The 55,015-nt window shown below is 65.5% G+C and carries 59 protein-coding genes and 2 pseudogenes (2 of these 61 running past the window's edge); 40 read left to right on the plus strand and 21 right to left on the minus strand.

The window, feature by feature from the left end:
- The 9 genes in view from FCN77_RS11730 to FCN77_RS11770 are tightly spaced (at most 17 nt apart) and all read left to right on the plus strand, a layout consistent with a single transcriptional unit that may run on beyond the window.
- Positions 1-632: the 3' portion of a hypothetical protein gene (locus tag FCN77_RS11730; RefSeq protein WP_137322401.1), read on the plus strand. It extends 295 nt beyond the left edge of the window; the window shows 632 of its 927 coding nt (coding positions 296-927); its start codon lies off the left edge, out of view; it ends in the stop codon at positions 630-632.
- Positions 619-1,947: a V-type ATPase 116kDa subunit family protein gene (locus FCN77_RS11735; RefSeq protein ID WP_217496286.1), complete on the plus strand. Its 1,329-nt coding sequence runs from the start codon at positions 619-621 to the stop codon at positions 1,945-1,947. The genes FCN77_RS11730 and FCN77_RS11735 overlap by 14 nt, the downstream gene beginning before the upstream one ends.
- The gene (locus FCN77_RS11740; protein WP_137322402.1) at positions 1,944-2,387 is read left to right on the plus strand and encodes an ATP synthase subunit C; all 444 of its coding nucleotides are present in this window, start codon (positions 1,944-1,946) and stop codon (positions 2,385-2,387) included. Before FCN77_RS11735 ends, FCN77_RS11740 begins: the two co-directional genes overlap by 4 nt.
- A gap of 17 nt (positions 2,388-2,404) precedes the next feature.
- The gene (locus FCN77_RS11745; RefSeq protein WP_137322403.1) at positions 2,405-2,626 is read left to right on the plus strand and encodes a V-type ATP synthase subunit F; all 222 of its coding nucleotides are present in this window, start codon (positions 2,405-2,407) and stop codon (positions 2,624-2,626) included.
- Positions 2,623-3,144, plus strand: a complete 522-nt coding sequence (locus FCN77_RS11750) for a hypothetical protein (RefSeq protein WP_137322404.1) — start codon at positions 2,623-2,625, stop codon at positions 3,142-3,144. Before FCN77_RS11745 ends, FCN77_RS11750 begins: the two co-directional genes overlap by 4 nt.
- Positions 3,144-4,880, plus strand: coding sequence for a V-type ATP synthase subunit A (locus tag FCN77_RS11755; RefSeq protein WP_137322405.1), 1,737 nt, complete (start codon positions 3,144-3,146; stop codon positions 4,878-4,880). The genes FCN77_RS11750 and FCN77_RS11755 overlap by 1 nt, the downstream gene beginning before the upstream one ends.
- A complete protein-coding gene (locus FCN77_RS11760; RefSeq protein WP_137322406.1) occupies positions 4,877-6,322 on the plus strand; it encodes a V-type ATP synthase subunit B in 1,446 nt (481 codons plus the stop codon). The genes FCN77_RS11755 and FCN77_RS11760 overlap by 4 nt, the downstream gene beginning before the upstream one ends.
- Entirely contained in the window at positions 6,319-6,957 is a 639-nt protein-coding gene (locus tag FCN77_RS11765; protein ID WP_137322407.1) for a V-type ATP synthase subunit D, read from the plus strand. The genes FCN77_RS11760 and FCN77_RS11765 overlap by 4 nt, the downstream gene beginning before the upstream one ends.
- On the plus strand, positions 6,954-7,391 hold the full coding sequence (locus FCN77_RS11770; RefSeq protein ID WP_137322408.1) for a universal stress protein: 438 nt from the start codon (positions 6,954-6,956) through the stop codon (positions 7,389-7,391). The genes FCN77_RS11765 and FCN77_RS11770 overlap by 4 nt, the downstream gene beginning before the upstream one ends.
- Positions 7,392-7,453: 62 nt before the next feature.
- Here the strand turns inward: FCN77_RS11770 and FCN77_RS11775 are convergent, their stop codons facing one another.
- Positions 7,454-8,794, minus strand: coding sequence for an APC family permease (locus FCN77_RS11775; RefSeq protein ID WP_175417239.1), 1,341 nt, complete (start codon positions 8,792-8,794; stop codon positions 7,454-7,456).
- A 128-nt stretch (positions 8,795-8,922) separates the two neighbouring features.
- Between FCN77_RS11775 and FCN77_RS11780 the strand changes: the two genes are divergently transcribed.
- Complete coding sequence (locus tag FCN77_RS11780; protein ID WP_137322410.1) at positions 8,923-9,381, plus strand: universal stress protein; 459 nt, start codon at positions 8,923-8,925, stop codon at positions 9,379-9,381.
- A gap of 4 nt (positions 9,382-9,385) precedes the next feature.
- Here FCN77_RS11780 and FCN77_RS11785 read toward each other — a convergent pair whose 3' ends face one another.
- From FCN77_RS11785 to FCN77_RS27380, 3 genes are all read right to left on the minus strand, one after another.
- Positions 9,386-10,573, minus strand: a complete 1,188-nt coding sequence (locus FCN77_RS11785; protein WP_254678963.1) for a sodium:proton antiporter — start codon at positions 10,571-10,573, stop codon at positions 9,386-9,388.
- Between the two features lie 73 nt (positions 10,574-10,646).
- The gene (locus FCN77_RS11790) at positions 10,647-11,156 is read right to left on the minus strand and encodes a universal stress protein (protein WP_368074330.1); all 510 of its coding nucleotides are present in this window, start codon (positions 11,154-11,156) and stop codon (positions 10,647-10,649) included.
- Positions 11,157-11,387: 231 nt separating this feature from the next.
- Positions 11,388-11,513 (minus strand): hypothetical protein, encoded by a 126-nt coding sequence (locus FCN77_RS27380; protein ID WP_302647429.1) that lies wholly within the window; start codon positions 11,511-11,513, stop codon positions 11,388-11,390.
- Between the two features lie 477 nt (positions 11,514-11,990).
- Here FCN77_RS27380 and FCN77_RS11800 point away from each other — a divergent pair, with 477 nt between their 5' ends.
- Together FCN77_RS11800 and FCN77_RS11805 are read left to right on the plus strand one after the other, a co-directional pair.
- On the plus strand, positions 11,991-13,247 hold the full coding sequence (locus tag FCN77_RS11800) for a glycosyltransferase (protein WP_217496287.1): 1,257 nt from the start codon (positions 11,991-11,993) through the stop codon (positions 13,245-13,247).
- Between the two features lie 103 nt (positions 13,248-13,350).
- Positions 13,351-14,019, plus strand: coding sequence for a DUF998 domain-containing protein (locus FCN77_RS11805; protein WP_137322412.1), 669 nt, complete (start codon positions 13,351-13,353; stop codon positions 14,017-14,019).
- Positions 14,020-14,165: 146 nt separating this feature from the next.
- Here FCN77_RS11805 and FCN77_RS11810 read toward each other — a convergent pair whose 3' ends face one another.
- The 4 genes from FCN77_RS11810 to FCN77_RS11825 all read right to left on the minus strand — a co-directional run bounded on the left by FCN77_RS11810 (position 14,166) and on the right by FCN77_RS11825 (position 18,952).
- Positions 14,166-15,452, minus strand: coding sequence for an ArsB/NhaD family transporter (locus FCN77_RS11810; RefSeq protein WP_137322413.1), 1,287 nt, complete (start codon positions 15,450-15,452; stop codon positions 14,166-14,168).
- Positions 15,449-15,937: a CBS domain-containing protein gene (locus FCN77_RS11815; RefSeq protein ID WP_137322414.1), complete on the minus strand. Its 489-nt coding sequence runs from the start codon at positions 15,935-15,937 to the stop codon at positions 15,449-15,451. The genes FCN77_RS11810 and FCN77_RS11815 overlap by 4 nt, the downstream gene beginning before the upstream one ends.
- 187 nt (positions 15,938-16,124) lie before the next feature.
- The gene (locus FCN77_RS11820; protein ID WP_137322415.1) at positions 16,125-17,489 is read right to left on the minus strand and encodes a TrkH family potassium uptake protein; all 1,365 of its coding nucleotides are present in this window, start codon (positions 17,487-17,489) and stop codon (positions 16,125-16,127) included.
- Positions 17,490-17,554: 65 nt separating this feature from the next.
- Positions 17,555-18,952: an amino acid permease gene (locus FCN77_RS11825; RefSeq protein ID WP_137322416.1), complete on the minus strand. Its 1,398-nt coding sequence runs from the start codon at positions 18,950-18,952 to the stop codon at positions 17,555-17,557.
- A 360-nt stretch (positions 18,953-19,312) separates the two neighbouring features.
- Between FCN77_RS11825 and FCN77_RS11830 the strand changes: the two genes are divergently transcribed.
- The 4 genes from FCN77_RS11830 to FCN77_RS26875 all read left to right on the plus strand — a co-directional run bounded on the left by FCN77_RS11830 (position 19,313) and on the right by FCN77_RS26875 (position 21,543).
- Positions 19,313-20,032: an ABC transporter ATP-binding protein gene (locus tag FCN77_RS11830; protein WP_137322417.1), complete on the plus strand. Its 720-nt coding sequence runs from the start codon at positions 19,313-19,315 to the stop codon at positions 20,030-20,032.
- Positions 20,032-20,301, plus strand: coding sequence for a hypothetical protein (locus FCN77_RS26865; protein WP_254678964.1), 270 nt, complete (start codon positions 20,032-20,034; stop codon positions 20,299-20,301). The genes FCN77_RS11830 and FCN77_RS26865 overlap by 1 nt, the downstream gene beginning before the upstream one ends.
- The gene (locus FCN77_RS26870; RefSeq protein WP_254678965.1) at positions 20,301-20,681 is read left to right on the plus strand and encodes a hypothetical protein; all 381 of its coding nucleotides are present in this window, start codon (positions 20,301-20,303) and stop codon (positions 20,679-20,681) included. The genes FCN77_RS26865 and FCN77_RS26870 overlap by 1 nt, the downstream gene beginning before the upstream one ends.
- 217 nt (positions 20,682-20,898) lie before the next feature.
- Positions 20,899-21,543 (plus strand): hypothetical protein, encoded by a 645-nt coding sequence (locus FCN77_RS26875; protein ID WP_254678966.1) that lies wholly within the window; start codon positions 20,899-20,901, stop codon positions 21,541-21,543.
- 27 nt (positions 21,544-21,570) lie between these two features.
- On the opposite strand, the gene FCN77_RS11840 is transcribed toward FCN77_RS26875, so the two are convergent.
- Positions 21,571-22,440 (minus strand): alpha/beta fold hydrolase, encoded by an 870-nt coding sequence (locus FCN77_RS11840; protein WP_137322418.1) that lies wholly within the window; start codon positions 22,438-22,440, stop codon positions 21,571-21,573.
- A 150-nt stretch (positions 22,441-22,590) separates the two neighbouring features.
- Positions 22,591-22,866, minus strand: a complete 276-nt coding sequence (locus FCN77_RS11845; protein WP_175417240.1) for a CocE/NonD family hydrolase C-terminal non-catalytic domain-containing protein — start codon at positions 22,864-22,866, stop codon at positions 22,591-22,593.
- A gap of 77 nt (positions 22,867-22,943) precedes the next feature.
- On the opposite strand from FCN77_RS11845, the gene FCN77_RS11850 reads away from it, so the two are divergent.
- Together FCN77_RS11850 and FCN77_RS11855 are read left to right on the plus strand one after the other, a co-directional pair.
- Positions 22,944-23,234: a transposase gene (locus FCN77_RS11850; protein ID WP_137322234.1), complete on the plus strand. Its 291-nt coding sequence runs from the start codon at positions 22,944-22,946 to the stop codon at positions 23,232-23,234.
- 38 nt (positions 23,235-23,272) lie between these two features.
- Positions 23,273-24,124, plus strand: a pseudogene (locus FCN77_RS11855) (IS3 family transposase); the annotation flags it as partial.
- A 12-nt stretch (positions 24,125-24,136) separates the two neighbouring features.
- On the opposite strand, the gene FCN77_RS11860 reads toward FCN77_RS11855, so the two are convergent.
- The gene (locus FCN77_RS11860) at positions 24,137-25,234 is read right to left on the minus strand and encodes a CocE/NonD family hydrolase (protein ID WP_137322421.1); all 1,098 of its coding nucleotides are present in this window, start codon (positions 25,232-25,234) and stop codon (positions 24,137-24,139) included.
- Between the two features lie 108 nt (positions 25,235-25,342).
- On the opposite strand from FCN77_RS11860, the gene FCN77_RS11865 reads away from it, so the two are divergent.
- A protein-coding gene (locus FCN77_RS11865) for an IS3 family transposase (RefSeq protein ID WP_137322422.1) occupies positions 25,343-26,526 on the plus strand; the annotation gives its coding sequence in 2 pieces (ribosomal slippage) (positions 25,343-25,604 and positions 25,604-26,526; 1,185 coding nt in all).
- Between the two features lie 41 nt (positions 26,527-26,567).
- Here FCN77_RS11865 and FCN77_RS26325 read toward each other — a convergent pair.
- Complete coding sequence (locus tag FCN77_RS26325; RefSeq protein ID WP_217496288.1) at positions 26,568-26,726, minus strand: CocE/NonD family hydrolase; 159 nt, start codon at positions 26,724-26,726, stop codon at positions 26,568-26,570.
- Between the two features lie 463 nt (positions 26,727-27,189).
- Between FCN77_RS26325 and FCN77_RS11875 the strand changes: the two genes are divergently transcribed.
- The 8 genes and pseudogenes from FCN77_RS11875 to FCN77_RS11910 all read left to right on the plus strand — a co-directional run bounded on the left by FCN77_RS11875 (position 27,190) and on the right by FCN77_RS11910 (position 36,359).
- Positions 27,190-27,801: a hypothetical protein gene (locus FCN77_RS11875; protein WP_137322423.1), complete on the plus strand. Its 612-nt coding sequence runs from the start codon at positions 27,190-27,192 to the stop codon at positions 27,799-27,801.
- 274 nt (positions 27,802-28,075) lie between these two features.
- A complete protein-coding gene (locus FCN77_RS11880) occupies positions 28,076-28,174 on the plus strand; it encodes a potassium-transporting ATPase subunit F (RefSeq protein ID WP_137322424.1) in 99 nt (32 codons plus the stop codon).
- Between the two features lie 7 nt (positions 28,175-28,181).
- Positions 28,182-29,849 (plus strand): potassium-transporting ATPase subunit KdpA, encoded by a 1,668-nt coding sequence (gene kdpA / locus FCN77_RS11885; RefSeq protein WP_137322425.1) that lies wholly within the window; start codon positions 28,182-28,184, stop codon positions 29,847-29,849.
- A pseudogene (gene kdpB / locus FCN77_RS11890) lies at positions 29,846-31,974 on the plus strand (potassium-transporting ATPase subunit KdpB). Before kdpA ends, kdpB begins: the two are co-directional and overlap by 4 nt.
- 10 nt (positions 31,975-31,984) lie before the next feature.
- Positions 31,985-32,605, plus strand: a complete 621-nt coding sequence (gene kdpC / locus FCN77_RS11895) for a K(+)-transporting ATPase subunit C (RefSeq protein ID WP_137322426.1) — start codon at positions 31,985-31,987, stop codon at positions 32,603-32,605.
- Between the two features lie 33 nt (positions 32,606-32,638).
- Positions 32,639-35,311 carry an ATP-binding protein gene (locus FCN77_RS11900; RefSeq protein WP_137322427.1) on the plus strand — a complete coding sequence of 891 codons (2,673 nt, stop codon included), beginning with the start codon at positions 32,639-32,641 and terminating at the stop codon, positions 35,309-35,311.
- Complete coding sequence (locus FCN77_RS11905; RefSeq protein WP_137322428.1) at positions 35,308-35,982, plus strand: response regulator; 675 nt, start codon at positions 35,308-35,310, stop codon at positions 35,980-35,982. The genes FCN77_RS11900 and FCN77_RS11905 overlap by 4 nt, the downstream gene beginning before the upstream one ends.
- Before the next feature lie 83 nt (positions 35,983-36,065).
- Positions 36,066-36,359, plus strand: a complete 294-nt coding sequence (locus FCN77_RS11910) for a hypothetical protein (protein WP_254678967.1) — start codon at positions 36,066-36,068, stop codon at positions 36,357-36,359.
- Between the two features lie 407 nt (positions 36,360-36,766).
- Here the strand turns inward: FCN77_RS11910 and FCN77_RS11915 are convergent, their stop codons facing one another.
- Positions 36,767-37,294, minus strand: coding sequence for a MarR family winged helix-turn-helix transcriptional regulator (locus FCN77_RS11915; RefSeq protein ID WP_137322429.1), 528 nt, complete (start codon positions 37,292-37,294; stop codon positions 36,767-36,769).
- A gap of 197 nt (positions 37,295-37,491) precedes the next feature.
- Here FCN77_RS11915 and FCN77_RS11920 point away from each other — a divergent pair, with 197 nt between their 5' ends.
- From FCN77_RS11920 to FCN77_RS25950, 4 genes are all read left to right on the plus strand, one after another.
- The gene (locus tag FCN77_RS11920; RefSeq protein ID WP_137322430.1) at positions 37,492-38,928 is read left to right on the plus strand and encodes a DHA2 family efflux MFS transporter permease subunit; all 1,437 of its coding nucleotides are present in this window, start codon (positions 37,492-37,494) and stop codon (positions 38,926-38,928) included.
- Positions 38,925-39,851 carry a prolipoprotein diacylglyceryl transferase gene (gene lgt, locus FCN77_RS11925; RefSeq protein ID WP_137322431.1) on the plus strand — a complete coding sequence of 309 codons (927 nt, stop codon included), beginning with the start codon at positions 38,925-38,927 and terminating at the stop codon, positions 39,849-39,851. The genes FCN77_RS11920 and lgt overlap by 4 nt, the downstream gene beginning before the upstream one ends.
- Before the next feature lie 397 nt (positions 39,852-40,248).
- Entirely contained in the window at positions 40,249-40,446 is a 198-nt protein-coding gene (locus FCN77_RS27695; RefSeq protein WP_368074331.1) for a transglycosylase domain-containing protein, read from the plus strand.
- A 79-nt stretch (positions 40,447-40,525) separates the two neighbouring features.
- Positions 40,526-40,690, plus strand: coding sequence for a hypothetical protein (locus tag FCN77_RS25950; protein WP_175417241.1), 165 nt, complete (start codon positions 40,526-40,528; stop codon positions 40,688-40,690).
- Positions 40,691-41,284: 594 nt separating this feature from the next.
- Here the strand turns inward: FCN77_RS25950 and FCN77_RS11940 are convergent.
- The 4 genes from FCN77_RS11940 to trxA all read right to left on the minus strand — a co-directional run bounded on the left by FCN77_RS11940 (position 41,285) and on the right by trxA (position 44,680).
- Complete coding sequence (locus FCN77_RS11940) at positions 41,285-41,887, minus strand: hypothetical protein (protein ID WP_137322432.1); 603 nt, start codon at positions 41,885-41,887, stop codon at positions 41,285-41,287.
- Between the two features lie 8 nt (positions 41,888-41,895).
- Positions 41,896-42,846 (minus strand): MFS transporter, encoded by a 951-nt coding sequence (locus tag FCN77_RS11945; protein WP_368074332.1) that lies wholly within the window; start codon positions 42,844-42,846, stop codon positions 41,896-41,898.
- Positions 42,847-43,748: 902 nt separating this feature from the next.
- Positions 43,749-44,240, minus strand: a complete 492-nt coding sequence (locus tag FCN77_RS11950; RefSeq protein ID WP_137322433.1) for an OsmC family protein — start codon at positions 44,238-44,240, stop codon at positions 43,749-43,751.
- Positions 44,241-44,314: 74 nt separating this feature from the next.
- On the minus strand, positions 44,315-44,680 hold the full coding sequence (gene trxA / locus FCN77_RS11955; RefSeq protein ID WP_137322434.1) for a thioredoxin: 366 nt from the start codon (positions 44,678-44,680) through the stop codon (positions 44,315-44,317).
- Positions 44,681-44,821: 141 nt separating this feature from the next.
- Between trxA and FCN77_RS11960 the strand changes: the two genes are divergently transcribed.
- The 5 genes from FCN77_RS11960 (at position 44,822) to FCN77_RS11980 (ending at position 47,390) form a co-directional block, all read left to right on the plus strand.
- Positions 44,822-45,136: a rhodanese-like domain-containing protein gene (locus tag FCN77_RS11960; RefSeq protein ID WP_137322435.1), complete on the plus strand. Its 315-nt coding sequence runs from the start codon at positions 44,822-44,824 to the stop codon at positions 45,134-45,136.
- Positions 45,137-45,138: 2 nt separating this feature from the next.
- Positions 45,139-45,468, plus strand: coding sequence for a metal-sensitive transcriptional regulator (locus FCN77_RS11965; RefSeq protein WP_137322436.1), 330 nt, complete (start codon positions 45,139-45,141; stop codon positions 45,466-45,468).
- Between the two features lie 84 nt (positions 45,469-45,552).
- Positions 45,553-45,855, plus strand: coding sequence for a rhodanese-like domain-containing protein (locus tag FCN77_RS11970; protein ID WP_137322437.1), 303 nt, complete (start codon positions 45,553-45,555; stop codon positions 45,853-45,855).
- Between the two features lie 156 nt (positions 45,856-46,011).
- Entirely contained in the window at positions 46,012-46,629 is a 618-nt protein-coding gene (locus FCN77_RS11975; RefSeq protein ID WP_137322438.1) for a rhodanese-like domain-containing protein, read from the plus strand.
- Entirely contained in the window at positions 46,626-47,390 is a 765-nt protein-coding gene (locus tag FCN77_RS11980) for a sulfite exporter TauE/SafE family protein (protein ID WP_137322439.1), read from the plus strand. The genes FCN77_RS11975 and FCN77_RS11980 overlap by 4 nt, the downstream gene beginning before the upstream one ends.
- 249 nt (positions 47,391-47,639) lie before the next feature.
- On the opposite strand, the gene FCN77_RS11990 is transcribed toward FCN77_RS11980, so the two are convergent.
- The 3 genes from FCN77_RS11990 to FCN77_RS12000 form a co-directional block, all read right to left on the minus strand.
- Positions 47,640-48,200 carry a multicopper oxidase domain-containing protein gene (locus FCN77_RS11990; protein WP_137322440.1) on the minus strand — a complete coding sequence of 187 codons (561 nt, stop codon included), beginning with the start codon at positions 48,198-48,200 and terminating at the stop codon, positions 47,640-47,642.
- Between the two features lie 92 nt (positions 48,201-48,292).
- The gene (locus tag FCN77_RS11995) at positions 48,293-49,492 is read right to left on the minus strand and encodes an MFS transporter (RefSeq protein WP_137324752.1); all 1,200 of its coding nucleotides are present in this window, start codon (positions 49,490-49,492) and stop codon (positions 48,293-48,295) included.
- Positions 49,493-49,676: 184 nt separating this feature from the next.
- Positions 49,677-51,086 carry a rhodanese-like domain-containing protein gene (locus tag FCN77_RS12000; protein WP_137322441.1) on the minus strand — a complete coding sequence of 470 codons (1,410 nt, stop codon included), beginning with the start codon at positions 51,084-51,086 and terminating at the stop codon, positions 49,677-49,679.
- 191 nt (positions 51,087-51,277) lie between these two features.
- On the opposite strand from FCN77_RS12000, the gene FCN77_RS12005 reads away from it, so the two are divergent.
- Both FCN77_RS12005 and FCN77_RS12010 read left to right on the plus strand, forming a co-directional pair.
- Complete coding sequence (locus FCN77_RS12005) at positions 51,278-51,535, plus strand: metal-sensitive transcriptional regulator (RefSeq protein WP_137322442.1); 258 nt, start codon at positions 51,278-51,280, stop codon at positions 51,533-51,535.
- 29 nt (positions 51,536-51,564) lie between these two features.
- The gene (locus FCN77_RS12010; RefSeq protein WP_137322443.1) at positions 51,565-51,990 is read left to right on the plus strand and encodes a DUF302 domain-containing protein; all 426 of its coding nucleotides are present in this window, start codon (positions 51,565-51,567) and stop codon (positions 51,988-51,990) included.
- Between the two features lie 299 nt (positions 51,991-52,289).
- Here the strand turns inward: FCN77_RS12010 and FCN77_RS12015 are convergent, their stop codons facing one another.
- Positions 52,290-52,682 (minus strand): GyrI-like domain-containing protein, encoded by a 393-nt coding sequence (locus FCN77_RS12015; RefSeq protein ID WP_254678968.1) that lies wholly within the window; start codon positions 52,680-52,682, stop codon positions 52,290-52,292.
- A 539-nt stretch (positions 52,683-53,221) separates the two neighbouring features.
- On the opposite strand from FCN77_RS12015, the gene FCN77_RS12020 reads away from it, so the two are divergent.
- The gene (locus FCN77_RS12020) at positions 53,222-53,971 is read left to right on the plus strand and encodes an SDR family oxidoreductase (RefSeq protein WP_137322445.1); all 750 of its coding nucleotides are present in this window, start codon (positions 53,222-53,224) and stop codon (positions 53,969-53,971) included.
- A 208-nt stretch (positions 53,972-54,179) separates the two neighbouring features.
- On the plus strand, positions 54,180-55,015 hold the 5' portion of the coding sequence (locus FCN77_RS12025; protein WP_137322446.1) for a 1-phosphofructokinase family hexose kinase. It continues 130 nt past the right edge of the window; the window shows 836 of its 966 coding nt (coding positions 1-836); its start codon is at positions 54,180-54,182; its stop codon lies off the right edge, out of view.

Here is a 55,015-nt window from a genome sequence, read left to right on the forward strand (position 1 = left end):
TGGCTCTGGCCCACCAACTCGCCGGCGGAGCAAAGACCCCCGAGCCCTATCACCTGGGTGCCCTTGCCACCGCATGGCCACGCGTGCGGACGGCCGGATCGAGCGAAGAACTGGCCACCATCCTGCGCGCTACAGCCTGGGGCGACGTCGGCGCTGCCGGCCCGGGCGTGCTGAGGGACGCGCTGACCGTGGCCTGGGTGCGGCGGCTGGCCGCCGTGGCACCCCCGGCGCGGCCGTGGTGCTCTGCGGTGTGCGTCCTCACCGCGGCCCGGATCCTGACTGTCGACGGCGTGACGCCCGCGGCGCCGGTGCTTCGCCTGTTGCGGCCTGTCATCGGCCGCTCGTGGGAAGCCGCCACGAGCATCGCCGAGTTCTCTTCCGCACTTCCGCCATCCCTGCGCACGGTGGTTCGGGGTATTTCGTCTCCGAAGGAGCTGTGGCGTGCGGAGGCCCGGGTCTGCGGCGCCGTAGAGAAAGATGGCTTCCATTTGCTTCGTGGTTCGAAGCCCGGACCGGACGTTGTGCTAGGCGCTATCGCAGTCCTGTCCACTGATGCGTGGCGTGTCCGGGCGGCACTGACTGCCGCTGGTGCGGCCGCCGGCTCAAGCGAGGTGCTCGATGAGGCGGCGTGAATCGGCGGCCCCAGTCCGGATGGAGCGGGTAGCCCTCGTGGTGCCCGAGCGGGACCGGCGACGCATGCTCTTCGAAGTGGCACGCAGCGCCCTTGTCGAGCTGGACCTCCCGTACGCACCCGGCGGCCGCGTCGAGGAACTCGACAAGGCGGCGGCCGCTGCTGTCATATCCGGGCCGTCAGCGGCCTTGGTGGGGTGGATGCCCCGACACGAGATTCCGGTGCTCACGGCAACGCTCGCCCCGCTCGGGGCATCGATCGTCCCCCTGCCCCGGCCGAGGTGGATTCAACCACCCACCATGCTCGGCGGCGGGAGCGGCACCACTCGCGTCTCACGGACCCTTGTGGATACTTATGGAACCGTCCCGTATGAGGATCTGGATCCCTCGCGGCTCGCCGGGATTGCCTACGTTCTGATGTTCGGGATGATGTTCGGCGACATGGGACACGGCGCGATCCTGCTGGTCGCCGGTCTCCTGTTGCGCGGCGGCCGCATCAAGAAGCTGGCCAAGCTGCAAAGGACCTGGCTTTTCGTGAGTGGGGCCGGGCTGGCCGCCATGGTCTTCGGGGCGCTGTACGGGGAGGCTTTCGGTCCTACCGGCCTGGTGCCCGTGCTGTGGCTGGAGCCCTTGGCCAATCCGGTGCCGCTCCTGGTGGCAGGCCTGGGGGTCGGAGCGTTCCTGCTTGCCGGCGCCTATGCCGTGGGCACCATCAACCGTGTCAGAGAGGGCGGTTGGGGATATGCCCTGTATGCCCGCTCCGGCGTCGCCGGCTCCCTGTTGTTCCTCGCCGTGGGGCTTCTCGTCTGGGGACTCGGCACCGGCATCGGGCTTCTGACCGCCGTGGCAGCCGTTATAGCGCTCGGCGCGCTGGTCTTCATCTTCATCGGTCTCTTCGTTGAAGCCGGAGGAGGCGTCACGGCCGCCTTCCAGGCCGGCGTCGAACTGGTTGACACTGTGATCCGTCTGGGCTCCAACCTTGTCTCCTTTGCGCGCCTCGCTGCCTTCGGGTTGACCCACGCCGCGCTGCTGATGGTGGTCTGGAACGGGACGACGGCGTTGTGGGCGCCGGATTGGCGCGCCGCCGCGGCGGTCCTGCTGTTTGTTGTGGGCAATGTGGTGACCTTCGCGCTTGAAGCGCTGGTGGCAGGGATCCAGGCCCTGCGCCTTGAATACTACGAACTGTTTTCACGAATTTTCCAGTCCGAGGGCCGCCCGTTCAAGCCGTGGTCACCGGAGCTCACCACCGCCGGAGCCCCCGGCACCGATACTCCGGTTGTCCCCTCCGGCGCACCGGCTGAAAGGCAACTCCTGTGAACCTCTGGTTCGGCACCGTTCCTGTCTTCCTCATTGCTGCAACAGGGGCTATCCTCCTGGTCAGACGCTGGCGAAAGTCTGCGTTCAAGATACTGGCAGCCCTCAATGTCGCCGTGATGGGCGGATCCCTGGCGCTACTGGCCGGGGCGCTGAATGCAGCGCCGGCAGCCGCCTCCGGCGGAGTGGGCCCGGCCCTCGCAGCAGCAGCCACCGACACACCGGCAGGCGCCGGCGGCTCAGCACTGATCGCGGCCGCCATCGCAGTGGCCGGATCCTCGATCGGCGCGGCGTTTGCCGTTGCCTACACCGGTTCGGCTGCCCTCGCCGCGATGAGTGAGCGCCCGGAAATCTTCGGCCGTGCGATGGTTGTGGTCGGGCTGGCGGAGGGGATCGCCATCTACGGACTCATTATCGCCATCATCCTCATAGGCAAGGCCTGAGCGGGGGAGTTGGAACGATGTCCCAAACCATTGCCGCGATCGGTGAACAGGCCCTGCTGGACGGCTTCCGGCTCGCCGGCGTGAGCGTCTTCGCAAGTTCCACCGATGAGGAAATCCGCCGCGCGTGGACGGCACTGCCCGCTCACACGGCAGTCGTCATCCTCACGCCCCGATCTGCACACGCGCTGGCGCCGGTTATGGCCGATCCACGCTCGCCCATGACGGTGGTGCTTCCATGACCGGGCTGGCACCGGAAGCCAACGCCGCCTTGGAACCGGTGCGCAAGGCACTCCACTCCGCGGCCGAAAAGCAAGCCGCTGAGCTCCGGGACGACGCCCGCAGTCAAGCTAGTGCCCTGTTGGATGCCGCAAGGGCCGAAGCCGCAGCGGTCCTCTCCGCCGCAGCGAACGAGGGCGGGGCCGCAGCCCGTTCCGAGGCGGCACTGCTCTCGGCGCGAGCGCGCCGCGAGGCCCACGAACTGGTACTGGCGCAGCGCAGTTCCATCCGTTTGGAACTCCACCGCCGGGTGCGGGAGGCGGCGGCTGGACTCACATCAGATCCCCGCTACGCCGAGGTGATGGAGCGGCTGACCCAACAGTGCCGGGAATTGCTCGGTCCGGATGCCGGCGTGTCCGAAAGCCCCGGCGGCGGCGTCGTCGCCGAAGCCGGCTCACGCCGTCTTGATCTTTCCCTTCCGGTGCTTGCCGGGATGACCCTGGATTCGATGCCCGGGGCGAGTGAGCTGTGGAGCCGGTAGTGGGCCGGCGGGATGGCACTGTGGTGCACGTTAACGGGCCTCTGGTGGAAATCGAGGGGGTTGACGCGCTGTCCATGCTTGAGCTGATCGCCGTCGGACCCCGGCGCATCAGCGCCGAAACGGTGGCCATTGCCGGGACCCGGGCAACGCTGCAGGCTTATGAATACACGGGCGGGCTGAAAGCCGGCGATGCTGCAGCCCCGACCGGCGGGGAGCTGTCCGGGCTCATGGGCCCGGGCCTGCTCGGCCAGGTCTTCGACGGGCTGATGCGGCCGCTGTCGTCGGCCCCGATGTGGCTGACACCCGAGCGGTCCGGATCCGCGGAAAACCCCACGGTACTGGCCCGCGAATGGACCTTTAAGCCGGAGGCGGTGGCCGGTGCCTGTGTTTCTCCGGGCGATGTCCTCGGCACGGTGCCGGATTCGGGGTCGGTGGTGCACCGGGTTCTGGTGCCGCCGGGCGTGTCCGGGGAGCTCGGCTGGCTGGCGGCCGAGAGCCGTGTCCACGCGCTCGACACGGTAGCCGTGATTGCCGGCCACGAGGTGGCGCTCTCCGAACGCTGTCCGGTCCGCCGGCCGCGTCCTTTCCGGTCCAGGCACAGCGGCACCGTGCCGCTGCACACCGGCCAGCGGGTACTGGACCTGATGTTTCCGGTGGCGCGCGGGGCTGCCGCGGCTGTTCCGGGCGGATTTGGAACGGGCAAGACGATGATGCTGCAGCAGATCGCGAAGTGGAGCGATGCCGACGTCATTGTCTATGTGGGCTGCGGAGAACGGGGCAATGAAATGGCCGACGTCCTCGACGGGCTCTCGCAGCTTGAGGACGGACGCACCGGGGGAAAGCTGATCGACCGCACCGTCATCATCGCCAATACCTCAAACATGCCCATGATGGCGCGGGAGGCGAGCATCTTCACCGGGATCACAGTGGCGGAATACTACCGCGACATGGGTTACGACGTCGTCGTGATCGCGGACTCGACCTCCCGCTGGGCAGAAGCGCTGCGTGAATTCGCCAACCGCAACGGTGACCTTCCCGCAGAAGAGGGCTACCCGGCCAATCTCGCCTCCGAACTGGCCTCTTTCTACGAGCGGGCCGGCCGTGTGACCACCCTCGGCGGGAAGACTGCTTCCGTGACGGTGATCGGGGCTGTGTCCCCGCCCGGCGGTGATATGACGGAACCGGTGACCACGGACACCCAGCGGTTTGTCCGGTCCCTGTGGATGCTGGACCGGGATCTTGCCTATTCCCGGCATTATCCCGCCGTGAGCTGGACCGGCTCCTTCGCCCGAGATGCGGAAGCCGTCGGCAGCTGGCATCGGGACCACGGAGATCCGGGCTGGGCCGCCCGCCGGGCCCGCGCCGCCGCCCTGCTCGCCGAGGCGGACCGCCTGGCCGAACTGGCGGAAATCATCGGAACCTCGTCGTTGCCGGGCCACGAACGGATGGTGCTGCTGGGCGGTCGCCTGCTGCGGGACGGCGTGCTCATGCAGAACGCGCTGAGCGCCAACGATGCGTTCTGTTCCGCGGAAAAAGGTGCCGCTCTGCTGGACCTCGTGCTCGACGTCGTCGCCGCGTGCCAGAGACTCGTGGAACGGGGCGTGGCCGCCACCACCATCGAGCAAACCGATCTCGGTCCGGTCCTTCGGGCCCGCGAAGAAACGGGGCCCTCGGACGCCGCAGCTGTGAAGGCCCGGAGCGGCGAAGTACTCAGGGCGTTGGAGGCCCTGCAATGAACCATACAAACGTCACGGAGACCGACGGTGCCGGACCGGTTCCGTTTTCCCGGGGCTTCGCCGCGCAGATCTCCCACGGAGATGTCCGGGAGCTCCGTGGGCCACTGCTCATTGCGGGCGGGATAGAAGGCGTGGGTTGGGATGAATTCGCCACCATAGATATGGACGGCGGCGAGCGGCGCCATGGCCTGGTCCTCGAAGTGGACCAGGACCTCGCCACCTTGCAGGTGCTTGAAAGCACCGACGGGATGTCGCTGGGAGGGATCCGGATCCGTTTTGAGGGCCGCCCCCTTCACATCGAGGTGGGAACGGGATGGCTGGGGCGGGTATGCAACGGACGCGGTGAACCGCTCGACGGCGGACCGCCGGTGACGGGCACGGCCACCCTTCCTGTCAGTGGTTGGCCGCTGAACCCGGTTTACCGGGAACCGCCGCAGGAACCTGTCCTGACCGGCATTTCGGTCATCGATGGATTGACCACTCTGGTCAGGGGACAAAAACTCCCCATCTTCTCCGTACCAGGACTCCCGCACCTGACGCTCGCCACCCAGATCGCGGCACAGGCAACCTCCGGCGGCCACTCATTCCGGGTGGTGTTCGCCGCCATGGGGCTGACCCATGCGGACATCGCATATGTCCGGGACCGTCTTGAAGAACGCTCCGCCGGGGGAGAGCTGGTTCTCCTCCTCAATGCTGCCGACGACCCGGTCATTGAACGGATCCTCACACCGCGCATCGCGCTGACCATCGCAGAACACCTCGCATACACCGAGGGCCATGACGTGCTCGTGATCATGTCAGACATGACGAGCTATGCCGAAGCGGTCCGTGAGGTGTCCGCGGCGCGGCGGGAAATCCCGGCACGCCGCGGCTACCCGGGTTATCTGTACAGCGATCTTGCCACCCTTTACGAGCGTTGCGGGCGTGTCAAGGGCCACGAGGGCTCGGTAACGATCGTTCCGGTGCTGACCATGCCGGCGGGCGATATAACCCACCCGGTGCCTGACCTGACGGGTTACATCACGGAGGGGCAGATTGTCCTTGCGCCTGAGATAGCCGCCCGTGGGATATATCCGCCGGTGGACGTCCTCTCCTCCCTGTCGCGCCTGATGCGCAGCGGCGCCGGCAAGGAGCGGACCCGGGAGGACCACCTCGACGTGGCGGCCCAGGTTCTTGCCGCCATGGCGCGTGCGCGGCAGGCCACCGAACTGGCGGAGCTGGTGGGGGCGGCCGCATTGAGCGAAACCGACCGCAGCTACATCCAGTACCGGACGCTGGTGGAAAACGGTCTCTTCAACCAGGGGCGCGACGAAATCCGGTCCTTGGACGATACTCTGGGCCGGGCCTGGGCGGCGCTGGCGGCGCTGCCGGAACAGGAATTGACCATGGTGTCCACCACGTTCCTGGGGCGTTACCTTCCCCGCCGGGATGACCGCCCATGAGCAGCATGGGACGGGCAGGCAAGGTCCGGGTCGAGCGCCGGCTGATGACCGCGCGTCACGGCGCACGGCTGTTGGACCGAAAGCAGCACATTTTGGCGGACGAGCTGGAACGGCTTCAGCTTCGTGCGGAACTCGCCCGCACGGAGTGGGAGGAGCTGGCAAGAGAAGCCGCGCTCTGGCTGCGTCGCGCTGCCGCACTGGACGGAAGCGCACGGATCGAGGAGGCCGCGCCGTTGGAGCCGGCAGGACTCCAACTGCGGTGGGGCAGCACGATGGGCGTGGCGTATCCCGAGGATCCAGAGTGCCAACTCCCGGCGGCGCCCGCCGCGGGCGGAAGCTCGGCACTGTCCTACGCGGCCGCCGTTCATCGCAGCGCGCTCGAAGCCGGGGTACGATACGCCGCCGACCAGCGCGCGGAAATGCTGCTGACTGCCGAACTGGCCGCGACCCGGACCCGGCAGCGGGCGGTTGAGAACCGCTGGATTCCCCGACTGGAAAACGAACTGCTGAACATCCGGCGGCAGCTTGACGCGCAGGAACTCGAAGAGAGCCTGCGCCTGCGCTGGGCCGCTGACCGAAACTCAGGGAACACCGCGGGACCGGCGCTAGGTGCCGCCCGGAAGGGCGCCTCATGAGCGATGTGATCCTGGTGGCAGTGAATGACTCCCGGGCCGCGTTCCGCGCCGCAGAAGTGGCCGTCGACTACGCGCGGAGGGTAGGCGCAAGCCTGAGGGTCGTGACAGTCAGGGACCCCGGGGCGCTGGACAAGCATCCCGGCGCCATTGACCCGGCCGCCCTGGCGAGACACACCGACTTGGCAGCTCAAGCAGCGCTCAGCCATGTTGCCGCGCTGGCAGCGGCGGCAGGAGTGGAAGTATCCTTCAGCCAGCGCTCCGGACGGGTTGCGGCTGAGATCCTGGCCGAGGCCCGTGAGGTCAAGGCGGCCCTGATAGTGGTCGCCCTGGTGGACCGGCCCGGCAGCGCAACGCCTTATATCGGAAATCACACGTTGCGGGTTCTGGAGTTCTCGGGTGTCCCCGTGATGGTGGTGCCGCTGCGTGAGGTCTAAGTGCCCCACGGGCCACTCCTGCCCGAACAGCGCCAGGGCCGGGCCGCAGACGTAGGTTCGGTTCATGCTGCGCCGCGCCGCGGTCCGCGGTGCTGATGCCAGACAAAGGCGAGTCTAAGGGCGGAGATGGAGGCCAGCGACACACCGATGAGCAGCAAGGTGGCCCGGTCGTGGAGGCTGAGTTGGATCCCCAGGATGGCCACAGCGCCAAGGCAGGCCACAAACCCGGTGCCGCTGACCAGTCGGGGCCAGAAGCCCGGCAGGACCCGGGCGGCAAGCAGGTTCGTGGCTCCGAAGACGGCCAGGAAGACCGCCGATCCGAAGGTCAGGAGGACAGTGATGTCCGGCAGCATGGCGAAGGCGCCGCCGAACACTGCCAGGAAGACGAGCGCGGTGGCGGGCAGACCGGCCCGGCTTCTTGCAAACGCCGCCGGCAGCTCCTTTGCCAGTGCAATCTCGTGCATCTGGCGCGCCGTCGAGAACAGCGTGGCGTTGATCGCGGAACTCGCCGCCAGAAGCGCCCCGAGGCTCGCGATCCAGTATCCCGCTGGCCCGAGGGCCGCCTGGCCCGCCGCGGCGAATGCCACTTCTTTTTGGGCAACGATGACGCTGTCGGAGACCAGCATTTGAGAGCCTACCGTCACGGTGACGTACACCAGCGTTACGATCGCGACCGAGAGGTAGAGTGCACGTGGCAGTGTCCGGCGTGGCCTCACGAGGTCATCGTAGTCGTAGGAGAGCAGCTCGAACCCCTCGTAGGCGACGAAGATCGATGCCGACGCTACGATGACACCGGCCAGGCCCTTGTCATCCAACGGGGCAAGCCTCTCCGGGGAGAAGTGAACGAAGCCGATGGCGGAGATCAGGGCAAGAACCGCGACCTTGGTCAGGACCACGACGTCTTCCGACAGAGCCGATGCGCCCACTCCGCGCAGGTTGATCCCCAGAAACACCAGCAGGATCAGGACGGCGAAACCGTTTGCGAACGCTCCCGGCAGACCAAAAGCATGTGCAGCGTAGTGGCCGAAGGTGAAGCCGTACACCGCTAAAGCGATCAGATATCCGAACATCAGTAACCACGAGATGTAAGATCCGGCGCGCGGGTACCCGGCATTGTGCAGGTAGACAAAGAGGCCGCCGGAACGTCCGGCCCGGGCCGAGAGTGCCGCGAAGGAATGCGCGGTCACCATGGCGATGGCCCCGCCGATGATGAAGCTCCCGACGGCGAGGTGTCCGGCAAGCGCGACGGTCACACCCAGGACGCTGAAGATGCCCCCGCCGATCATGCCTCCGACCGCCATCGCCACCGCATCACGCAAGCGGAGCTTACCCAGCCCCTTGTCCCGGTGCGCAGCCGTCCTGGGATGGAACGCCGCCTTCGGTGTCAGAGGTCCCGAATTCATGTCGTGCGCCCAATCTCTATGCCGGTGTCGTCCGGCTGTAGTGCCTGCGCCGACCGTAGCACTGACTCTGAACGGTGCGGGCACGTGAGGGCTAGGATGCTCACTGAGGCCAGTGAAAGGAAAGACAAATGACCAGTAACAGCGCATTCACGATTGTGGTGGGCTTTGACGGTTCCGAACATTCTCAGACAGCGCTGAACTGGGCTATGGACGAGGCCCGACAGCGCGACGGCCAGCTTCGCCTGGTCACAGCCTGGAACAAGGCGCGGATGGCCTGGTTTCCGGCTGTGCTGGAAACGGCGGCGGGTGAAATCGCCGCTGAAGAGTCCCCAGAGCAAATCGCGGGGACCCTTCAGGCTGAGGCGCTGAAGTCCGCTTCAGATGAGGGCGTGACCGCCACCGGGCAGGTCGTTCACAGTGATTCACCGGCGTCAGCAATACTCGACGCGGCCCGGAACGCGGATCTTGTAGTCGTTGGCTCCCGCGGGCACGGCGGATTTCCCGGTTTACACCTGGGCTCGGTCACGACCCAGGTCATCAGCCACGCACCGTGTCCGGTCCTGGTCGTCCGGCCCAAGGCCACCTGAGGCGTCAACCGCCGGCAAACCACCGCGGCGTCGGGGGAGGTCGGCTGTCGAATTGCCTGGCGACGATGACGTCCGTCGAGGAATGGGCCAGGATCGACAGCACAATTACCAGCGCCACGACATGAAAAAGCTCATCGGAGCGTTCCACGCCTGATTCCAGAACGAGAAGCCCATAGACGACAGAGGCGAACCCTTTCGGGCCGAACCACATAGCCGCGAGCTGTTCCTTGGCCGGCAGCCGCGTTCCGAGGAAGGAAATCAGCAGAGCCAACGGGCGGGCCACGACGATGGCCAGGACAGCGAAGACCCATCCCGTCCAGGCGATCTCTCCGAACAGGAACGTTGGTGTGATCAACGCACCAAACACCAGGATGGCCGCCAGCTTAAGCAGTTCGGACACCAGTTCCCCGAACTGTTCGAATTCCTCCCGGAAGCCCGGGCCCGCGGTAGCGACCGTGATGCCGGCCGAGAACGCGGCGAGGAAGAGGTTGGCCCCGGTCACCAGGCAGATGGCAAGTACGAGAAGGCCGATGGATACCGCCACCAGTGGTTGCAGTCCCTTCGTTGCCTTCAAAAAGGGAAGCCGCTCCAGCCAGATGACGACCAGCGGGACCAGGACTCCGATGAGCAGACCCAGGGCGATTTCTTCGGCCAGAACACCAATGCCAACGTCCATTCCGCCACCGAGGGCCAGCAGCACGAGAACTATGGGCAGGGCCAGCCCGTCATTGAGCCCTGACTCGACGTTGAGGAGGTGGCGTAGGCGCCCGGGAACTTCCTTACGCCCCACAATGGCTGCCGCGAATACCGGATCGGTGGGTGCCAGCACTGCACCGAGCAAGAAGCACTGAAGCCAGGGGAGCTCCACAATGTAATGGGCCAGCAGAGCGGTGATAAGAAATGTCAGCGGCAGGCCGAGCAGCAGCGCCCGGCCAGGCAAACGCCACGCCCTCCGAAGATCGGATATCCCCACTTTCATGCCGTCCGTATACAGGACCGAGAACAGGGCCAGCTGGGCCAGCACCCCGACGACAGGAGTGCCGGGTGTTATGGGGACAACTCCGAGAACGCCCTGGCCCAGGACAAAGCCGCCGAGAAGGAACAGCACCGCGGTGGAAAGTACCGTCCGGCTGGCAAGTTCGGAGATGAGGACACCCAACAGAAGCAGCACCGCAAAAGCAAGAGTGAGCATCGGTATCATCCGCATTCCCCCATCTGCTTGGGTGCGTCAGAATTCAGGAGCACAACTGCTTTGGCGCCAGGAATCAGGTGCTGCTCAAGGGCCGGACAATCAGGACCGGGCAGGGGGCATGGTGGGCGACCTGGCTGGAGACTGATCCGAGCAGCAGCCCGGCGAATCCTCCGTGTCCCCGGGATCCCACGATGAGCAGGTCCGCGTTTTTGGCAGCGTCCATCAGCGCGGTGGCGGGGGAATCCCGAACGAGCATTCCCGTGATGTCCACGCCCTCAGCAGCGACGGCGTTCAGCGCGTCGGCCTGGACACGTTCAGCTGCGTGAAAGGAGTCGTTGGTGCCGCTGTCTTCTACCGTTGACGGCACAGGCGGATAGTGCCAGGCGGTGATGAGGCGGACCTTTCCGTGGCGGATGCGTGCTTCGTCCACGGCCCAGTGAAGGGCTGCGAGCGACTGTTCGGATCCGTCGACACCGACCACGATCAGGAATGTACCGGCAGCATCCATTCGTCCGTCCCCTCGCATCCGCTGTCCCACGGCATCGGCCAGTGTCAGTCTGTGCCCGTCGTGGTGAGCGGTCAAGACCCTCCTCCGTGCCGCACCGTACAGGCCGCAGCGGAAGCCCGCTTATTGGAAGCAGCCGTACCCAGATCCCGACAGGCTAGTCGTTCGGACGGCATCCACACACGGCAGCTTGGCGGTGAACCGGACGTCCACAGGGACGTCCAGGGTTGCTTCATTCAGTGTTGCTGTCACGGTTTACGCGTTCTCCCAAATTCCTGTTCATCATTTCGGCGGGTGACCTACCGGACTTCACACCGAGGTCCGGTAGGTCACCGGACCGCCCTTCCACGTCACTTCCGCGGCTTTCGCCGTGCAGGCGTACACCTCGCCGTCCATCAGTTCCTCGCGGTTCGGGAACCGGATCAACGCCTTCACCGGGACTGCGCCTGCAGCTGGCTCGCTCCGAACCCACAACACAACCCGAAAACAAATATTCCCATTAGCTTCAGGGCGGTTCTTGGCCTCTGATCTGCTGAAACGCCTAGGGACAGGTGTTTGAGACCGGCACCTGCCGGCAGCGGCCGTCACCTTCGTGTCATACACCTGACTGTCAATTCGTTGCGGCTCTGTAGGGGTCGTTGTTGCTGCCGCGGACAATCCGGCTTCGGTGGGGGAGACGAGTGAGGCCACCGAAAGAATCTGAACGGGTCTTCTGCGCGCTAAGCTCGGCTGAAGCCCAGCACTATGGTAGCCATCATCCTTGGACGGAGGCGTGAGCAAAGGGTGCACGACTCCCTGCGCCGGGCCGACGGGGGATCCTGACCCCTTTGACCGCGCCGTGCTCCTCGCGGAGTGTGGCATTCACCATCGCGACCTCACCCGACGGGGAACTTACCGATGAAGGTACTGATCATGACACTGGGGACGCGCGGTGACGTCCAGCCATTCATAGCGCTGGCACGGGGATTACTCGCTGCCGGGCACGAAGTGGTGCTCACCGCGCCGCAACGGTTCACCGGGTTCGCCGCTGGTCACGGGGTGCCGTTCGCGGGCGTGGACGACGGCCCGATGCGGTTGATGGACGACCCGGCAATTGCGGGCGCGGTGATAGAGGGCGGTGCGCGCGCCCGGCTACAGCAGGTACGGACCATGCCGGCTATGTTCACCCAACTGCTGGCCGACTGCTGGGCCGTCGCTTCGCACGGCGCGGGTGCCGGTGCGGATGTCGTGGTGCACAACGGACAGATCATCGCCGGGCAGCACGTGGCCGAGAAGCTCGGTATCCCGGCGGTGCTGGCTCTGCCGATACCGATGTACGTGCCGACCAAGGAGTTTCCCTGGCCGGGCGTGGGCATGCCGTCCTGGCTGCCTGCCGCGGCCAATCGGGCCACGTTCCTGGGGATGAAGGCCCCGGCGGCAATATTCGGCCGGGTCGTCGACCGGTGGCGCGAGGACACACTTGGTCTCCCGCGCCGCCGCGGCCGGCACGACCCGCTGCGGCGACCGGACAACGGCCAGGCTCCGGTGCTGCACGCTTTCAGTCCCTCGGTGTTGCCCCCGCCAGCGGACTGGCCGGTCTCGGTGCACACCACGGGCTACTGGTTCCTTCCGCCATCGGACGAGACGCTGCCGCCGCACGTCGAGGACTTCCTTCGAGCCGGTGACCCGCCGGTGTTCGTCGGGTTCGGGTCAATGTCCGGCAAGGACCCCGCGCGCACGACCGCCCTGGTCCTGGAGGCCGCACGCCGCGCAGAGAAACGCCTGATGATCGGCGCGGGCTGGGGCGGACTGGACAGCAGCATGTCAGGTGATGGCGTTCTTGTTGTGGAGGATGTGGACTACCTGAGGTTGTTCCCGCGTATGGCTGCCGTGGTGCACCACGGGGGCGCAGGCACAGCCGGCACCGCATTTGCCTCCGGACGCCCGCAAGTGGTGTGCCCGTTCGTCGCGGACCAGCCGTTTTGGGCTCGGCTGGCACACCACCGCGGTGTCGCTCCCGCACCTCAGCCGCAACGCCACCTCACGGCCGCCGGCCTCGCCTCCGCCATCACCACCGCCGCTACAGATTCCGATATGGCACGTGCCGCCCAAGAGTTGGGCCACCGAGTACGCGCCGAGGACGGAATATCTGCAGCGGTGACCGCGCTGGAGCGCATCGCGGTGCCATAAGCGCAGGGGGCTTTGCAGGTGGCCCATTATGCGAGGCCCGAAGACGCGTGCAGGTTAGCCTTGTCGTGAACAGGGATGGATCCTCGTCGAAAAGGAGACCACCATGCCCGCCCATACTGCTCTCACGCGATCGCTGCTCGCGAGCGGCATCATCGCGGGAGCGATGTTGCCCATCATTGTCGGATTTGACGGAGCCACGCGTCAGGGGTACGGCGTGTGGCGCAATGGCGTGAGTCGACTTGGAACCGGAGACGGAGCATGGGTGTTCGCAATCGTGTTCGTACTCGGCGGAGCTCTCATCGGACTCTTCGCACTCGGACTTCGGCGCTTGCTGCGATCTGGTCGTGGAGCGACATGGGGTCCCATTGTGATCGCATTGGCCGCTGTCGGCTTCATCATCGGCGGCCTGGTGCCCACGGATCCCGGGCTGGGTTACCCGCCGGGGGAGCCGCCCACTGCAACGCTTTCCGGGCGAATCCACCAAGGTGCCGGCACCCTGGTCTTCGGTGGCCTCTCCGCAGCGGCATTTATCCTGGCAAGACGGCTCCGTTCTGATGCTCGAGGGCTGGCGAGCTTCTCGCTCGTCACCGGCACGCTGATCATCGTTTTCGCGTTTGCGGCCGGGATCGCTTACCGCCTGGATTCGCTCGAGATCTGGCGGCCCGCACCGGCCGGGATCCTCGAGCAAGTATCGCTCCTCACCGCCTACGGCTGGCTTATCGCAATCGGAATCCACTACTACCGCACCCAATCCGTCGGTGCGAGCACGTAGGCGCACCACCGTGTCTGGATTCCCCGAGGACCCTTACTACGCCTCTGACGCTTTCGTGGGTTATTCGGACCAAAGCTACAACTAGGGCTGTTTCCTTTCCCCCGACCGGGCAAGGGCTGCTGCAGACGGTGCTGGCTGTGATGTGGTCAGAGGAAGTAGCGCAGCCAGAGGTAGGGCACGCTGAGTCCTATCGTGATTGCTGTGACAATGAGTCCGTACTTGGTGAACGTCCAGAACGAAATCGGGTGGCCGTTTCGTTTGGCTATTCCGATGACGACGACGTTCGCGCTGGCGCCGACGGCGGTTGCGTTGCCGCCAAGGTCCGCACCGAGGGCGAGTGACCACCAGAGGGGCTGAGCAGCAGCGCCGCCTGCTTGGACGAGGTCGTTCGTGATCGGGGCGATGGCCGCAACGTAGGGGATGTTGTCGATGACGCCCGAGGCCATAGCTGAGCCAATCAAGAGCCAGATGGCTGCGATGCCGTAATCGTCGCCGACGACGGCGGCCGCTGTCTGTCCGACAGTATCCATGATGCCGAGATTGACCAGGGATCCGACCATGATGAACAGCCCGGCGAAGAACAGCAGGGTTTCCCACTCGACGTCATCGAAAACCTTGCGCGGCTCGAGGCGGGCAAGCAGCACCAGCAGACCTGCCCCGAGAAGCGCGACGATGGCCGGTTCGAGTCCGATGATTGGGTGGACGATGAATCCGAACAGCACCAGGGCCAGGACGACGAGGCTTTTGATCAGCAGTGCCTTTTCGCCGATGGCTTCCCTTTCTTTGAGCGCCATTATTCGTGCCGCTCGATCCGGGTGGTAACGGAAGGCCGAACGGAACAGGATCCGGCATAGCCCGATGAACACAAGTAGGAGAATCGCTATCAGCGGCGCGAGGTTGATGATGAAATCGTTGAAAGTCAGCCCGCCCCGGCTGGCGATGATGATGTTTGGAGGATCCCCGATGAGAGTCGAGGTTCCGCCGATGTTGCTGGCCATGCTTTCGGCGATCAGGAAGGGAACTGCGGGGGCCGCGAGCCGTTCACAGACGAGGAGAGTCACGGGTGCGACTAGCAGGACGGTGGTGACGTTATCGAGGAACGCGGAAAGTACTGCCGTGATGACCACGAGCATGACCATGATCTTGAACGGGCGTCCGCGTGCTTTCTTTGCCGCCCAGATGGCGAGAAATTCGAAGAAGCCCGTTTGGCGGAGGACGCCGACGATGATCATCATGCCCAGGAGCAGGAAAATGACGTTCCAGTCAATTCCGCTGTCCACGGAGAAAAAGATGCCGTGGTCATCCGTAGCGCCAATAAGAAGCATAGCCGCCGCCCCGCAGAGGGAGGCCGTGAGGCGGGGCACCTTCTCCGTTGCGATCAGGACGTAAGCACCCAGAAAGATCGCCAGGGCGAGGGCGATCTGCACACTCATCCCGTCCTGCCCTCCGGTCCCTTCCCGGCCCAGTAGCCAAGGATGGCGTTGACGACGGAGGGGAGCGTCACGAATGTGGGAGCGTCCTTGGGCGAACCTTTGACGCGTGCAATCTGTGTGCGGGCATCCACCATGCGGGCTGCGACCTCGATCAGCGTATCGTCAGGCTCGATAGTCAGCATCCTGCGTACTGTGACGCCGTCGTCGTCCAGTAGTTCCCCGATGGTGCGTTCGTCCAGGCGATCCCACAGCTCTCCGGCGCCTTTCTCATCGAAGACGCTGGAGAGGGAGGGGTCATCGATGATGTAGTCCGGCACCATGAGCTGAAGGACATCCACGGCTGAAAGGATCGCGGTCGGGGTGCCGGACTCGTTTGCGATGACAAGCCCTACCAAGCCGCCCTCGGCGATCAGCCGTCCGGCCTCCACTGCTGTGGTCTCCCGACGGGCAACGGGCAATACGACTTGCAGGTCGGCGGCACGCATGGCGACCCTCTCTGCTCGGAAAATTCACAAAGATGCTTCCGCCATAATCGTCGTCGCGAGGACAAAAGCTTGCTTGGCATCGTGTTTCCTTGGCTGCTGGATTGCCTACAGTCTGCTACCGCCGTCTTTCAGGGGCAAGGTGGAAGCAAGCCTTCGCCTGTCGGCTCGCTTGATCGCGGGCGCGGGGCTAGCCGATGATGGGTCGTTCTTCCGGGAGCTGGTAGAGCCGTGGGTGGGAGGAGAGGGCGAGGGCGGAGGCGACGGTGATGGTGCCGATGCGGCCGGTGAACATGAGAGCCATGAGTACCCATTGGGCGTTGGCGGGCAGGTTGTAGGTGATTCCGGTGCTTACACCCACGGTAGCGAACGCGGAAATTGATTCGAACAGGACTTTCTCAAGGCTGTAGTCCGTGAACATCAGAAGCAGCAGAGTGCCGCCGATCACGGCGGCGACTCCAAGGAGCGCGACAGAGAGGGCCTGGCGTTGGGCGGAGGAACTGATGGAGCGGTGGGCGATGGTGACGTGGTCGCGCCCCCGGACCTCGTTCCAGATCGCAAACCCAAGGACCAGGAACGTGGTGATCTTGATGCCGCCCGCGGTGCCTGCGCTGCCACCGCCGATGAACATCAGAATATTGGTGACCATCAGGGTCTCAGGGGAAGCGGAGGCGTAATCGATGCTGTTGAACCCTGCCGTGCGCGGGAACACGCTCCCGGCCAAGGTTGCCAGAAGTTTCCCGCTCAACGACATTGGACCAAGGGTCTCGTCCCGGTTCCATTCAAAGGCGCCGAAGAACGCAAACCCTGCGACGAGGAGCAGCAGGGTGCCGAAGACGGTCAGACCAAGGTGGACGGACCAGTCCTTCATCCTTACACCGCCCTTGAGCAGGGCGATGAGCACGGGGAACCCGAGCCCTCCGGCGATCACCGCCAGGCAGATCGGGATGATGATCCAGGGGTCGCCGGCGAAACTGACCAGATTGTCGCTATAAAGGGCGAAACCGGCATTGTTGAACGCTGAAACAGCGTGAAACGCCCCGTGCCAGAGAGCCGTGCCCGGATTGTCGTCGTAAGCAGACCAAAAGCGGACCGTGAGAACGGCGGCCGTGAACGCTTCAAAAACAACCATGATCCGGGCGACCCGGAAAACGACCGACCGGACGTCGCCGAAGTTCAGGGTGTGTGTTTCGGACTGCACGACCAGCTGGCCCCGGAGCCCGATGCTTTTGCGCACGAGCAGCGCCAACAAGGTCGCCAATGTCATGATGCCGAACCCGCCGACTTGAATCAGCCCGAGAATCACGGCGTGCCCGAAAGGTGTCCAGAACGTTGGGGTGTCGACAGTGATCAGACCTGTGACGCAGACAGCCGATACGGCCGTGAACAGGGCCGGAAGTACGGGGTCTGCCTCTGCTGCCGTTCGCGCGGCGGGCAGCATCAGCAGTCCGGAGCCCAAGAGGATCACGGCGAGGAACGCCAGGGGCACCGAACGGACCGGATGCAGCAGCCCGCGTCCGGCCCTGTCGCCCTGTGCTCTGATCCGCGGCTTCATTCGCGGGCCGCCATCCAAGGGAGCGGCATTGCGGATCTTCAGCCCCTTTTCTCTTCCGCCGGCCCTCATTCGGACATCTCCTCGGCTTCTGCTGCGACGTTGCGGATACCCCGCGGCCGTCCGGCGCTGACCCATGCCCCGTACAGGACGGCCGCGATTATCAGGGCCGCGGCCAGGCTGATTAGCGGCAGGCCCCGGGAGAGGTTGGCGATCAGGGTGAACGCCACCACCGCGGCGCCTGCAATATTCATGATGAGGTAGCCGCGGCGGCCCTCACGGTTGGAAAAAAGGGCCATGGAAAGCAGACCGGCCAGGAAGCTCAGGAAAACCGACACGGCGTAAAAAAGCACAAGTTCCTGGTCGATGCCGCCGGCTGCAGCGGTAACGGCGCATGCCAGAACGATGAACAGCACCACCCCCCAGTAGGGCGTGTGGTGGGTGTTTGTGTGTCCCAGCGCGGGAGGTAGGATGCCGACGGTATCGCCCTGTCTGTTGGTGTGGCGGGCGAGGGCCTTGAGCAGGCCCGGTCCTGCCTGGAAAGAGGAGCTTGCGGCGGAGAGAAGCAGCAGGGCGGTAACGAGCTGGAAGGCGGCAAAGACCGGGTCGGGAGCTGCCAGTCGGGCCAGTTCAGCGATCTGGGTGCTGTCCTCGGGCGGGATGCCGATCTGCAGGTGGGCGGCTTCTAGGGTGAGGCCCAGAGTGATCGCTCCGACGATGGCGAGAGTCAGCCACAGCGTCACCCTCCCGAATCGGCTCCGGCCGGCATCATCCAGCTGGCCCAGCTGGGCGATCGCGGACGACGGGGCTTCCACGCCCGTGGCCAGGGCCATGGCCACGGGGAAGGCCAGTATCACGGCGATGACCGGAGGATGTCCGGGTGTGTCGGTGATCGTTCCTACCGGTTGCGGGGTGGCGCCCAGGCCGTAGAGCAGAACGAGGATCGATACGATGATGAATCCCACAGTCATTGCGGCGAACACCAGCCGCCCCAGATGCCCGAACCACGTCCCGGCGCCGACGAGGATAACCAGGCCCAGCGCGAGCAGCAGCCGCCAGGGCGCCAGCGCGGGAAAGTAGGCGATAGCCGCTGACGCCCCGGCAGAGACGCTGATGGCGATCGTGAGGACGAAATCGACCACCAGCGCGCCGATCGGTACGAAGGACCAGCGGTCCCCGAAGGCTTCACCGACTGCTGCCGACGCTCCGCCGCCCTGCGGATAGCGGATCACCAGTTGCCGGTAATTGAGGATCACCAGGGCGATGATCGCCACGACGAGAACCATCGTGGGCACAAGCAAGGCCAGGTCACCGTTCAGCGCCCGGAGAGCTGCTTCAATCGCGTAAGCGACTGAAGACACGGGGTCTGCCATCACGGCAAACGAGAATGCCAGCAGTAAGGCTGTCCGGGAACGGAGTGCTCCGGCGAGTCCGCCGCCGGGGGCTACCCTCTCAGGTGCCGGCATCGGATGGTCCTTTCCTCTCGTCGGCCCGGCCTGCTAATACCAGTCCGTGACCCGGCCGGACTGGCCAGACCATCTCGGAGCCTAACACCGGCAATCCCGCGCGCCGCCGGCGGCGGGGGAGTCTTTACGAATCCTTAACGCCGCCGGGTCCGGGGCGCTGCACCCCCGTGACAGGTCTGGCCCCGTGTTGCGCACTCCTCCGGGCCGGAGGCGTGTGTGCTGGTCTTCCCCGGCCGTTCGGGTGCTTGTATGCTGTGGATCGGAGAGCCGGGAAGCCTGGTCGGCCCGTGGGCGTTGCCCGCGAAACGCCCCGGCGACCGCCTCGGGTGTTCGCGTGATGACCTGAGGAGCGGCCGGCTCATGAATGCAGCAACACAACCTGTCATCGAGACCCTAGGTCTTGTCAGGGATTTCGGCAGGACACGGGCACTGGACGGCCTGAACCTGAGCGTCGCCGCCGGTGAAATTCACGGTTTTCTGGGCCCCAACGGTGCCGGCAAATCAACCACCCTGAGGGTGCTTCTCGGGCTGATCCGTCCCACCGCGGGTACGGCGCGGGTTTTCGGCAAGGATCCCTGGGCCGACCCTGTCGCCACGCACCGGGACATCGCTTATGTTCCGGGTGATGTGAGTCTGTGGCCGAATCTTTCCGGTGGGGAAGCCATCGATCTGCTGACCGGCCTGCGCGGCGGCGCGGACGGGAAGCTGCGCCGTGAGCTCATCGAGGAGTTCGAATTCGACCCACGGAAGAAGGCCCGCGCATACTCGAAAGGCAACCGGCAGAAGGTCGCCCTGATCGCCGCGTTCTCCCGTCCCGCCGGGCTGTATCTGCTGGATGAACCCAGCGCCGGCCTGGACCCGGTGATGGATGCCGTGTTCCGCCGCCAAATCCAGCGCGTCACCCACGGGATCAGCATCGATGGCACGGCCGCCGAGGTCGACGCCGATGCCGCCGAGCTGGGGGCTGTCCTGGCCGGCATCGCCGAGCCCGGGATCAGCGGACTCACGGTCGCACCGCCTTCCCGGGAGTCGCTGTTCCTGCGCCGCTACAGCGACCGCAACGGCAGCGAGGTCCAGTGATGCCCGGCGTGGTGCAGCTGGCACGGTTCCAGGCACACAGGGACCAGGTAACGCTGCCCGTCTGGATCCTGGGTATCACACTGCTCGGCTTCGCGACCTCCAGCGCCGTCGCCTCTCAGTTCGGCGATGAGCCCTCGCAGGCAGCGATCCTGACCCTGGCAGCATCGAACCCGGCATTCCTCTTCCTCCGCGGCCTGCCCGACGGCACCGGCGTCGGGCAGCCGTGTTCTTCCAGGGCTACGCGTTCACGGCTGTCCTGGCAGGACTGATGAGCACCTTCGTGGTGGTGCGGCACACCAGCACCGATGAAGAGCTCGGACGGGCCGAACTCCTCGGCTCGGTCCCGCTGCCGCGAGCAGCGTCCCTGGTCGCGACGCTTGTGTTGGGCGCCGTCGCGAACTTGCTGCTGGCCGTGTTTGTCGCCGCCGGTTTCGTCGCGGCCGGGCTGCCGGTTCCCGGCTCCGCGGGGGCCGGTGCCGCCGTCGGTGCTGTCGGTGTGTTCTCTGTGGGCCTGGCCGCGGTCACGGCCCAGCTCCTGCCCTCGGGCAGGAGCGCGAACGGTGCCGCTGCCGGCCTGGTCGGAGCTGCGTATCTGCTCCGGGGGTCGGCGACGCTCTGGGAACCCCGGCGGCGGATCTGTTGCACGTGAGGAGTGCGTGGCCGTCGCTACTGTCGCCCATCGGCTGGGGCCAGCGGACACGGCCGTTCACCAGCGTGGATCTGTTCGCGCTTCTGGTACTTCTCGCTGCCGGGCTGGGCCTGGGAGCAGCTGCAGTGCTGATCCGGCGACGGCGGGATGTGGGAGCCAGCCTCTTGCCGCAGCGCGGCGACAGGGAGCGCGCCGGAGTCGGAGGGACGTCATTTGCGTGTCCAGTGTCGCGCCGTTGAGGGAACTCATTTCCCGGCTCGTGCCGGGCGGCCAGGCCAGGCTGATCGATGTGTTCATCACGGCGCTGCTGGGCGTGGCCGGGGTGTTCGCGGCGGCTGCGGGCATTCAGGCGGTGCTGCGGATGCGCGCAGAAGAGGCCGAGGGCAGGGCCGGGCTCCTTCTGGCCGCGCCGGTGTCCCGGGTCCGCTGGCTCGGCGTGAACCTGGTTATCGCCGCCGCCTCCACGGTCGTTGTCTCCGGAACGGCGGGTACTACTGCCGCCATCGGCCTGGGGCTCTCGGGCACCGTTAACGGTCCCGCCGGGTCCTTGGTGCCGGCAGCGCTGGCGCACGTTCCCGCCGCCCTGGTATTCCTCGCCGCGGCCTCCGTGGCCTTCGCCTCGGCACCGCGGCTCAGTATTCCAGTGGGGTGGGGGATGCTGGCCGTCGGGCTCGTCCTGGGCGAATTCGGGGAGCTGTTCGGCCTGCCGGTGTGGCTCCAGGACGTGAGTCCGTTCCGGCACTCCTCGGCCATGCCCGTGGAATCCTTCGACCCGGCCGGGGCGCTGGGCTTGGCCGTCGTCGCGGCAGCCTTAACCGGCCTGGCCGCCTACTCCATCCAGCGGCGAGACCTCACCGCCTGAAGGGTCATTGTGTGCGAAAGGAGCTGGTTAGGGATTGGATGCCATAAAGTCAGTGACGGCTGCCTGGGCTTGTGCCTGCGTTGGTCCGAGCCAGAACAGGTGACTGGGCCCGGCCAGTTCCACGAGCATGGCTCCGGGGATAGTGTCCGCGTAGTCCTCTGCGTGGGCGAAAGAGACACCGGCATCATGGCGTGACCCGGTCACCAGCGTCGGACAGCTGGTCCGGGTTTGGACCAGTCGGCGGTATGACGCACGATCGGGTCGGGCCTGCTGCAGATCGTTGACGAACCCGCTCCCGGAGCGCATCGTCCGGAACAGTTCCCGTGCCCGTCGCTTGTCCTCTCCGGACCAGGTATGCCACCACTCGTTAACGGACCTGTTGGACAGTGCGCCGACCATCCGTCGTAGCCCGGCATCGGAATCAACCAAACGTGCCAACGTCGCCCATGTCAGGCCCTGCAGGGCCGGAGAGAAAACTAACGGGCCCAACAGCGATTCGAGGTGCGTGTCGGGATACGCCCGCGTCGAAGGGGCGCAGCTGTGCAGAACCATCCGGGGCACCAATTCCGGCATGGCCAACGCGGCGTGAAGGGCCTGCATGCCGCCAATGGAGACACCAACCGCCCCTGCAGTCCGGTTGATACCCAGCTCCTCGCAGCACTCGGCCACGGCCGGAACAAATTCGGCGGCATTGAGGCGTCCCACACCTGTGTTCCCGTAGCCTGGGCGGGAGAACGCCAGCACCCCGTGCCCCTCTGACGTGTAAAGGCTCCACCCGCAATCGCTGGCCGCAGAGCAATGGCCTCCGGGGAAGAACAGCACAGCCGGCTTGTCCCCGGGCAGGTACATGACTTCCACAGGACCCAGGCGGGTTTGGACCACTCTGGTCTCGCTCACGGTCCAAGCCTACGTTGGGGCATCCTGTCCTCACCCGGCACCGGCTACCGGGCCAGGCCACGCACCGCGCGCGTTCGACTGGTAAGGAATCGGCTGATAGACCCTGTCGTACGGACACGATGCCCAGCTGGGCATCCCGTACCCCATGGGTTACTGGGGTCCGCCGCCGTGCTGAGAGACGACGTGAAGGTTCAGGAACGACGTGTGTTCGGGGTCGTGGAGTATTTCCTGATGGGCGATTCGCAGTTCGAGGGCAGTGGCCAGCGGCTGGCCTGTCCCGGGGTTGCGGTTAAAGCGCGGGTGGGCGCCGCTTGAAACCTGTAGCCGGATGCGGTGGCCGCGGCGGAAGCGGTGGGCTGTCGGCCAGAGCTGGATGTGGCCGGTCCGGACTCCCTCAGCGTCCGGTCTGGCGTTTCCGGGGTGCACGCGAATGATCCCGTCGCAGAGATTGAGTGACTGAGGTGTACTACTGATGTGAGACACAGTTTGAAAGGATTGTGCCCATGTCTTCCCGTCCCAGTTATTCCGATGAGTTCAAGGCCGATGCCGTGAATCTCGTCATTTCCTCTGGCCGTTCGCCCGCCTCAGTTGCCCCCGAGCTGGGGATCTCCGTGACCGCGCTGAAGCGGTGGGTTCAGCTGCATCGTGAAGGAGAGGCCGGGGCCGGCGGCAAGCCTGATGATCCGGTGGATCCCGCGAAATACAAGGCGATGGAGGCAAGGCTGCGGGAGCTGGAAAGGGAGAATGATTTCCTGAAAAAAGTTTCGGCGTTCTTCGCCAAAGAACAACGGTAGAGGACCTCTACCGGCTTGTTCAGGAGAAGAACGCCGAATTCCCTGTCACCTGGATGTGCGCCCGGCTGGGCATTCCGCGGGCCTCGTATTACCGGTGGCTGGACCACGAAGAATCACCGACGGCTGCCCGGCACCGTGAGCTGACCGGACTGGTCAAGGCGATGTTCGATTCCTCCGACGGGATCTTCGGCCATCGCATGGTCCACACCAAACTCGCCGCCACGGGTGTGGAGATTTCCGTGGGGACGGTCGCTGCCATCATGGCGGATAACGGCTGGGCGGCCAAGCGGATGCGCGCCTTCAAACGCACGACCATCCCCTCGGACCCGGACAAGGTTTTTGCCGATCTCATCGGCCGGAACTTCACCTCAGATACTCCCGGCACGAAGCTCGTCGGGGATATTACCTACCTGCGTACCGGCGAGGGCTGGCTGTATCTGGCCACCGTCATCGACCTGTGCACCCGCATGGTCGTTGGCTGGGCGATGGCCGATCACATGCGCGCCTCCCTTGTCACGGGCGCGCTGGCGATGGCCCGGGACCGAGGACACCTGGCCCCGGATGCCATTTTCCACAGCGACCGCGGCACCCAATACACCTCCCGGGAAATGGGCGCTTGGTGCACCGGAAACGCTGTGCGTCAGTCCATGGGGGCCACCGGGGTGTGCTGGGACAATGCCGTCGCCGAGTCGGCGTTCTCATCCCTGAAGAACGAGTTCTACTACCACCACAGCTTCGCCACCCGGCAGGACGCCCGCCGGGCGACCATGCGCTACATCGAAGTGTTCTACAACCGCTGGCGGCCCCACACCAACAATGATGGGCTGCCGCCGGCAACAGCAATGGCCAACTTCAAGACCAAAAACCAGCCGCTACCTGCGGCCGCCTAACCCAAAAAGAAACTAACCGGCTGTCTCACATCCTTGACACACCCCAGACCGGCCGTTTGGCTGCACGTCGCAGAGTCTGGCGTGGAAGTCTGTGTGTTCGAGGCTCGAGCGTATGTACAGTGTCGCGCTGACGGGGCCGATGACGTCTAGGTCGGTTTCGAGCCGGTTGCTGGTGAACGTCAGGACGTCTGTGCGGGCTTCGAGTGTGCGGTTGTCCTTGCTCCCGGCACCCAAACCGACGCTACTGCCGCCAACCGCGGGCGTCGGGTTGGCCGGATCGTAAACGTAACGGGATGGGGGCGATGACGGGGCCGGCCGTGTGTCGAGCATTCCGGCAGGCTTCAGGTACCACGAAGTGGGACGTCCGGTCGCCGGAGGCCAGTCGGGCAGGTCGATCCAGCGACGGGTGCCGGTGACCCGCACCCTGACCGGCAGGTTAGGTTCGGGCCGGTGGAGGTTCCCGAACGCGCGGTCAAGGGTAACGAACGCGTCGCGCTGGTAGGCCCGGAGTGCCATGTTCCGGCCGTGTGCCGCTGAGCTGATGAACAAGCGCACGGATCGGTCTGTACGGCTTAGCGCCGCGTAGTCGGCAAGGACGTTGGGGAGGAAGAAGTCCCACCACCCTCCGGCCAGATGAACGACCGGAGGCATGTTGGATGCGTTGAGGCGGTAATCCATTAACGCCCAGTATTCGTCGTAACGCTCATGCCGGATCCATTCCTGGAAGTATCCGATTCGTTCACCGGTGGCGATCCTGTCCGCTTCGCTGACCGGCAGCTGGTTCGCGGCCCGCGTGAGCCGGGCTTTGGCGGTGAGGGCGGAAATGGTTTGGGTCCTGATCGATTGGTCCGGGCTAAACATGCTGTTCACCAGTTGGGCCCATCCCAGGGCGTTGCCGAGGGCGAAGACACCGCCGGGGTACATGAACGTGTGATAGAAATCCGACGGGCCGACGTCGATGATTGCTGCTTTCCATTCGGGGATTGGCTGGGAGGCTAGCTCCCATTGGGCGTACCCGAGGTAGCTGGAGCCCCACGTGGCGAACGTGCCGGGGAACCAGTCCTGGCCCCGCATCCAGTCGATGGTGGCCGGCCCGTCGTCGCGGTTCATCTCGAATCCGTTGAAGGTCCCGCCGGAGCCGCCTGTGCCTGAGCTGCCACAGAGATCTCGGACAGTGGGCCCTCCTAAAATGGGGGTCTACCGAAAGTAGAGATCAGCATGACCGCATCACGCAAGCGATTTACCCAGGAGTTCAAGGACGAGCTGTGCCGCGAGGTGATCAACACGTCCAAGCCGATCAAGGACGTGGCCACCGCGTACGGTGTCGGCCCCGAAACGCTCCGCAACTGGCTGGTCAAGTACCGGGCGGCCAACGGCGGCACGGAGGTGGATCTGACGGTGTCGGAACGGGCCCGGCTGAAGGAGCTCGAGCGTGAAGTTCAAGAGCTGCGGGCGGAGACTGCCTTCCTGAAAAAAGCCAGCGCTTACTTCGCGCGGGAGCAGCGGTAGTGAGCAAGTACGAATTCATCGATTCCCAAAAAGCTCAGCCCGCCAATCTCAATTCGGTCGTGAAAATGTGCCGCTGGTTGGCCGTCTCGACGTCCGGTTTCTATCACTGGGCCACCCGCCCGCAATCGGCCACAGCGGCCCGCCGCCAGGGCCTGACCGCGCGGATCCAGCACTTCTTCGAGGAGTCCGAGGGCACCTACGGCTACCGGCGCATCCACGCCGACCTCGCCGCGGAACAGACCGAGTGCTCACCCGAGCTGGTGCGGCAGATCATGCGCCACCAAGGCCTGGTGGCCTGTCAACCACGCCCGTTCCGCATCACCACCGAGGCTGATGCTGAGGCAGCCGCGGGCATGCCCGACCTCCTCAAGCGGGACTTCACCGCCGACCGCCCCGGGATGAAGTTCGTCGGCGACATCACCTACATCCACACCTGGCAAGGATTCGTCTACCTCGCCACCGTCATCGACTGCTACTCAAAGAAAGTCGTCGGCTGGTCCATCGCCGATCACATGCGCACCGAGCTCGTCGCCGACGCGCTCAAGAACGCCGCCGCCACAACCCGGATCGAGCCTGACGCGATCTGGCACTCCGACCGGGGCAGCGTCTACACATCGACCGATTTCAGGGCCCTGGTAGCCAGCCTCGGTATGCGCTCCTCGATGGGACGCACCGGCGTGTGCTGGGACAACAGCATGGCCGAATCGTTCTTCTCAGCCCTGAAAAACGAGCGTGTGTACCGGACCGTTTATGCGACAAAATCACAAGCCCGGAGCGACGTCATTCGCTACATCGAGGGGTTTTACAACAGCCGGCGCCGTCACTCCGCGCTCGGTTACCGGCGGCCCAACGAAGTCCACTATGGTTATCAACAGCCAGCCTTGGCAGCGTAGAAGAATCCACTAATTCCGCTGTCCGAAATCACCGCAGCAGCTCAGCCGCGCAGGCTCTGGATGAGGACCTGGTAGCCGCGCTCGGCGATCAGCCGCGACACGAGGACGTTGGCTGACCCCCTCCCATACGGCGTGCGGATCAACACCACCGGCGCCCGCTCATCGGTCACCGGAAAATACCGGTCCGCCAACAGAACCACCCCATCCCGCGCTGGGATCGCCAGATCACGCTGCACCCCTACGGATGGCGACCGAACCGGCGGAAGACCGAGCAGCCACCCCAGAAGCCGGCCTGACATACTCATTGCCTCACCCCGATTTGTCCCATGAGATGACCTCCCTAGAGGGTCGGGCGCCCGGATCCTTCTAAAACGAACACAGGCCTTCAGCACCAGGCAGACTTCGGGCAGAAAGCTTGCTGCTGAAGCGGACGTACTTGAAGAGTTGCCGCTGCAGATAAGCATGCATGTTCTTCGGATACCAGCCACTCTCGAGGTGAGGGAACTTCTGGGAGGGGCGTTAGGAGGACGATAAGTTTTCCCGGGCCGGCGTATGAAATGTGTTAAAACCGGCTCGAGGCGTTTCCATCGGTGATGCGATGGAGGAAGCGGCTGCTGCGGACTTATTGGGACAGCGGCCCTTCTTCGGAGGAGCAGAACCACGATGAACCCCTCAAGGCGGCCTGAGCCGCACAACTCTTCCGTTCCGGGCCGGGCGGATATCCCCGACGATTTCATTGCTGTCGATGACACCGCTGACTTTAGCTACTACCGGTCCGAACAGGACCTTCTTGCTGGCTTTGAGTCTGTGGGGGAGGCTCGAAGCATTGTTGACCGCCACGGAACCAATTATTGTCTGGCCCTTGACGCCAACCGGCGCATCGTCTTGGGACCTTCCCTCGGCCCGGTGGAATTTCGGTGGCTCCGTCACGCATGGGAGTCTGCCAGGAGCGTGAAATCCCGGAATCATCGACTCCTGCGCTTCCATCCCGGGACGCGTAACCAGTTGCTGCTCGACCTTTTCGAAATCCTTGCTCTGGAGCGCGTAATCGACCCGTTCCCAGGTCCGTGGATCTTAGAAATGGATGGCCCTCCGGAACGGCTGCAGAGCCTCCACGAGGTCGACGATAGGCTCGCAGGCGCCGCGCAGCTGGAACACGTCCGGGTGCGGGACCCGTTCAGGCGGACCTACCGGCCGGTGCGGCGTCGCAAACGACGTTTTTCCCGGTTGGCGCAGGATCCCGTGGTCTATGTCGAAGTCCATCCCGCCCGTTGATTGCAGGCGTTTTGCGGTGGCAGGCATCCCGCGCCCGTTAAGACGGCGTCAAGATCCGACCTCCGGGCATTAGGGAAATGTCAGGATCGCGGTTGTGCCGCCGTGGAGGGGTTTGACTGGGATCAGCCCCGCAAACGGGGTGCACATGAAAGGAACAAGCAATGGCCGACATGGCTGTGGTAGGAATCCTCCTGGTCACCATGGGGTTTGTGATGTGGGCCGGTCACCTTCTGGTCGGAATGGTCGGAAGCGCCGATGATGGAACGGGGGAGGGATGAGTGCTGACGCGATCATGTGGCTCGTCCTGCTGATTGCCGGGCTGGGCCTCTTCGGCTACCTGCTGGCGGTCCTGATCCATCCGGAAAAGTGGTGAGCAGGACGTGACGTTCAATACTGCCTCGTTCCTCGTGCAGGTCGCCGCGCTGGTGGTGGTTCTCGCCGCCCTGCACAAGCCGCTGGGGGTTTACCTCGTCCGGGTTTTCGAGGGCAAAACGTCAAGCCGGCCCGAGCGTCTGTTCTATAGGCTTGCCGGGATCGACGCCGGCACTGAGCAGACCTGGCCGGTGTACCTTCGCAGTGTCCTGGCGTTCTCTGCTGTCTCGATCCTGGCCGTGTTCGCCCTGCAGCGGCTGCAGGGCGTCCTGCCGGGCAGCGGGTCCCTATCCGGCGTGGACCCGTGGATTGCCATGAACACGGCCATTTCCTTTGTGACCAACACGAACTGGCAGACCTATGCGCCGGAGACCACGGTGGGCATTTTCGTGCAGATGACTCTGCTTGCGGTGCAGAACTTCCTCTCCGCCGCGGTCGGCATCGTCGTCGTCGCCGCCCTGATCCGCGGCGTCGCCCGCACCCGGACACAGCGGTTGGGTAACTTCTGGGTGGATCTGGCCCGGACGTCGTTCCGGATCCTGCTTCCGTTCGCCTTTGTCGCGGCAATGGTGATGGTCCTCGGCGGCGTGGTGCAGAACTTCTGGCCCACCGACGTCGTCAACCAGGCGGCCGGAATCAGCCAGACCCTTCCCGGCGGCCCCGTCGCATCCCAGGAAGCCATCAAGGAGCTTGGAACCAACGGTGGCGGGTACTTCAATGCGAACTCGGCCCACCCGCTTGAGAACCCTAATGTGTTCATCAGCCTCTTCGAGGTGTTCCTCCTCCTGCTTATCCCGTCGGCCCTGCCCTACGCCTTCGGCAGGATGGTCGGAGACCAGAAGCAGGGCTACACAGTGGCCGCGGTGATGGGCACCCTGTGGCTGGCATCGGTTTCGCTGATGGGCTGGGCCGTGGCTTCCGGCCAGGGAACCGCCACGGCGGCGGCCGGCGGACTGGGCGAGGGTTTTGAACAGCGCTTCGGGCCCGTGCCGGGCGCGATCTTCGCCGCATCCACCACGCTGACCTCCACCGGCGCCGTGAACACCGCCCATGATTCCCTGCCGCCGCTGGCAGGCGGAGTGGCCATGGTGAACATGATGCTCGGCGAGGTCGCCCCCGGCGGAACCGGGTCCGGACTCTACGGCATGCTGATCCTGTCCATCATCTCCGTCTTCATCGCAGGTCTCATGGTCGGTCGCACGCCGGAGTACCTGGGCAAGAAAATCGGCCCGACGGAAATGAAGCTCGCCGCCATGTACATCCTCGTCACCCCGACCCTGGTCCTGGCCCTGGCCGGCATCACCGTCCTGCTGCCGGACATCATGACCAACGCCCCGTCAACCGGCCCCCACCAGTTCAGCGAAGTGCTCTACGCCTTCACCTCCGGGGCCAACAACAACGGCTCCGCGTTCGGCGGCATCACCACCTCAGGCCCGTTTCTCTCGGTCATGATGGGCCTGGCCATGCTGTTGGGCCGTTTCCTGCCCATCGCCCTTGTCCTTGCACTGGCCGGGTCCCTCGCCCGGCAACAACGCATCCCGGCATCGGCCGGAACCGTTCCCACGCACGGATGGCTGTTCGGTTCACTGCTCCTGGGCGTGACGGTCGTCCTGACCGCGCTGAGCTATTTTCCGGCCCTTGCCCTGGGGCCCCTTGCAGAAGGACTCCTCAAATGACACCGTCCCGGACGGACACCGCCGCCGCCGAAACTTACGCCGACGGCAACCCCCTCGGCACCCACGGCGAACACAAACACCACACCAAAGCCCCGGCAAAACTCACGCTCGCCAGCGTCATCGCCGCACTGCCCCTGGCTGTCCGGAAACTCTCCCCGCGGCAGATGATCCATTCCCCGGTCATGTTCACCGTCCTGGTAGGGGCTGCCCTGTGTACGGCGATCTCCCTTTACCGGCCGTCGGTGTTCGGCATCGCGGTCACGGCCTGGCTGTGGCTCACCGTCCTCTTCGGAACCCTGTCCGAATCCATCGCGGAGGGCCGCGGCAAGGCCCAGGCCGACAGCCTCCGCGCCAGCCGCAAAGGCGTCCAGGCCCGGCTCCGGCAGCCTGACGGCACCACCAAAGAGGTCCCGGGCACGGAGCTGCGGCTCAACGACATCGTCATCTGCGAAGCCGGGGACGTCATCCCCTCGGACGGCGAGATCATCGAAGGGCTGGCCAGCGTCGACGAATCGACCATCACGGGTGAATCAGCGCCTGTCATCCGCGAATCCGGCGGTGACAGGTCTTCCGTCACCGGTGGCACAAAAGTCCTCTCGGACCGGATTGTCATCCGCATCACCGCCGAGCCGGGACAGACGTTCATTGACCGGATGATCAAGCTCGTCGAGGGCGCTGTCCGGCAAAAAACCCCAACGAAATCGCACTTCACGTGCTTCTGGTGTCCCTGACCATCGTGTTCCTGGCCGTGACCATGTCCCTGGCCCCGTTCGCTTCCCTGGCCGGCGCCACACCGTCACCAATCGTGCTGGTGGCCCTGCTGGTCTGTCTGATCCCCACCACCATTGGGGCGCTGGTCCCGGCGATCGGCATAGCCGGTATGGACCGCCTGGTCCAGCACAACGTGCTGGCCACCTCCGGGCGTGCCGTGGAAACCGCCGGGGACATCACCACGCTCCTGCTGGACAAGACCGGAACCATCACCTACGGCAACCGCCGCGCCGTCAACTTCTTCCCCGCCAATCACGTGGAGAGGACCCAACTCATCGAAGCGGCGCGGATCTGCAGCCTCGCCGACGAAACCCCCGAGGGACGGTCCATCGTGGATCTTGCCGCTGACAAAGGCGTGACCGGATCCGATCTGGCCACACTCGAACGCAGCTCCGGTGAATATGCCGTGGTCCCCTTCAGCGCCAGCACGCGCATGAGCGGTCTGGACCTCGACGGGCTGCAGATCCGCAAAGGCGCCGCCTCCACGGTGGCCGCATTCGTCGCCGAATACGGCGGCCACACCCCGGCGGAAGTCGACCACCGGGTCAAGGGAATTTCGGCCTTGGGCGGCACACCCCTGCTCGTGGCGCAGATTGACAGGAACGGCCGGGCGGACGTCCTGGGAACCGTCCACCTCGCCGACGTCGTCAAACCCGGCATGCACGCCCGCTTCGCCGAACTGCGGCAAATGGGCATCCGCACCGTGATGATCACCGGCGACAACCCCATCACCGCCAAGGCCATTGCCGCCGAAGCAGGCGTCGATGATTTCCTGGCCGAGGCCACCCCGGAGGACAAGCTCGCGGTGATCAAAAAAGAGCAGGCCGCAGGCAGGCTCGTGGCCATGACCGGCGACGGCACCAACGACGCCCCGGCCTTGGCGGCGGCGGACGTCGGAGTCGCCATGAACTCCGGCACCCCGGCCGCGAAGGATGCCGCCAACATGGTGGACCTCGACTCCGACCCCACCAAGCTCATCAACATCGTCGGCATCGGCAAGCAGCTGCTCATCACCCGCGGCGCACTGACCACCTTCTCGGTAGCGAATGACGTCGCCAAGTACTTCGCGATCGTCCCGGCCCTGTTCACCGCCGCCTTCCCAGGGCTGGGCCTGCTGAACATCATGGGCCTGGCCACCCCGTCCTCGGCCATCCTGTCCGCGGTGATATTCAACGCCCTGATCATCATCGCCCTGGTGCCGCTCGCGCTCCGCGGAGTCAAATACCGTGCCGTCTCTGCCAACCAGGCGCTGGCCCGGAACCTGCTGATCTACGGGCTCGGCGGGCTCATCGCCCCCTTTATCGGCATCAAGATCATCGACCTGATAATCTCCCTCATCCCCGGAATCGGCTAGGAAGATCCCCATGAACACTCTCACCGGCTACCTCCGGCAGGCAGGCACCGCCCTCCGGTTCCTGCTCTTCGCCACGCTGGTCCTCGGCGTGGCCTATCCCCTGGCCGTCTTTGGAGCCGGGCAGCTCATCGCCCCCTACCAGGCCAACGGCTCCATCATCAAGGACAGCGCCGGCGCCCCGGCGGCCTCGGCCCTGATCGTTCAGTCATCCGCGGACGACGCGGGCGTGCAGGATCCGCGGTGGTTCCATGCCCGGCCCTCGGCGGTGAAATGGGACCCGGCATCGTCCTCCGCCAGCAACCTTGGGCCCAATGATCCCAATCTCCTCGACGCCGTCGCCGGAAACCGGTCCGCCGTCGCCGAATCCGAAGGCATCAACGAAAGGGACGTTCCCGCGGACGCCGTAACGGCCAGCGGATCGGGGCTGGATCCACATATCTCCCCGGAGTACGCCCGGCTTCAGATACCACGTGTCGCCGCTGCCCACGGGCTGAGCCCCGAGGCCGTCCAGGCCCTCGTCGCGAGGCATACCAGCAGCGGGCTCGAGGCGTTCCTGGGCCAGCAGTCCGTAAATGTCACAGCCCTGAACCTTGACGTGGGCTCAGCGGCGCAGTCCGGCACCCAACAGTGACCCCTGTCGTCACTGAAGTGGAAGAATGACGGCATGGCACGTGGAACGCTGCGGATATTTCTTGGGGCCGCCCCCGGGGTAGGCAAAACCTACGAAATGCTTGAGGAAGCCCACCGCCTGCTCAAGCGCGGCGAAGACGTCGTCGTCGCCTTCGCCCTGGATCACGGCCGCGCGGAGACCCGTGCGCTTATGGAAGGGCTCGAGATCATCCCGCCCCGGCGTCTGCCATACCGGGGCACCGAGTTCGACGAAATGGACCTGGACGCTGTCATCCGGCGCGCACCCGGCACCGCCGTCGTGGACGAATACGCCCACTCGAACATCCCCGGCAGCCGGCACGCCAAACGTTGGGAAGACATCGACGAACTTCTCGACGCCGGCATTAGCGTCCTGTCCACAGTGAACATCCAGCACCTGGCGTCCCTCGGCGACGTCGTCGCCTCCATCACGGACGTGCGCCAGGCCGAAACCGTTCCGGACGACGTCGTGCGAAGGGCCGACCAGATCCACCTGGTCGACATCTCTCCGGAGCTGCTGCGCCAGCGCCTGGGGGATGGCAAGATCTACGCCCCGGACAAGATCGATGCCGCGCTCTCGAACTACTTCCGCCTGGGTAACCTGACCGCACTCCGCGAACTGGCCTTGTTGTGGCTCGCGGACCGGGTGGACGAGGGCCTGGCCAGATACCGGGCCGAAAACGACATCCAAGCCACCTGGCCGGCCCGCGAACGCATTGTGATCGGGCTGACCGGCGGCCCTGAAGGAGACATCCTGATTCGCCGCGGCGCCCGGATCCTGAACCGGGTCAACGGCGGGGACCTGCTCGCAGTCCACGTCCGCGCCGCCGACGGAGTTGCCAGCGAATCACCGCAGGCACTCGAAGCCCAACGCCGCCTCATCCAGGACCTCGGCGGCAGCTACCACATCGTCGCCGGAGAAGACCCCGCCGGCGCCCTCCTTGACTTCGCCCGCAGCGTCAACGCCACCCAGATCGTCGTCGGCACCTCCAGGCACGGGAAACTCGAATCCGTCCTCGATGGCCTGCTCGGCGGGGGCATCGGCACCAAAGTGGTCCGCGACTCCGGAGACATCGACGTCCACATGGTTTCCCACCCGCTAAGCGGACGCGGGGCCGGCCCGCAACGCCAACGCGACCTCGGCCGCACCCGGGTCGCCGCTGGCTTCATCCTGGCAATCGTGCTGCCCGCGCTGCTGCAATGGCTGCTCGGCCTGAACGCGGAACCAAACGTCGCCACCGCCGTACTCGTCCAGCTCACAGGCTCGATCACCGTGGCCCTCATCGGCGGTTTCTGGCCTGCCATCCTCGCCGCCCTCTGGAGCAGCCTGCTGGTCAACTACTTCTCCACCGCTCCGTTCCGGACCCTGACCATCCAGGACCCCCAGAACGTCCTCGCCCTCCTGGTCTTCGTCGGCGTCTCCGCCGCCGTCGCCGTCGTCGTGGACCTCTCGGCCCGCCGCTCCAAAGAGGCCGCCCGCGCCCGCGCCGAAGCCACGACGCTGTCGGACCTTACCCGCCGCACGGCGACCTCCGAAGACACCGTCGCCGACCTGCTGCAGCAGGCACTGGACGTCTTCAACATGCGCGGAGCTGCCCTGTACGACACCGCCGGCGCCACGGCCCGGAACCCCGAAAAGAACTGGAAAATCATCGCCCACGCCGGCGATGTACCCACTCCGGCAACCGACGACCCCGCCTCGGCAGCCCAGGACATCCGGACCGAAAATTCCCAACAAATAGATCCGGCAACGCAGCTGGTGCTCTACGGGCGCCCCCTGCCGGGGAGCCAACGACGGCTGCTCGCGGTGTTCGGTGTGCATCTCGCCGCCCAGCTTGAGCTTCTGCAACTGGCCGCCAGCCGGAGAGAAGTCCTCCGCCTCGCCGAGAGTAACACCATGCGCACCTCCATCCTGCGCGCCGTATCCCATGATCTCCGCACCCCGCTGGCCGGAATCAAACTCGCAGTAGGCAGCCTCCTACAGAAGGGCGTGCACTACACCCCCGGACAGCAACACGAGCTGCTGCAGACCATCGACGAATGCTCCGACCGGCTGGACCATCTCGTGGGAAACCTGCTCGACATGTCCCGAATCACCTCCGACGCAGCCAAACCCCTTCTGCGGCCCGTGCGCTGGTACGACGTGATCCCCGCAGCCCTGCACGGCACCCATGCAGGCCGCGCCCGCGTCGACCTGCCACCCAACATGCCGGAAATCGACGCCGACCCCGGAATGCTCGAACGAGTCATCGCTAACGTCGTCGAAAATGCAATCAAATACGCTCCCGGCTCCGACATCGTCGTCGTCGGCACCGCCGGCGGACTCAGCAACGAAACCCTGGCCGGTCACCCGGCCGGTGAACTCCGCATCATCGACCACGGCCGGGGAGTGCCGGCGGAAAGTGTCCTGGAAATGTTCCGCCCCTTCCAACGGCTCGACGATATCCCTCAAACGAGCGGTGTCGGCCTCGGCCTGGCCGTAGCAAAGGGATTCACAGAAGCCATGGGCGGCACCCTCACTGCAGAACAAACACCAGGAGGAGGGCTTACCATGGTCATCCGGCTCAGGCTCTCCACCGGCACAACCACAGACGACATGCACGGGCAGGCCCCGGTGCTTCCCCAGTCATTCCTCGCCGGCCGGACACACGCCCTGCCCCTACAGCCATCACGGACAGAGACACCATGACCGCCGTCCTGGTCGTGGATGACGACCCGCACCTGCTCAAAATCCTGAAGATCACACTCGAAGCCAACGGCTACTCCGTTACCACCGCCGCTGACGGGGAATCCGGACTTCTCGCAGCCACCCGCCACCCGCTGGCACTGATCATCCTGGACCTCGGCCTGCCTGACATCGACGGCACAACAGTCATCAAACAGCTTAGAAGCTGGAACCCGGTCCCCATCCTCGTCCTGTCAGCCGGCCACACCTCCGATGACAAGGTCGAGGCACTCGACGCCGGCGCCGACGACTACATCACCAAACCCTTCGGTCCGGACGAACTCCTCGCCCGCATTCGCGCGCTGTTGCGTAGGACGGTCGAGCACAAAGCCGAACCTGTCGTCCACACTGACGCCTTCACCGTGGACCTGGTCAAACACCGCGTCACACGCGACGGGAATGACGTCCGATTGACCCCCATCGAATGGAACATCCTCGAACTCATGGTCAGAAACCCGGAAAAACTGATCACCCAACAGCAGATGCTCGCCGAAGTCTGGGGACCCAGATACGCCAAAGAAGCCAACTACCTGCGCGTCTACATGGCACAGCTCCGGCGCAAACTCGAACCCGACACTGCCAACCCCCGCCACCTCCTCACCGAAGCCGGCATCGGCTACAGATTCCAGCCGTGATCAACCAATGACTGGGCGGACGGCGGCTTCGGAGGCTTGGATCCATCAGGTTCCCATTTGCTCCGGCGGTTGCTTGCCGACGAATGACAGACTTCCACTGCCGGGTCGTGCAATTGCTGCTGAAGTGGCAGGCTGCGGCCATGAGTATCGAGCAATGGTGGCCGAAGCTTAAGCCGTCAACCCAGGCATGGCTGATTAAGAACAATGGCGACGCGGTCCCGGCCGTGATGGTCGCTGAGATCACAAACGCCGGAGGGACCGTCGCCACTGATGCCTGGTGGGTTGGTCACAGCGGCCGGTCGGGATTCTATTTCTCGGACGAGGCCGTCGACTGGATCGAGGCGGTCGGGAACGGCGAAACGCCCAAAGCTCACTGAGTCGCGCCAACATCCGCCCTCGCCGAATCGGGGGACTGTTTTACTTGGCGGCGACGGACGTTCTGTCAGCCGACGTCGATAATCCTTGGGATGGGGCTGATGGATCCTGCCCCGATTATGAAGGGCTGGAGATTCCCCATGGCCGCAAATTGGAATGGTCGCCCGGCCCGCGATGTTATAGGCGGCAGGGCCACCCAGCTTGTTATCGCGTGGCCGTATTTCGCTTGCTTTTGTATTCGTTGAGGGCCCGCAGCGCCGCCACAATGCTCCAGAGGGCGGCCAGGAACCCCCACGAGAGGCTGGCGTGCGGCGTCAGGGCCAGGAAGATGAGGCCGGCGATCGCTGCTATGTCAAGGAGGAGGACGGGCCAGTATTTGTTGGTCCGGGACTCTCCCTCCCTTGATCTGTCATGGGTCGGTCTCTGTACCTGTGCGTCCGCCGTCCCGGATCTGGTCGTCCGTTTCCAGCAGGGCCGCGAGGGCGGCCAGGGCCGGCACGGCGCCTTCGATGGCTTTCTGGTACGTCTTGGGCAGCCGTTGCAGGGCGAAGCCGAGCCGGCGGTCGTTGGCTGCCTGCCAGGCGCTGAGCACGTCCGTTCCCTTGGCGCTCAGGCTGAGGCTTACGGACCGCCGATCGCCGGGGCGGGTTATGCGTTCTACAAGACCGGAAGTCACCATCTGCTGGACCAGGTTGCTCACGGTGTTGGTGGCCAGGCGCTGGCGCGCAGCAAGTCCACTGACGCCCAGGCCTGGTTCATCAGCCAGACGTTGCAGCATTTCGACCTGGGCCATGGGCAGGGACTCCCACGGAAACTCCTGCCGCACGCTCGAACGCAGAACCCGGCGCAGCCGGGTGATGGCGCCGGTCAATGACCAGGCATCCGCGCCGGTCTGGGCCGCCCCGGGTTCCCGTACAGATACCTCGGCCGTGTTCATGAGGCCAGCTTATCGCGATAGGTCGCTGTATAGAATAGTTCTGTGACCGAACCAATTCCTGTGCGTGCCGCTCCTGCGGGCGTCGAAAGACAGTCCTCCCGAGGGGGCTGTTCAAGGAGCCTGCGAGGCCGGACTGGGTCCGTCGGCGGCCAGGAGCGCCGTGGCTGGTCGTGGCGACGGTGTGCATCGGTGCGTTCATGGGGCAACTGGACGCCAGCATCGTGACGCTGGCGGTTCCGAGCATCAGGACCGACATGAACGCTCCGCTTTCCCAGGTTGAGTGGGTGGCGCTGATCTATCTGCTGGTGCTGGTGGGGAGTATTTCCGCTATTGGCCGTCTGGCCGACATGTTGGGCCGAAAGCTGCTGTACGTCTACGGGTTCGCCCTGTTCACGCTCGCGTCGCTGGCGTGTGGGCTTGCCCCCGACATCACCTGGCTTCTCGTGGCCAGGGCGGTTCAGGCGGTGGGCGCGGCCATGCTCCAGGCCAACAGCGTGGCGTTGATCCGGACCAGCATGCCGGCTGGAAAGCTCGGCAAGGCTATCGGCCTGCAGGGTGCGGCGCAGGCCGTCGGGCTGGCCATGGGCCCCTCGGTCGGAGGGCTGCTCATCAGCGCGGGCGGGTGGCGCTGGGTGTTTTTCGTCAACATCCCCGCAGGGATCATCGGCATGCTGCTGGGCTGGTTCCTCCTCCCACGCACCCGTGTGAAGGCCCCCCGGACCGGGATGGACTGGCTCGGACTGGTGTTTTTGATGCCCGCCGTCGGGACCCTGCTTCTGGCGCTGACCGAGGCCTCCAGGCTCGGCTTTGCCAGCCTGATTGTCCTGGCCCTGCTGGCATCGTCGCTGATTCTTTTCGTCTTCTTTGTTCTACAGGAACGCCGGACGCCCTACCCGCTGGTGGACCTGTCCCTGTTCGGGGCCGGAACGTTCAGCCGAGGCATCGCCTCGGGACTGCTGAGCTATCTGGTGCTCTTCGGGGTCCTGTTCGTGACACCGCTGTATCTGGAATCGGCGCATTCCCTTCCGTCGGCACAGGCGGGCCTGCTACTGACGGTCCTTCCCGTCGCACTGGCTGTGGCGGCGCCCGTTGCGGGCCAGATAGCGGACAGGCGCGGCGTCCGTTTGCCGACGTCTGCCGGCATGGGCCTGACTGCGGCCGCACTGGTGATGCTGGGCCTTTCGTCAGGCAACCTGTGGGTCATGGGTGCCGCCCTTGCCGTCATGGGACTGGGTCTGGGCCTGTTCACCCCGGCTAACAACGCAGCCGTTGCAGCGGCCGGCCACGAGCACCAGGCGGGAATGGTCAGCGGAGTCTTGAACATGACCAGGGGCGTGGGAACATCCCTGGGCGTCGCACTCGGCGCCGCCGCCTACTCGCTGGCCGCCGGCGTCAGCGGCGGCGCGGCAGGGCCCGCGCCCTCCACACTGGGCTTCCGGATGGCCGTGGCACTTTTTGCCGTACTGGGCGTCGTCGCCGCCGTGTTGTCGCTTCTTGGCCGGCAAGTTCCTGCCACAAGGCGGCAGGGCCGGGGGAGGGCCCCGGACCCGGGTGATTCGTCCGGCCCGGCCCCGGAGCCGCAATCGCCCACCCCCTCCCCGAAACATTCCCGACAGGATCCTTTCCCGCTATGACTGCCAGTGATTCCTTCATTCCGTCCCCGACCGTCAGCGCCTTCCATGTGGGCCCCCTGACCATCCACTTCTATGCCCTCTGCATCATGGCCGGCATCGCGGTAGCCATCTGGCTGGGATCCCGGCGTTGGACGGCCCGCGGCGGACGCCCCGGCCAGGTGCTGGACATCTGCCTGTGGGCCCTACCCGCAGGGATCATCGGTGGCCGGATCTACCACGTCATAACCGACCCCGAACTCTACTTCGTTCCGGGCAGGAACCCCTGGAACGCCTTCGCGATCTGGGACGGTGGCTTGGGCATCTGGGGCGCTATTGCCTTGGGGTGTCTCGGAGCGTGGATCGGCTGCCGCAGGGCAGACGTCTCACTTGTTGCCTTCCTGGACGTGGTGGCACCGGGCGTGCTCTTTGCCCAGGCCCTGGGCCGGTGGGGAAACTGGTTCAACAACGAGCTCTACGGCGACCCGACCACGCTGCCTTGGAAACTTCAGATTCACCAAATGGACGCTGCCACCGGTTCTGCGCTCACCGACCCCTCCGGCGCCCCGGTGGTGCTCGGCTATTTCCAGCCCACGTTCCTCTACGAGTCCGTCTGGTGCGTGGCGGTTGGGTTTCTGATCCTGTACCTGGACCGGCGGTTCACCCTCGGCGCCGGAAGCGTCTTCGCGCTCTACGTTGCGGGCTACACGGCCGGACGGTTTGCCTTTGAACTGATGCGCTCCGACTACGCCAACCTGATCCTGGGGCTCCGGGTGAACACCTGGGTCGCGGCACTGATCTTCCTGGCAGGGGCCCTCGCATTTGTGTTGCTGTTCCGCCGCGGACGGTCCGTCGCCATCCCCGCCGGCGCCGCCCGGCAACCGCCGTCGTCCGCCCGGGGGCCGAAACGAAGGTCGACACCGAAGGAAAATGCCGATGCTCAGTAAGGACTCGCAATGGCGGAAGATCCTTTCCTTCGTTGTTGCCGGGGCGCTGCGGCGTTCTGACCGCGGGACTGCTTCTTCCCGGGGCCGCGGTGGCGGGAACGGCCGTCAACAGTTCGATCGGCCTGTTTGGCCGGGTACCTGTGTCGCTGGACAAGTCCCCGTTCATCCGGGAAGGCATCGTCTCCATCGAGGACGCGCGTTTCTACCAGCACGGCGGAAGCGACACCACTGGGATCCTCCGGGCCTCGTGGCCACCGCCCAGGGCGGCCGCCAGGGCGCCTCGAACATCACGCAGCAGTACGTGAACAACATGATCATCGAATCCCTCGTCGCCCAGGGCTAAAGCGACCAGGTCAAGCTCGGCTGCTCCAAAACCATCGGTGACAAGCTGCGGGAAATGAAGCTCGCCATTGCCCTGGAGACCAAGTACTCCAAGGACCAGATCCTGCAGGGCTACCTGAACATCGTCTATTTCGGCAACGGCGCCTACGGCATCGACGCCGCAGCCAAAGAGAACTTAAACGTCCCCGCCAGCGCCCTCACCCTGCCCGAGGCCGCAGCCCTGGCCGGCGTCGTGAACAGCCCCGTCTACTAGGACCCCCTGACCGAACCGGACCACGTGGTGGCCCGCAGAAACGACGTCCTGGACAAAACGCTCCAGCAAGGACACATCAATGGCCTGGACCGTCGGTGCCACCCCAGGGATATCCACGGCCTCATGGTTCGGAAGCTACCAGGGCATCGGGCCGCGCTGGGTCAACCAAAACGTCACCATCAACGGAAAGTATTATGCCGCCGCCACGGCGCCGATATTGCCGGCGGCCAATGGGGACGCCTGATGAACGCCGCGGCGCCGCAGTACTCCACCGCGCCGTTCGCCCGGCCCCCCTGCCCCCATGGTGGGACGATGAGGCCGGCCGGCACAGCCACCAGATGAATCAGGACATGGGGGGCTGCGGCAAGCGACCTGCGTGCCGACCAGCACAGGTCTTTGGCGGGCCAAAGGCCGGCCTCGCTGTTATTGAAGGAGCCGTCATGCCGGACACTGCATTTTCGAACGTTAACCCGGGAGGCGAGGCCCCGCGGGGCGTTCTGGTCCAGTTCGCTGGACCGGCCGAGAGCGCCAGGCTCGCCGCAGCATTGCGCGGTGCGTGTAACGCAGTGGCGGCCCTCACTCCGGGTGTCCCTATCGAGGTCGCCGTTCAGGGCCCGGGAGTCGGTCTGCTGGCGACAGATTCAGTCTTGGGGAGTCCATCAGCGAAGCCCTCGGCCAGGGCATCCGGATCCTTGCCTGCGGGAACAGTCTGCGTTCGGTGGAACTGACACCGGGGCAGTTGCTTCCCGGTGTCGGTTCCGTGCCGGCTGCCGTGGCCCGTCTGGCGACGCGGCAGTGGGAAGGCTGGGCGTACATCCGTCTGTAAGGCCCGCTGCCATCAGGCGTCCGGGCCGCCCGGCGGACCTGGCCTGGTGGGAAAGAGCTGCCGGCAGGTAGTGCACACACCGCCTGTATCCCCATCGGCGGAGGGTGATACGGCTTTCCGCTCGAGTTCGAGGCGCTCCCGCAGTGCCCAGCCCAACAAAGCCAGGGAGAGGAGTGCGAAGGCGGGCTGGATCACCTCCGCCTGCACTGCGGGGTCGGCGCCGGTGAACAGATGTGCGGCCAGGGTCTCCTGGCCTGTGGACGTTGCGAGCACCAGCCCGGTGAGGCCAAATATGGGCCAGCGGGCGTCACAGACGGTGGCCTCGGCCCCGATCGGCGCGCCGATGTAGCTGCCGACTACGAGGCCGGCCAGAATCGAACCGACTGCGACAACTACGGCATTCCACCAGGCGGGTCCGGTTACTGTCATCATGCCGTTCATTGAGAGGACAACAGCCGCGGCGGCGGCAGCGGCGATGCCAGCAGCGGCCGCCCGCGACCACTGCCAGCTGCGAAGTTGGCGCCAGCCACGGCCCAGGGTATCCAGCCGTGCATAAACCCTTTCACGGTCGCCGTCGGCCAAGATTTCTTGCTCGATCCGGCCGTTCGTATCCATGTCGGCTCCTAGCTGCGCACGGGTTGTGCGGGCGCCGATGGGCGGCGGGCGTGCAGTGCGGTCCAGATGACGACGACAGCGACCAGGGTCATCGCGAGGAAACCGAGTCCGGAGTAGCCCACCGAGGCCAGGACCGGGCCGGCCAGGGCACCGCCGACGGCGCCGGCGGCATTCATGCTCAAGTCCGAGATCCCCTGGATGGCGGGCCGGTCCTGGATGTGGACCGATTCCGCAACCATAGCCGAGCCCGCCACTACCGAAGCCGACCATCCGAGTCCCAGCAGGACGAGGCTGATCGTGACGGCGGTGCGGGAGTCCGCCGCGACACCGGCGATCAGCAGGGAGGCCAGGAGCATGGCCTGGCCCACGAGCACGACGGGCAGCCTGCCGGCTTTGTCCGCCAGACAACCGAAAATGGGGGAGAGGGCGTACATCCCGGCGATGTGCAGGCTGATGGTGAAGCCCACGATTACCAGGCTTGCTCCGTGCTCGCGCAGGTGGACCGGCGTCATGGACATGAGTGCCACCATGGTGGCGTGGCTGAGTGCGACAGCGGCCACCGCATAGCGTGCCCTCGGGTTGCTGCGCAGTATCAGCGAACCGCTCCGTGGCCGGGGTGCCTTGACGCTCAAGTCGCGCATCGACATCGCCGCCAGCAACGGGTCGGGTCTCAGCCCGGTCAGGTACACGAGGGCCGCGCCCAGTTGCGCAGCCACAGAGAAGGCGAAGGCGCCTGTCAGGGGCGGCAGGCCGAGCACCGCGCCAACGGCTTCGCCCGGGCCGAAGAGGTTCGGCCCAAGCACTGCCCCGATGGTGGTGGACCAGACAACGATCGAGAGGTCCCGCGCCCTGGTGCCGGGCCGGGCAAGGTCAGTGGCGGCGAACCTTGCCTGCAGGTTGACCGCGGATCCCGCTCCGAGCAGCATCAAACCGAGCAGCAGCAGGGGAAAGACCGACACCGAAGCTGACGTGATGGCAATGACGGCCCCGGCTCCTGCGATGAGCGCCCCGGTGGACAGTGACCGCCGCCGTCCCGGGCGACTGCGAGCCGGGCAAGAGGCACGGCAGCGACGGCTGCCCCGAGGGTACTCATGGTGGCGGCCATGCCCGACCACGCTGGTGATCCGGAAAGCTGTGCCGCGAGCAGGGAGCCCAGGGACAAGGTGGCGCCCATCCCGATGCCGCCGAGGATCTGGCCGCTGACCAGGACGGAGACTACCTTGCGTTGTCCCGGGACGCCTACGGCGTGTCCGGCGAGGGATGCGGGGGACCGTGGTCCAGTGGACACGGGAGGTGTTGCCATTCTGACAGTATCTCAGATACCCCGAGGGGTATGCAAGCCTTCCGCGGGGCTTGGCAAGCGATACCCCCTGGGGTATTATTGGGTTGTATAGCCAACTTACCTTAGGAGTCAGAATGTGCAGTCCCGTCAGTTGCAACAAATGTGGAAAGATCACCTGGGCCGGCTGCGGTGAGCACGTCGAGTCGGTAATGGCCGACGTCCCGACGGAACAGCGTTGCACCTGCGCCTGACCCAGCTGCCCCAGGCCTGCCCGGCAACGCGTCCCCGGACTCCGGGGGCGCGTTGCTGAAACCTCGACCTGTGCCGGACGCAGCCATGGCCCTGGATGCGTCCGGTCGGTCCCGAGGGTGCAACCGAAGGCCAGGCGGCAATCCGCAGGGTCTGCTGTCAGCGTTTTGGTCCTGTCAGCATGATCCACAAGTCTCGTGGGGCGTGCCGGTCGGCTGGCTTGCCGGGCGTGAGATTGTTCCTTCGGCGCGCCGAGCGTTGCTGTGCATGGAGCTGCCGCCCTTAATGGCGTGGATGACGCGCGCTTTCCCGGCCGCGTCGGGCTCCACCCTAGGGGTTTTCGTTTGGGTGTCCGGGGTCGCCGGCGAAGGCCACCGAGATCTCGGGGGCTGTTGTCAGTGAGTTGTGCACGGTGCAGTGGGAGGCGACGGCGAGGAGAGCCTCGCGGCGTTCGGCGGGCACGCCGGCGGGGATGGTGAGGTGCACATCGATCCGGGCGACGCGTGCAGGGCGTGAGCCCATCTGGAAGTCCGCGTCCACGGCCAGGCCTTCGGTGGGCAGGTTGTGCCGGTCCAGGTAGCGGCGGGCGTAGAACGCGACGCAGCCTGCGAGGCTCGCAATGAACAGCTCCGTGGGGGTGGGGCCGGTGTCTTCCCCGCCGTCGCCGGCCGGCTGGTCGGTCCGGATGACGTGCCCGCGGACATTGATGTCGAAGCGGTCTCCGCCCCGGTGCACGACGCGTACCGGCTGGCGGTCCCCGGATGTAAGGTCAGCGGCGGGCTTTGTGCTGCCGGGGGCTGTGATGACTGGTTCGCTGCTCATATGATGTGCTTCTCGATCCGTCTGTTGGTCATGCCGCGGAAGCCCCCGTCCGGGGCCGGGGGTCAGGTGGCTTCCTAGGATGCCGTGGCGGCTGCCACTTTCGCCCGGACCTCTTCCATGTCCAGTTCTTTGATGCCGATGATGAGCTGTTCCAGTCCGGTTGCGTTCATCGCCCCCGGCTGGGAGAAGATGAGGATCCCTTCCCTGAAGGCCATCAGGGTGGGGATGGAGGTGATGCGGGCGGCGGCGGAGAGGCCAGGCTCGGCCTCGGTGTCCACCTTGGCGAAGACGACGTCCGTGTGGGTGTCGGAGGCTTTGCTGAAAGTGGGGGCGAACATCCGGCAGGGCCCGCACCAGGCTGCCCAGAAATCCACCAGGACAATGTCGTTGCCGGTGATGGTGTCGTTGAAGGTCTTTTCGGAAATGTCGATGGTTGCCATGTGAAAATTGTATACCCTGGGGGGTATGCGGGCAATGGGGGAAGTCGGTCGGCGCCAGTTTGCATTAATACCCCCTGGGGTATCATGATGGAGGGGGTAACTACCCGCCCGGGCTGCCGGACACCATGAAAGGACACCAGCATGAAGAGTATTTCAGTGGACGACCTGGCAGCACTTGGGTCTGATGTTTCCATCATCGACGTCCGGGAAGAGGGGGAGTACTCGGAGGCGTGCGTCCCGGGAACAAGGAACATTCCGCTCTCGCGTTTCCAGCAGTCCCTCGGTGACGTTCCGGTCGGTCGGACGGTCTATGTGATGTGTGCTTCCGGGGGCCGCAGTTCCCGGGCCGCGGCGCACCTCGCAGCGGAGGGTTATGACGCGGTGAATGTCATGGGTGGCATCACCGAGTGGTACCGCAACGGGCACCTTGTCACCTACCGGTCCGGCGGCAAGTGAGGATGTCCTCCACCGTCAGCCTCCCGCAGCTCCAAACCGGACCGGACTCCGGCAGGCGCCGCACGGTGAACCGGCTCAAGCGCGCCCGGGGCCAGCTCACGGCGCTGATTGCCGCCGTCGAATCCGGGGCTGACTGCCGGAACGTTGTCACCCAGCTGTCGGCGGTCCGCGGTGCCCTGGACAAGGCCGGATTCGAACTGATCTCGGCGGCGATGCGCGACGGCCTCACCGATCCCGCGGACGTCCTCCCGGCAGGCGGCGGGCAGCCTGGGCTGCCGGCCCAGAGGCCCACCCTGAAGGAAATCCGCACGCTTTTCCTGCGCCTGATCTAGGCCGGCTCCGGCCAGTGCCAGGGCAACGGGCGCCCAGCCCAAATATCCAGCACAACAGCCCCGTCCAACCGAAAGGTCCAGCCCATGGAAATCACCCCGGATCAGCTCGCGGAGCAGCTCAAGAGCGGCAGCGGCGCCCAGATCGTCGATGTCCGCGAAACAGCTGAAGTCGCCGATGGCATGATCCCCGGGGCGAAGCATATTGCCCTGGGTGAACTTGCCGGCCGCCTCAACGAGCTGGACAGGTCCCAACCTGTCATTGCCGTGTGCCGGAGCGGACGCCGCAGCGCCGCGGCCGCGGGCCAGCTCACGGCCGCGGGCTTCACGGCCTACACCGTGCCCGGCGGAATGCTCGACTGGACAGCCGCAGGCCTCCCCACGAGCTGACCCCCGGACCGCCCTGGCGGCATGCCCCCCAAATGCCGCCCGGGCTTCCACCTGCCCGGCCCCGGTCCCTGACACCGGGAACCGGGCGGTGGGCGGCGGCCACCCGCGGGTGCGGGGCCGCCACCAGAAATGCTCCAAGACTTACCGAAAGAGACAATGACTACCTTGACTTCCTTGAACACGACCAATTCCGCTGATTCTGCTCCCCGGTCCATCGATGCCTCGACCCTGAAGGCCTGGGAAGACAACCACGACGACCTGATGATCATCGACGTGCGCAGTGGTGCGGAGTTCGATTCCCTGCACATCAAGGGTTCCTACCACGTCCCGCTTCCAATGCTCAGTGAGCACACTGAGGAGTTCGCGGCGAAGATGGGCACCCGCGTGGTCCTGGTCTGCCAGTCCGGCAACCGGGCCGAGCAGGCCCGTAAGCACCTGGATTCCGTCGGGCTGGCCGGCGCCAGTGTCCTGACCGGGGGAGTCCCCGCCTACGCCGCCGCTGACGGAAACGTTGTCCGCGGCCGTGGCCCCTGGGCCCTGGAACGCCAGGTCCGGATGACCGCGGGTTCCCTGGTGCTCGCCAGCATCGTCGCGGCGAAATTCGTCTCACCCAAGCTGGGCCTGGTTGCCGGCGGGATCGGGGCGGGCCTGACGTTCTCCGCTGCCACGAACAGCTGTGCCATGGGCCAGGTGCTCTCCAGGATGCCGTGGAACCGCTCCGCCAATGAGCCCACCGCGCACCAGGCCCTGCAGAACCTGGACGCCCGGGCATGATCATCTCCGCGGCGGCGTTCGGGCTGATCGTCGGCGCCCTGTTGGGCCTGGTCGGAGGCGGCGGATCCATCCTCGCCGTGCCCGCCCTGGTCTATGGCGTGGGGCTGCCGCTTGCCGCGGCGATCCCGATGTCGCTGGTCGTTGTCGGCGCGTCCTCCGCCGTCGCGGTGCTGCCCCGGCTGCGGAACGGGGTGAACTGGCGACTGGCGCTGATCATTGGCGCCGCAGGAACCGTGACCGCGTACCTCGGTGCGGTGGTCAACCGGCTCCTGGACCCGAAGATCCTGCTGCTGGCCTTCGCCGCCATTATGGTCTTCGCCGGCGTCCGGATGCTGATGCCGTCCAAATTCTCCGGCGGCGCCTGCGCACTGCCCGGGGGCGGGGTCAACTGGCGCAGCTGCCTGCCCAAGGCGATCGCCACCGGCGCCGTCGTCGGGTTCCTCACCGGTCTGCTCGGTGTCGGGGGCGGCTTCCTGATCGTCCCCGCACTCACCCTGGTGCTCGGGCTCCCGATGGCGCTGACCGTCGGGACCTCCCTCGTCATCATCGTCATCAACGCCGCCGCCGGCTTCGCCGCACACCTGGGCGATCTGCAGATCGACTGGGCCGTCACGGCAGCCTTCGCCGGTACCGCAATGGTAGCTTCCCTCGCGGCCGGGCGGATCGGCACCACCATCCCGGACAAAGCACTCAAGCGCGGCTTCGGCATCCTCGTCCTCGTCATCGCCGCCTACGTCGCCGGGCAGGCGCTCCTCTCCTGAGACTTACTGCTCAGGCACAAGAAAAGCGCCGGAGGACACGTCCTCCGGCGCTTTCGCTATTCCCCAACGCCTATTCCCCGGCGCCGGCAGGGTGGACCTACCGTCCGAACAGCTTCGCGAAAAATCCCTTGCCGGCCGACTTTTCCTGCTCGTGCCCGCGGCAACGCCGGGAGCTCGGAACCCCGCGCATGACCTGATCAACGTGCTGGCCGCAGCCCGCCCACGTCGTCTTCTGGCACTTCTTACATGTCACCGCACGGCACATCTTGTTGCTCCCTTGCATAAGTGGATCGTCTGATCAGTATACCCCATGGGGTATTTTGGCCTACCTGAATTTTCGGGCATGGGCCGGATGCCCGGCCTTTGGAGCGGTCCTCCCATTGGCGACCACGGTTTATCGGCCGTCGCTCTGGCCGGTTCCCGCTTGCAGGTGTAAGGTAATTCGTATACCCCACTGGGTATACCGATTAGCTTCGTTTTGCCTTGGGGCGAGACGTGGAGGCCGTGAACGTGCAGGTTGGTCGGGACAGCCAGCCTCTTGACCAGCTCGACGTTGAGCACGTCCCCGGTCTGGGCTCGCAGGGTTGGTCCGGGAACCCCGCCGTTGTATGCCAGTGCCGATGCCTGGGCGCCGCCGAGCTGAACCTGCCCGGGGGTCTCCTCGAGCCGGGCCTGCAGCCGCCCGTGGCTGCTGCACAACTTGCCCGGCTGGGCGAAATCCGTCCCGGCCGCCGGGGAGTACCGGGAATTCAGCACAATTCCGATGATCAGGAGCAGCCCTCCAAGCCCATATTGTTTCGGTAACCCCACACCATGAGTGCTCCCCTTCGAGCAGTTGCCGGCCTGATTCTGAGTTGAATATCGAGTGGACGCCAAGGTCCCAAGGACGCTGGCGGTGGCTTCTACTTTGCGGGTTCGTGGTCCGTGCCGCGCATCCGGACGGCCACGAGGATTCCCGACAGTGCGGTGAGGCCACCGACGACGGCGACCGCCGCCGGGATGCCGTAGGCATCCGCGAGGATCCCGGCGAGCAACGCGCCGACGGCGAATCCGCCGTCGCGCCACAGCCGGTAGATTCCCACAGAGCGTGCCCGCCAGGCCGGGTGGGCGACGTCACCAATGGCCGCGAGCAGGGTGGGGTAGACCATGGCGGTGCCGGCGCCGAGCAGGATGGCTGCGGTCAGCCAGATCCCGAAGTCCTGGCCGAGGGCGACCATCCCCAGTGCCACTGCCTGGACGAGCATGCCGCCGACGATCAGCCACTTACGTCCGTACTTGTCCGACAATGCACCCGTGACGAGCTGGCCTGCACCCCAGACGGCGGGGTAGACGGCGGCGAGGATACCGACCTTCTCGATGGTCAGCCCGGCGGCGGCGAAGAGCACGGGGAACAGGCCCCAGGCGAGACCGTCGTTGAGGTTGTTCACCATGCCGGCCTGGCTGACCGAGGAGAGGGACTTGTCGCGGAAGCTGGTCAAGGTGAAGACCTGCCGGCTGCTCAGATCCGCGTGGGCATCGGCATGGGCCGCGGTGTGGTTGGCGGCTTCCAGCTTGGCATGGTGGTGGGTTTCCTTCACCGCGAAGACCGAGAGGCCGAGGCCCACGGCGATGTAGGCGGCTCCGAGCAGGAACGGTCCCGGGCGGAGCCCGTAGTTGGCGGCGATGTAGCCGGTGGCCAGGGCGGTGACGGCGACGCCAAGATAGCCGGCCGCCTCGTTCAGGCCCATGGCAAGGCCGCGGCGGGACGGGCCGACGAGGTCCATCTTCATCATCACGGTGGTGGACCAGGTCAGTCCCTGGCTGATGCCCAGGATCACGTTAGCCGCGACGATCCAGCCCCAGGACGGTCCGATAATCAGCAGCAGCGGGACCGGGATGGCGATGAGCCATCCTGCGATGAGCACGGGTTTGCGGCCGTAGCGGTCCGAGAGGGTGCCGGCGAAGTAGTTGGTTCCGGCCTTGGCCAGCCCGAACGCCAGGATGTACGTCAGCGCGGAGGTGTAAAGGTCCAGCTGGAAGACCTGGTCCGCGAGCAGCGGCAGGACCGTGCGTTCCTGGCCGAGGGTTCCGCCGACGAGGGCGTTGACGGCGACCAAGAGCATGAACTGGGCGATGTTCTGACGCAGGCCCAGTGAGAGGCCTGTGCGCACGATGTGGTCGTGCGGTGAGGGGGTGTTGCCGGGCGTCATCTCTGAACTCCTGTTCGCCGGGAAATGCGTTGGCGGCGGCCCGGTGTCCCGGTTCGCCGCCAACGCTGTCATTCATTCACTTCAGATGTTGTCTGGCTCAGTTGCTGGGAACAGATTCCCGCGTCTGCTGGCGGGCGGTCCATCCGGCGTAGCTGCCGTCGAGTTCGACGACGTCGTAGCCGGCGCGGCGCAGGGCGCTGGCCGCGACGGAGTTGCGGACGCCGCTCTGGCAGTAGGAGACGATGGTGCCGTGGGCGGGGAGCTGGTCCAGGTTCCACATCACGCGGCCGCTGCTGAGCTGGTGGGAGCCGGGGATGTGTCCTGCGGCGTGTTCGGTGCGGTTGCGGACGTCCAGGATCATCGCGGCGTTGAAGCTTTCGAGGTCTTCGGGCTGGATCAGCTGCGGGGTGCTGGCCGGCAGGCCGTCGAGGCTGGTGACGTAGCCGGCGATCTTGTCGATGCCGATGCGGACCAGGTGGTCCCACATCTCCTGCGCGGCGGGCTGGGTGGGGGCCAGCAGCACGAGCGGGTTCTTGTCGGTTTCCGGGTTGACCGCCCAGGCGCCGAAGCTGGCGGTGGACTTGCCGGCGGGGATGTTGAGGGAGCCGGTGACGGTTCCTTCGTGGACCTGGGTGTTGGGGCGGGTGTCGACGAAGGTCACGGTGTTCTCGGCGAGGTCGCGGACGACGTCGGCGGTGGCGAGTTCGGTCAGCGGGGCGCGTTCGCCCATGACGGCGGGGCCTTCGCGGTTTTCGCGCTTCATCCGGCCGAAGTAGGCGTGGGCGTCGGGCTGGCCGTCGAGGAGTTCGGCGACGAAGCCTTCCTCGTCGTTGGCTGCCAGGTACGTGCCCCACCAGGAGTAGAGCCGTTCGTAGCCGACCGTGGAGGAGGGGATGGCGCCGAGGGCCTTGCCGCAGGCGCTGCCGGCGCCGTGGCCGGGGTGGACCTGGACGTGGTCCGGCAGGGTCAGGAACTTCTCCCGCAGGCTCGCGAAGAGCTGCCGGGCGCCGGCGAAGCGGGTGTCGATGCCGCCGGCTGCCTCGTCCAACAGATCGGGGCGGCCCAGGTCCCCGGAGAAGACGAAGTCACCGGAGAGCAGGTAGCCGGGGGTGTCGGCGAACGCGCCGTCGGTGATCAGGAAGGACAGGTGCTCCGGGGTGTGGCCCGGGGTGTGCACGGCCTTGACGGTGATGTTGCCCAGGGTGATCTCGTCGTTGTCGTTCAGGCGTTCAGCCTCGAAGCCGTACTGCCACTCCGTTCCGCCCTCACCGGAGACGTAGGCGGTGGCGCCGGTCGCGGCGGCCAGTTCACGGGTTCCGGAGAGGAAGTCCGCGTGGATGTGGGTCTCGGTGACGGCCACGATCTTCATCCCGTTCGCTGCAGCCAGGGACCGGTAGACGTCGATGTCGCGGCGGGGGTCGACAACAAGCGCTTCGCCCTTGGCCTGGCAGCCGATCAGGTAGCTGGCCTGGGCGAGGTCTTCGTCGTAGATGCGCTCGATGAGCATGGGGCTCTCCTTCGTTGGGCGGTGGGGGAGTTTCCGGGAGGGGATCCTCCGTACCTCTAACCACTACGGTAATACCCCTGGGGTATCTTGCAAATGGTCCTTGCGCGGCTGGATGCCGGCGACCCGCTGCTGGCCCTTATACCCTCCGGGGTATAGAATTAGCAAAGTACCCACCACTTTTGGAGTCCGCCATGGAACTTGATTCGACAGAACTCACCCCGGTTATCAATCGGCTGAAGCGCGCCCAGGGACAGCTCGCAGGCGTCACGCGCATGCTGGAGGAGGGGCGGGACTGCAAGGACATCGTCACCCAGCTCGCCGCTGTCTCGAAGGCTTTGGACCGGGCCGGCTTCGCCATCATCGCCAGCGGCCTAGAGCAATGCCTTGTCCGCGGGGATTCGACCATGGACACCAAAGACCTGGAAAAACTCTTCCTGTCCCTCGCCTGAGACCCCTGACTATCACTGTAGGAGCAGCCATGAGCTACACGCATACCGTCACCGTCCCGCTGGCCTGGGAACAGGCCGTGCAGCGCACCCGCGAGGCCCTCGCCGGACAGGGGTTCGGCATCCTCTCGGAGATCGACGTCCGTGCCACGTTTGAGGCCAAACTCGGTGCCGGCGCCGCCGAGGAGCTCGGCGACTACGTGATCCTGGGTGCCTGCAACCCGGCCCTGGCGAGCCGGGTCCTCTCCGCGGAACCGGATATGGGCGCGCTGCTGCCCTGCAACGTCGTCGTCCGCCGCAGCAAGAACGCCGCCGAGACAACCGTCCAGGCCATCGACCCGCAGACCATGGTGAAGCTCAGCAACAGCCCCGCCGTCCGCGACGTCGCCAACGACGCCGATGCCCGGCTCCGGGCAGCCCTGCACACCCTCAGCGGCGCAGAAATCCCCGGGAACTGAAGCGCTCCGTACCTCCGCGGCATCAAGAAGCCCTGCCGAGTCGCCGACCGGTGCTGAGACATCATCACTCAACACACTCGGCCAGGAGCAGCTCCGCCAGGAACCCCTGAACTTGCGCCCAAACGGCGCCCGAGGCCCGGACCCGCCCCTGGATTCTCCTCGGGCTGAGGCTCGTGGCGTGGGCTTCCGATCAGCAGACCTTTCAAAGCCGCAACAGCTTAGAGTCTCCTGGGCGTCCAGCCCTGCGCTGTTGCGCCGGAGATAAGCACAGGACCTTTGGCATGGTGACGGTTGGTATTTCAGGCGATGGGCCAGACCACCCGCGTCTGCCACTTCGTTGGATCAGGCTCTGTTTCCGGATCGCTCAGGTAGTACTCCCACATCGTGTCTGAAGGAGTGAATCCTCCCGCCTTCATGTGCTCCTGGATGATCCCGTACGTCTTTTCAAGACTGTCGTACGGACCGATGTGCACCGCTTCGAATGCTTCGGCTTCCGGGAGGGTGCCTTTTGCCACTCCTTCCGTCTCCATGAAATTGCCACTGACAGGAAATCCGGCCTCGACGTCGACGGTTCGGGTGGGCATTCCGCGGTACAGAGCAAAAGGCGGACCGGCCAATTGAACGTGCTGTACCTGGGCGGCGGCCATTACGGCGCCAAAAGCCCGGCCGAAAAATTCAGTCAGGGCATCCATGGGGATCCTGTCGTGGACGACGGCCGTCGGTTGCTCAACCGTGTGCACAATTCTGGGTTGTGGACTGGTGTCACTCATGACACCAGACTCCGCCGCGCGCGCCGCCTCCGACAGGGCCGAACGTCCCTGGCGCCCTGGCGAGATGACGCGGGGAATGACGTTCGGCGGGGGTCCTGCCCAAGGCTTATTCGATGGCTTCACTGAGAATCGTCAAGACCCATCGCCGCGTATCCGTCGTAAACCCGCGGGTCGTCCCAGTAGGCGGTGGCCAGCACCTTGGCCCGAGAGGGACAGCCAGCCGCTGGGTCTGCCAACTCGGAGTTGGTCTCGGCGGCCGAACCCAGGGGCGCCACCGAGCATGCCACGAATCCCCGGCCACAGGCATCCAGGCCATCAGGTTCCTAAGCCATCGCTGCCTTAGCTGGCAATGAGGGGTACAAGGGCCCTTCACAACAGAGCTGATCGTTGGGATGGCGCCTGTGGCTCTCCGGTGGAGCGCAAGCATGACTTGAGATCATTGCTCTGGAAAGGGTTACGTCATGGGGCGGTTGGACGGCAAAGTGGCTCTGGTCAGCGGCGGGGCCCGGGGCATCGGCGCGGCGATCATCGCGCGGTTCCTGAATGAAGGGGCGAAGGCCATCGTCGGTGATGTCCTTGACGCCGAGGGTGGGCAACTTGCGGCGCAGCTCGGCGACGGCGTCCGCTTTGTACATTTGGACGTTACGAAGCCATTCGACTGGGACAAGGCGGTGGGCGAGGCGATGAGCGCATTCGGCAGCCTGAGTGTACTGGTCAATAATGCCGGCATTGTGAACTTCGGGCGGATCGATGAATACGGCCATGATCAGTGGTCCCGGATTATCGATGTGAACCTGACTGGAGTCTTCAACGGCATCAAAGCAGCAGCACCCTCGCTGGCCTTGACGGGTGCGGCCTCCATCATAAACATCTCTTCGATCGCCGGTCTGCGCGGGTACGAACAGCTCTCCGGGTACACGGCGTCCAAGTTCGGGGTAAGGGGCCTGACAAAGAGCGCCGCATTGGACCTTGGAAGTTCCGGAGTCCGGGTCAACTCGGTGCACCCAGGCGTTATCCAGACACCGATGACTGAAGGCATGACGTTCGACACGGACCATGTTCCGATGCACAGGATCGGCCAGCCAACAGAGGTCGCGGATCTGGTCGTCTATCTGGCTGGAGATGAGTCCTCGTTTGTTACGGGCGCCGAATTCGTCATCGATGGTGGCGAAACCGCCGGCACGATTAGCGCCCGCCCACCAGCGCAATAACGAAGACCGCCGCGATGCCCGCACATACGTGTTACCCCTACTCCGGAAAAGGGGTCAGCGAGACTTTCTGGGCGTCGCCGAGTCGTTCTCTGGCCGGCTTTGTCTCTTGACGCATCACCAACTGCTCATGCGTGTCCGCTGCTCGCCCGCGGCGGGGGATTCGGGCGGGCCATGGGTTCGGAAACGCCAGGTCCCTATGCTGTGACGTATGGAAGCCTTACAGCCCACGGGCGGCGCGAAGCCAATTCTCACTGTCACGGTGAATCCGGCTTTGGACGTCAGCACTTCAACGGAGCGGGTCATCAGCGGTCATAAGCTGCGGTGCGGCGCGAGCCGTCTCGATCCGGGCGGCGGAGGCTTGAACGTGGCCAGGGTAATCCAGCGACTCGGCGGGCAAACCCTGGCGATATATGCAGCTGGCGGTCCGACAGGAGATGCTTATCGTCGGCTTGTCGAAGCCGAGCGGGTCCCGGCCTTGGCGATACCGATCCGTGGGCATACCCGCCAGAACTTCACGGTTGATGAAACCAGGACCGGAAAGCAGTTCCGATTCGTGCTCGAGGGCCCCGAGCTCACCGAAGAGGAGTGGCGGGCCTGCCTGGCTCGTGTTGACGAATCGATCCCGGAGGGGGGATACGTGGTGGCCAGCGGCAGTCTGCCGCCAATGGTTCCCGAAGATTTCTACGCGAGGGTAGCCCGCCTGTCGCGCCAGCATGGTGCCCGCTGTGTAGTGGACGCGTCCGGGCCGCCCCTCGCCGCGGCGATGGCCGAAGGCGTATTTCTGATCAAACCCAGCCTGCGTGAGCTCGAGACGCATTTTGGTGCCTCTCTTCCCAGCGAGCAGGGCCAGATTGAAGCAGTCTCCGCACTGGTCGCGGACGGGTCCGCGGAGTGTGTCGCCCTGACTCTCGGTGGAGCGGGAGCCGTACTCGCCTCGAAAGCGGGCATCATCCGCATGAAGGTTCCAGTGGTGAACGTGATCAGCACTGTGGGGGCCGGTGATAGTTTTCTCGGCGCGTTTGTGCTCCGGCTAGCGCAGGGGCA

It is taken from the genome of Arthrobacter sp. 24S4-2 (genome assembly GCF_005280255.1).
Taxonomy (GTDB): domain Bacteria; phylum Actinomycetota; class Actinomycetes; order Actinomycetales; family Micrococcaceae; genus Arthrobacter.

Coding starts and splice junctions, on each gene's coding strand:
- FCN77_RS11830 (WP_137322417.1), top strand. CDS start 19,313: ATGAATGCAGCAACACAACCTGTCATCGAGACCCTAGGTCTTGTCAGG.
- FCN77_RS11760 (WP_137322406.1), top strand. CDS start 4,877: ATGAACCATACAAACGTCACGGAGACCGACGGTGCCGGACCGGTTCCG.
- FCN77_RS12005 (WP_137322442.1), top strand. CDS start 51,278: ATGGAACTTGATTCGACAGAACTCACCCCGGTTATCAATCGGCTGAAG.
- FCN77_RS11800 (WP_217496287.1), top strand. CDS start 11,991: ATGACACTGGGGACGCGCGGTGACGTCCAGCCATTCATAGCGCTGGCA.
- kdpC (WP_137322426.1), top strand. CDS start 31,985: ATGAACACTCTCACCGGCTACCTCCGGCAGGCAGGCACCGCCCTCCGG.
- FCN77_RS11775 (WP_175417239.1), bottom strand. CDS start 8,794: ATGAATTCGGGACCTCTGACACCGAAGGCGGCGTTCCATCCCAGGACG.
- FCN77_RS12015 (WP_254678968.1), bottom strand. CDS start 52,682: ATGGATGCCCTGACTGAATTTTTCGGCCGGGCTTTTGGCGCCGTAATG.
- FCN77_RS26870 (WP_254678965.1), top strand. CDS start 20,301: ATGAGCACCTTCGTGGTGGTGCGGCACACCAGCACCGATGAAGAGCTC.
- FCN77_RS12020 (WP_137322445.1), top strand. CDS start 53,222: ATGGGGCGGTTGGACGGCAAAGTGGCTCTGGTCAGCGGCGGGGCCCGG.
- FCN77_RS11815 (WP_137322414.1), bottom strand. CDS start 15,937: ATGCGTGCCGCCGACCTGCAAGTCGTATTGCCCGTTGCCCGTCGGGAG.
- FCN77_RS11825 (WP_137322416.1), bottom strand. CDS start 18,952: ATGCCGGCACCTGAGAGGGTAGCCCCCGGCGGCGGACTCGCCGGAGCA.
- FCN77_RS11975 (WP_137322438.1), top strand. CDS start 46,012: ATGACTACCTTGACTTCCTTGAACACGACCAATTCCGCTGATTCTGCT.
- FCN77_RS11940 (WP_137322432.1), bottom strand. CDS start 41,887: ATGGATACGAACGGCCGGATCGAGCAAGAAATCTTGGCCGACGGCGAC.
- FCN77_RS26865 (WP_254678964.1), top strand. CDS start 20,032: ATGCCCGGCGTGGTGCAGCTGGCACGGTTCCAGGCACACAGGGACCAG.
- FCN77_RS11780 (WP_137322410.1), top strand. CDS start 8,923: ATGACCAGTAACAGCGCATTCACGATTGTGGTGGGCTTTGACGGTTCC.
- FCN77_RS11915 (WP_137322429.1), bottom strand. CDS start 37,294: ATGAACACGGCCGAGGTATCTGTACGGGAACCCGGGGCGGCCCAGACC.
- FCN77_RS11820 (WP_137322415.1), bottom strand. CDS start 17,489: ATGAAGCCGCGGATCAGAGCACAGGGCGACAGGGCCGGACGCGGGCTG.
- FCN77_RS11900 (WP_137322427.1), top strand. CDS start 32,639: ATGGCACGTGGAACGCTGCGGATATTTCTTGGGGCCGCCCCCGGGGTA.
- FCN77_RS11770 (WP_137322408.1), top strand. CDS start 6,954: ATGAGCGATGTGATCCTGGTGGCAGTGAATGACTCCCGGGCCGCGTTC.
- FCN77_RS12010 (WP_137322443.1), top strand. CDS start 51,565: ATGAGCTACACGCATACCGTCACCGTCCCGCTGGCCTGGGAACAGGCC.
- FCN77_RS11735 (WP_217496286.1), top strand. CDS start 619: ATGAGGCGGCGTGAATCGGCGGCCCCAGTCCGGATGGAGCGGGTAGCC.
- FCN77_RS11850 (WP_137322234.1), top strand. CDS start 22,944: ATGTCTTCCCGTCCCAGTTATTCCGATGAGTTCAAGGCCGATGCCGTG.
- FCN77_RS11875 (WP_137322423.1), top strand. CDS start 27,190: ATGAACCCCTCAAGGCGGCCTGAGCCGCACAACTCTTCCGTTCCGGGC.
- FCN77_RS11785 (WP_254678963.1), bottom strand. CDS start 10,573: ATGCTCACTCTTGCTTTTGCGGTGCTGCTTCTGTTGGGTGTCCTCATC.
- lgt (WP_137322431.1), top strand. CDS start 38,925: ATGACTGCCAGTGATTCCTTCATTCCGTCCCCGACCGTCAGCGCCTTC.
- FCN77_RS11905 (WP_137322428.1), top strand. CDS start 35,308: ATGACCGCCGTCCTGGTCGTGGATGACGACCCGCACCTGCTCAAAATC.
- FCN77_RS11960 (WP_137322435.1), top strand. CDS start 44,822: ATGAAGAGTATTTCAGTGGACGACCTGGCAGCACTTGGGTCTGATGTT.
- FCN77_RS11910 (WP_254678967.1), top strand. CDS start 36,066: ATGACAGACTTCCACTGCCGGGTCGTGCAATTGCTGCTGAAGTGGCAG.
- FCN77_RS11995 (WP_137324752.1), bottom strand. CDS start 49,492: ATGCTCTTGGTCGCCGTCAACGCCCTCGTCGGCGGAACCCTCGGCCAG.
- FCN77_RS11880 (WP_137322424.1), top strand. CDS start 28,076: ATGAGTGCTGACGCGATCATGTGGCTCGTCCTGCTGATTGCCGGGCTG.
- FCN77_RS25950 (WP_175417241.1), top strand. CDS start 40,526: ATGGCCTGGACCGTCGGTGCCACCCCAGGGATATCCACGGCCTCATGG.
- trxA (WP_137322434.1), bottom strand. CDS start 44,680: ATGGCAACCATCGACATTTCCGAAAAGACCTTCAACGACACCATCACC.
- FCN77_RS11805 (WP_137322412.1), top strand. CDS start 13,351: ATGCCCGCCCATACTGCTCTCACGCGATCGCTGCTCGCGAGCGGCATC.
- FCN77_RS11970 (WP_137322437.1), top strand. CDS start 45,553: ATGGAAATCACCCCGGATCAGCTCGCGGAGCAGCTCAAGAGCGGCAGC.
- FCN77_RS11980 (WP_137322439.1), top strand. CDS start 46,626: ATGATCATCTCCGCGGCGGCGTTCGGGCTGATCGTCGGCGCCCTGTTG.
- FCN77_RS11920 (WP_137322430.1), top strand. CDS start 37,492: ATGGGGCAACTGGACGCCAGCATCGTGACGCTGGCGGTTCCGAGCATC.
- FCN77_RS11745 (WP_137322403.1), top strand. CDS start 2,405: ATGTCCCAAACCATTGCCGCGATCGGTGAACAGGCCCTGCTGGACGGC.
- FCN77_RS27695 (WP_368074331.1), top strand. CDS start 40,249: ATGAAGCTCGCCATTGCCCTGGAGACCAAGTACTCCAAGGACCAGATC.
- FCN77_RS11750 (WP_137322404.1), top strand. CDS start 2,623: ATGACCGGGCTGGCACCGGAAGCCAACGCCGCCTTGGAACCGGTGCGC.
- FCN77_RS11950 (WP_137322433.1), bottom strand. CDS start 44,240: ATGAGCAGCGAACCAGTCATCACAGCCCCCGGCAGCACAAAGCCCGCC.
- FCN77_RS12000 (WP_137322441.1), bottom strand. CDS start 51,086: ATGCTCATCGAGCGCATCTACGACGAAGACCTCGCCCAGGCCAGCTAC.
- FCN77_RS11765 (WP_137322407.1), top strand. CDS start 6,319: ATGAGCAGCATGGGACGGGCAGGCAAGGTCCGGGTCGAGCGCCGGCTG.
- FCN77_RS11860 (WP_137322421.1), bottom strand. CDS start 25,234: ATGAACCGCGACGACGGGCCGGCCACCATCGACTGGATGCGGGGCCAG.
- FCN77_RS11965 (WP_137322436.1), top strand. CDS start 45,139: ATGTCCTCCACCGTCAGCCTCCCGCAGCTCCAAACCGGACCGGACTCC.
- FCN77_RS11810 (WP_137322413.1), bottom strand. CDS start 15,452: ATGAGTGTGCAGATCGCCCTCGCCCTGGCGATCTTTCTGGGTGCTTAC.